62 protein-coding genes (1 of these 62 cut by a window edge) are annotated in these 57671 nt (G+C 40.9%); 21 read left to right on the top strand and 41 right to left on the bottom strand.

Translation table 11 applies throughout. From position 1 onward, the window contains the following. The 7 genes from H5180_RS07865 to H5180_RS07835 all read right to left on the bottom strand — a co-directional run. A protein-coding gene (locus tag H5180_RS07865) for a response regulator (RefSeq protein ID WP_145237813.1) crosses the window boundary here: on the bottom strand, positions 1 to 160 show its 5' portion. Its footprint begins 203 nt before the window's first position; 160 of the gene's 363 nt are visible here — the first part of the coding sequence; its start codon is at positions 158 to 160; its stop codon lies beyond the left edge, outside the window. Between the two features lie 9 nt (positions 161 to 169). Then, positions 170 to 442 carry a lipid asymmetry maintenance protein MlaB gene (locus H5180_RS07860; protein ID WP_145238313.1) on the bottom strand — a complete coding sequence of 91 codons (273 nt, stop codon included), beginning with the start codon at positions 440 to 442 and terminating at the stop codon, positions 170 to 172. A 170-nt stretch (positions 443 to 612) separates the two neighbouring features. Further along, complete coding sequence (locus H5180_RS07855; RefSeq protein WP_145237811.1) at positions 613 to 1236, bottom strand: SCO family protein; 624 nt, start codon at positions 1234 to 1236, stop codon at positions 613 to 615. Next, on the bottom strand, positions 1233 to 2141 hold the full coding sequence (gene cyoE / locus H5180_RS07850) for a heme o synthase (RefSeq protein ID WP_182758024.1): 909 nt from the start codon (positions 2139 to 2141) through the stop codon (positions 1233 to 1235). The genes H5180_RS07855 and cyoE overlap by 4 nt, the downstream gene beginning before the upstream one ends. Before the next feature lie 8 nt (positions 2142 to 2149). Beyond that, on the bottom strand, positions 2150 to 3139 hold the full coding sequence (locus H5180_RS07845) for a heme A synthase (protein ID WP_145237805.1): 990 nt from the start codon (positions 3137 to 3139) through the stop codon (positions 2150 to 2152). 17 nt (positions 3140 to 3156) lie between these two features. Further along, positions 3157 to 3651 carry a transmembrane cytochrome oxidase associated protein gene (locus H5180_RS07840; protein ID WP_145237802.1) on the bottom strand — a complete coding sequence of 165 codons (495 nt, stop codon included), beginning with the start codon at positions 3649 to 3651 and terminating at the stop codon, positions 3157 to 3159. Then, positions 3648 to 4388: an SURF1 family protein gene (locus H5180_RS07835; protein WP_182758023.1), complete on the bottom strand. Its 741-nt coding sequence runs from the start codon at positions 4386 to 4388 to the stop codon at positions 3648 to 3650. The genes H5180_RS07840 and H5180_RS07835 overlap by 4 nt, the downstream gene beginning before the upstream one ends. 12 nt (positions 4389 to 4400) lie before the next feature. Between H5180_RS07835 and H5180_RS23765 the strand changes: the two genes are divergently transcribed. Next, a complete protein-coding gene (locus H5180_RS23765) occupies positions 4401 to 4715 on the top strand; it encodes a DUF2909 family protein (RefSeq protein WP_145237795.1) in 315 nt (104 codons plus the stop codon). On the opposite strand, the gene H5180_RS07825 is transcribed toward H5180_RS23765, so the two are convergent. From H5180_RS07825 to H5180_RS07800, 6 genes are all read right to left on the bottom strand, one after another. Further along, entirely contained in the window at positions 4615 to 5490 is an 876-nt protein-coding gene (locus H5180_RS07825; protein WP_145237792.1) for a cytochrome c oxidase subunit 3, read from the bottom strand. The genes H5180_RS23765 and H5180_RS07825 overlap by 101 nt on opposite strands. 35 nt (positions 5491 to 5525) lie before the next feature. Then, positions 5526 to 6053 (bottom strand): cytochrome c oxidase assembly protein, encoded by a 528-nt coding sequence (locus tag H5180_RS07820; protein ID WP_149980422.1) that lies wholly within the window; start codon positions 6051 to 6053, stop codon positions 5526 to 5528. Continuing rightward, positions 6053 to 7651, bottom strand: a complete 1599-nt coding sequence (gene ctaD / locus H5180_RS07815; protein WP_145237784.1) for a cytochrome c oxidase subunit I — start codon at positions 7649 to 7651, stop codon at positions 6053 to 6055. The genes H5180_RS07820 and ctaD overlap by 1 nt, the downstream gene beginning before the upstream one ends. After that, complete coding sequence (coxB, locus tag H5180_RS07810; RefSeq protein WP_145237781.1) at positions 7651 to 8793, bottom strand: cytochrome c oxidase subunit II; 1143 nt, start codon at positions 8791 to 8793, stop codon at positions 7651 to 7653. Before coxB ends, ctaD begins: the two co-directional genes overlap by 1 nt. A gap of 421 nt (positions 8794 to 9214) precedes the next feature. After that, complete coding sequence (lexA, locus tag H5180_RS07805) at positions 9215 to 9832, bottom strand: transcriptional repressor LexA (protein ID WP_145237778.1); 618 nt, start codon at positions 9830 to 9832, stop codon at positions 9215 to 9217. Positions 9833 to 9906: 74 nt separating this feature from the next. Beyond that, positions 9907 to 10701, bottom strand: a complete 795-nt coding sequence (locus tag H5180_RS07800) for a hypothetical protein (RefSeq protein ID WP_149980421.1) — start codon at positions 10699 to 10701, stop codon at positions 9907 to 9909. Between the two features lie 121 nt (positions 10702 to 10822). On the opposite strand from H5180_RS07800, the gene H5180_RS07795 reads away from it, so the two are divergent. Further along, positions 10823 to 11266: a PaaI family thioesterase gene (locus H5180_RS07795; RefSeq protein WP_145242458.1), complete on the top strand. Its 444-nt coding sequence runs from the start codon at positions 10823 to 10825 to the stop codon at positions 11264 to 11266. Here the strand turns inward: H5180_RS07795 and H5180_RS07790 are convergent. After that, positions 11263 to 11643 (bottom strand): hypothetical protein, encoded by a 381-nt coding sequence (locus tag H5180_RS07790; protein WP_145242456.1) that lies wholly within the window; start codon positions 11641 to 11643, stop codon positions 11263 to 11265. The genes H5180_RS07795 and H5180_RS07790 overlap by 4 nt on opposite strands. A gap of 167 nt (positions 11644 to 11810) precedes the next feature. Between H5180_RS07790 and H5180_RS07785 the strand changes: the two genes are divergently transcribed. Both H5180_RS07785 and H5180_RS07780 read left to right on the top strand, forming a co-directional pair. Continuing rightward, positions 11811 to 12527, top strand: a complete 717-nt coding sequence (locus H5180_RS07785; protein WP_145242454.1) for a hypothetical protein — start codon at positions 11811 to 11813, stop codon at positions 12525 to 12527. 112 nt (positions 12528 to 12639) lie between these two features. Then, complete coding sequence (locus tag H5180_RS07780) at positions 12640 to 13293, top strand: endonuclease (RefSeq protein WP_182758022.1); 654 nt, start codon at positions 12640 to 12642, stop codon at positions 13291 to 13293. A 67-nt stretch (positions 13294 to 13360) separates the two neighbouring features. On the opposite strand, the gene hmpA is transcribed toward H5180_RS07780, so the two are convergent. Together hmpA and H5180_RS07770 are read right to left on the bottom strand one after the other, a co-directional pair. Next, positions 13361 to 14542, bottom strand: coding sequence for an NO-inducible flavohemoprotein (gene hmpA / locus H5180_RS07775; RefSeq protein ID WP_182758021.1), 1182 nt, complete (start codon positions 14540 to 14542; stop codon positions 13361 to 13363). Positions 14543 to 14552: 10 nt separating this feature from the next. Further along, complete coding sequence (locus tag H5180_RS07770; RefSeq protein ID WP_149980417.1) at positions 14553 to 15785, bottom strand: NnrS family protein; 1233 nt, start codon at positions 15783 to 15785, stop codon at positions 14553 to 14555. A 166-nt stretch (positions 15786 to 15951) separates the two neighbouring features. Between H5180_RS07770 and norR the strand changes: the two genes are divergently transcribed. Both norR and rsgA read left to right on the top strand, forming a co-directional pair. After that, positions 15952 to 17520, top strand: coding sequence for a nitric oxide reductase transcriptional regulator NorR (norR, locus tag H5180_RS07765; protein ID WP_182758020.1), 1569 nt, complete (start codon positions 15952 to 15954; stop codon positions 17518 to 17520). Positions 17521 to 17754: 234 nt separating this feature from the next. Further along, positions 17755 to 18804 carry a ribosome small subunit-dependent GTPase A gene (rsgA, locus tag H5180_RS07760; protein ID WP_149980415.1) on the top strand — a complete coding sequence of 350 codons (1050 nt, stop codon included), beginning with the start codon at positions 17755 to 17757 and terminating at the stop codon, positions 18802 to 18804. Between the two features lie 83 nt (positions 18805 to 18887). On the opposite strand, the gene H5180_RS07755 is transcribed toward rsgA, so the two are convergent. Next, entirely contained in the window at positions 18888 to 19784 is an 897-nt protein-coding gene (locus H5180_RS07755; protein WP_145242443.1) for a LysR family transcriptional regulator, read from the bottom strand. Between the two features lie 126 nt (positions 19785 to 19910). Here H5180_RS07755 and H5180_RS07750 point away from each other — a divergent pair, with 126 nt between their 5' ends. Further along, complete coding sequence (locus H5180_RS07750; RefSeq protein ID WP_145242441.1) at positions 19911 to 20480, top strand: NADPH-dependent FMN reductase; 570 nt, start codon at positions 19911 to 19913, stop codon at positions 20478 to 20480. Between the two features lie 5 nt (positions 20481 to 20485). Here H5180_RS07750 and H5180_RS07745 read toward each other — a convergent pair whose 3' ends face one another. Further along, a complete protein-coding gene (locus H5180_RS07745; protein ID WP_145242439.1) occupies positions 20486 to 20932 on the bottom strand; it encodes a TerB family tellurite resistance protein in 447 nt (148 codons plus the stop codon). A 96-nt stretch (positions 20933 to 21028) separates the two neighbouring features. Here H5180_RS07745 and H5180_RS07740 point away from each other — a divergent pair, with 96 nt between their 5' ends. Further along, entirely contained in the window at positions 21029 to 21400 is a 372-nt protein-coding gene (locus H5180_RS07740; RefSeq protein ID WP_145242437.1) for a hypothetical protein, read from the top strand. Between the two features lie 3 nt (positions 21401 to 21403). Here H5180_RS07740 and H5180_RS07735 read toward each other — a convergent pair whose 3' ends face one another. The 16 genes from H5180_RS07735 to fabR form a co-directional block, all read right to left on the bottom strand. Next, positions 21404 to 21997 carry a hypothetical protein gene (locus H5180_RS07735; protein ID WP_182758019.1) on the bottom strand — a complete coding sequence of 198 codons (594 nt, stop codon included), beginning with the start codon at positions 21995 to 21997 and terminating at the stop codon, positions 21404 to 21406. Between the two features lie 125 nt (positions 21998 to 22122). Next, entirely contained in the window at positions 22123 to 23088 is a 966-nt protein-coding gene (locus tag H5180_RS07730) for an SRPBCC family protein (protein ID WP_182758018.1), read from the bottom strand. A 118-nt stretch (positions 23089 to 23206) separates the two neighbouring features. After that, positions 23207 to 23806: a 3-isopropylmalate dehydratase small subunit gene (gene leuD, locus H5180_RS07725; protein ID WP_182758017.1), complete on the bottom strand. Its 600-nt coding sequence runs from the start codon at positions 23804 to 23806 to the stop codon at positions 23207 to 23209. Then, entirely contained in the window at positions 23806 to 25206 is a 1401-nt protein-coding gene (gene leuC / locus H5180_RS07720; protein WP_182758016.1) for a 3-isopropylmalate dehydratase large subunit, read from the bottom strand. The genes leuD and leuC overlap by 1 nt, the downstream gene beginning before the upstream one ends. 75 nt (positions 25207 to 25281) lie before the next feature. Continuing rightward, positions 25282 to 26358 (bottom strand): 3-isopropylmalate dehydrogenase, encoded by a 1077-nt coding sequence (leuB, locus tag H5180_RS07715; protein WP_182735445.1) that lies wholly within the window; start codon positions 26356 to 26358, stop codon positions 25282 to 25284. Further along, a complete protein-coding gene (gene leuA, locus H5180_RS07710) occupies positions 26355 to 27908 on the bottom strand; it encodes a 2-isopropylmalate synthase (RefSeq protein ID WP_145242424.1) in 1554 nt (517 codons plus the stop codon). The genes leuB and leuA overlap by 4 nt, the downstream gene beginning before the upstream one ends. A gap of 435 nt (positions 27909 to 28343) precedes the next feature. Continuing rightward, complete coding sequence (locus H5180_RS07705; protein ID WP_404936336.1) at positions 28344 to 29426, bottom strand: hypothetical protein; 1083 nt, start codon at positions 29424 to 29426, stop codon at positions 28344 to 28346. Between the two features lie 140 nt (positions 29427 to 29566). Further along, the gene (locus H5180_RS07700) at positions 29567 to 29953 is read right to left on the bottom strand and encodes a hypothetical protein (protein ID WP_182758014.1); all 387 of its coding nucleotides are present in this window, start codon (positions 29951 to 29953) and stop codon (positions 29567 to 29569) included. A 1-nt stretch (position 29954) separates the two neighbouring features. Beyond that, positions 29955 to 31022: a hypothetical protein gene (locus tag H5180_RS07695; protein WP_404936335.1), complete on the bottom strand. Its 1068-nt coding sequence runs from the start codon at positions 31020 to 31022 to the stop codon at positions 29955 to 29957. 97 nt (positions 31023 to 31119) lie between these two features. Further along, on the bottom strand, positions 31120 to 31482 hold the full coding sequence (locus H5180_RS07690) for a hypothetical protein (protein WP_182758012.1): 363 nt from the start codon (positions 31480 to 31482) through the stop codon (positions 31120 to 31122). Between the two features lies 1 nt (position 31483). Next, entirely contained in the window at positions 31484 to 32101 is a 618-nt protein-coding gene (locus tag H5180_RS23760) for a peptidoglycan-binding protein (RefSeq protein WP_182758011.1), read from the bottom strand. Beyond that, the gene (locus H5180_RS07680) at positions 32098 to 33048 is read right to left on the bottom strand and encodes a hypothetical protein (protein ID WP_182758010.1); all 951 of its coding nucleotides are present in this window, start codon (positions 33046 to 33048) and stop codon (positions 32098 to 32100) included. Before H5180_RS07680 ends, H5180_RS23760 begins: the two co-directional genes overlap by 4 nt. 14 nt (positions 33049 to 33062) lie before the next feature. Continuing rightward, on the bottom strand, positions 33063 to 36131 hold the full coding sequence (locus H5180_RS07675; RefSeq protein ID WP_182758009.1) for a toxin VasX: 3069 nt from the start codon (positions 36129 to 36131) through the stop codon (positions 33063 to 33065). Position 36132: 1 nt separating this feature from the next. Next, positions 36133 to 36801: a peptidoglycan-binding protein gene (locus H5180_RS07670; RefSeq protein ID WP_182758008.1), complete on the bottom strand. Its 669-nt coding sequence runs from the start codon at positions 36799 to 36801 to the stop codon at positions 36133 to 36135. Between the two features lie 49 nt (positions 36802 to 36850). Then, on the bottom strand, positions 36851 to 38029 hold the full coding sequence (locus tag H5180_RS07665) for a hypothetical protein (protein WP_259399553.1): 1179 nt from the start codon (positions 38027 to 38029) through the stop codon (positions 36851 to 36853). A gap of 106 nt (positions 38030 to 38135) precedes the next feature. After that, positions 38136 to 38759, bottom strand: coding sequence for an HTH-type transcriptional repressor FabR (gene fabR / locus H5180_RS07660; RefSeq protein ID WP_145242416.1), 624 nt, complete (start codon positions 38757 to 38759; stop codon positions 38136 to 38138). Positions 38760 to 38885: 126 nt separating this feature from the next. Between fabR and H5180_RS07655 the strand changes: the two genes are divergently transcribed. Together H5180_RS07655 and sthA are read left to right on the top strand one after the other, a co-directional pair. Beyond that, the gene (locus H5180_RS07655) at positions 38886 to 40019 is read left to right on the top strand and encodes a fatty acid desaturase (RefSeq protein ID WP_145242414.1); all 1134 of its coding nucleotides are present in this window, start codon (positions 38886 to 38888) and stop codon (positions 40017 to 40019) included. A gap of 13 nt (positions 40020 to 40032) precedes the next feature. After that, positions 40033 to 41460: a Si-specific NAD(P)(+) transhydrogenase gene (sthA, locus tag H5180_RS07650; RefSeq protein ID WP_145242412.1), complete on the top strand. Its 1428-nt coding sequence runs from the start codon at positions 40033 to 40035 to the stop codon at positions 41458 to 41460. A gap of 85 nt (positions 41461 to 41545) precedes the next feature. On the opposite strand, the gene hemE is transcribed toward sthA, so the two are convergent. Continuing rightward, a complete protein-coding gene (gene hemE / locus H5180_RS07645; protein ID WP_149980407.1) occupies positions 41546 to 42610 on the bottom strand; it encodes a uroporphyrinogen decarboxylase in 1065 nt (354 codons plus the stop codon). 502 nt (positions 42611 to 43112) lie between these two features. Here hemE and rsd point away from each other — a divergent pair. Then, positions 43113 to 43580, top strand: coding sequence for a sigma D regulator (rsd, locus tag H5180_RS07640; RefSeq protein WP_145242408.1), 468 nt, complete (start codon positions 43113 to 43115; stop codon positions 43578 to 43580). Between the two features lie 176 nt (positions 43581 to 43756). Beyond that, the gene (locus tag H5180_RS07635) at positions 43757 to 44806 is read left to right on the top strand and encodes an LD-carboxypeptidase (protein WP_182758006.1); all 1050 of its coding nucleotides are present in this window, start codon (positions 43757 to 43759) and stop codon (positions 44804 to 44806) included. 57 nt (positions 44807 to 44863) lie between these two features. Here the strand turns inward: H5180_RS07635 and fkpA are convergent, their stop codons facing one another. Next, positions 44864 to 45616 carry an FKBP-type peptidyl-prolyl cis-trans isomerase gene (gene fkpA, locus H5180_RS07630; RefSeq protein ID WP_145242404.1) on the bottom strand — a complete coding sequence of 251 codons (753 nt, stop codon included), beginning with the start codon at positions 45614 to 45616 and terminating at the stop codon, positions 44864 to 44866. A gap of 202 nt (positions 45617 to 45818) precedes the next feature. On the opposite strand from fkpA, the gene H5180_RS07625 reads away from it, so the two are divergent. Then, positions 45819 to 46817: a WD40 repeat domain-containing protein gene (locus tag H5180_RS07625; RefSeq protein ID WP_145242402.1), complete on the top strand. Its 999-nt coding sequence runs from the start codon at positions 45819 to 45821 to the stop codon at positions 46815 to 46817. Next, positions 46804 to 47019, top strand: coding sequence for a SlyX family protein (locus H5180_RS07620; protein WP_145242400.1), 216 nt, complete (start codon positions 46804 to 46806; stop codon positions 47017 to 47019). Before H5180_RS07625 ends, H5180_RS07620 begins: the two co-directional genes overlap by 14 nt. 13 nt (positions 47020 to 47032) lie before the next feature. Here the strand turns inward: H5180_RS07620 and H5180_RS07615 are convergent, their stop codons facing one another. Continuing rightward, positions 47033 to 47236, bottom strand: a complete 204-nt coding sequence (locus tag H5180_RS07615) for a YheV family putative zinc ribbon protein (protein WP_029216159.1) — start codon at positions 47234 to 47236, stop codon at positions 47033 to 47035. Positions 47237 to 47379: 143 nt separating this feature from the next. Here H5180_RS07615 and H5180_RS07610 point away from each other — a divergent pair, with 143 nt between their 5' ends. Next, positions 47380 to 49302 (top strand): ATP-binding cassette domain-containing protein, encoded by a 1923-nt coding sequence (locus tag H5180_RS07610; RefSeq protein ID WP_145242398.1) that lies wholly within the window; start codon positions 47380 to 47382, stop codon positions 49300 to 49302. After that, entirely contained in the window at positions 49289 to 49702 is a 414-nt protein-coding gene (locus H5180_RS07605) for a TIGR02444 family protein (RefSeq protein WP_182758005.1), read from the top strand. Before H5180_RS07610 ends, H5180_RS07605 begins: the two co-directional genes overlap by 14 nt. 345 nt (positions 49703 to 50047) lie before the next feature. On the opposite strand, the gene H5180_RS07600 is transcribed toward H5180_RS07605, so the two are convergent. The 3 genes from H5180_RS07600 to H5180_RS07590 form a co-directional block, all read right to left on the bottom strand. Next, positions 50048 to 50395, bottom strand: a complete 348-nt coding sequence (locus H5180_RS07600) for a hypothetical protein (RefSeq protein WP_149980405.1) — start codon at positions 50393 to 50395, stop codon at positions 50048 to 50050. Between the two features lie 461 nt (positions 50396 to 50856). Further along, positions 50857 to 51078, bottom strand: a complete 222-nt coding sequence (locus tag H5180_RS07595) for a helix-turn-helix transcriptional regulator (RefSeq protein WP_064667688.1) — start codon at positions 51076 to 51078, stop codon at positions 50857 to 50859. Further along, positions 51071 to 51571: a hypothetical protein gene (locus H5180_RS07590; RefSeq protein WP_064667687.1), complete on the bottom strand. Its 501-nt coding sequence runs from the start codon at positions 51569 to 51571 to the stop codon at positions 51071 to 51073. Before H5180_RS07590 ends, H5180_RS07595 begins: the two co-directional genes overlap by 8 nt. A 514-nt stretch (positions 51572 to 52085) precedes the next feature. Between H5180_RS07590 and H5180_RS07585 the strand changes: the two genes are divergently transcribed. Genes H5180_RS07585 through H5180_RS07575 form a run of 3 tightly spaced genes read left to right on the top strand, consistent with a single transcriptional unit; the run spans position 52086 to position 54561 of the window. Further along, positions 52086 to 53066: a hydrolase gene (locus H5180_RS07585; RefSeq protein WP_145242394.1), complete on the top strand. Its 981-nt coding sequence runs from the start codon at positions 52086 to 52088 to the stop codon at positions 53064 to 53066. After that, a complete protein-coding gene (locus tag H5180_RS07580) occupies positions 53063 to 53308 on the top strand; it encodes a YheU family protein (protein WP_145242392.1) in 246 nt (81 codons plus the stop codon). The genes H5180_RS07585 and H5180_RS07580 overlap by 4 nt, the downstream gene beginning before the upstream one ends. A 59-nt stretch (positions 53309 to 53367) precedes the next feature. Further along, positions 53368 to 54561 carry a dipeptidase gene (locus H5180_RS07575; RefSeq protein WP_145242390.1) on the top strand — a complete coding sequence of 398 codons (1194 nt, stop codon included), beginning with the start codon at positions 53368 to 53370 and terminating at the stop codon, positions 54559 to 54561. A gap of 32 nt (positions 54562 to 54593) precedes the next feature. Here H5180_RS07575 and H5180_RS07570 read toward each other — a convergent pair whose 3' ends face one another. Further along, complete coding sequence (locus H5180_RS07570; RefSeq protein WP_182758004.1) at positions 54594 to 55271, bottom strand: hypothetical protein; 678 nt, start codon at positions 55269 to 55271, stop codon at positions 54594 to 54596. Between the two features lie 220 nt (positions 55272 to 55491). Here H5180_RS07570 and H5180_RS07565 point away from each other — a divergent pair, with 220 nt between their 5' ends. Beyond that, positions 55492 to 56397 (top strand): hypothetical protein, encoded by a 906-nt coding sequence (locus H5180_RS07565; RefSeq protein WP_182758003.1) that lies wholly within the window; start codon positions 55492 to 55494, stop codon positions 56395 to 56397. A 123-nt stretch (positions 56398 to 56520) separates the two neighbouring features. Continuing rightward, positions 56521 to 57462 (top strand): alpha/beta fold hydrolase, encoded by a 942-nt coding sequence (locus H5180_RS07560; RefSeq protein ID WP_182735840.1) that lies wholly within the window; start codon positions 56521 to 56523, stop codon positions 57460 to 57462. The last annotated feature ends 209 nt before the right edge of the window (positions 57463 to 57671 follow it).

The raw sequence follows: 57671 nt of genomic DNA, 5'->3' as shown, positions 1-57671 counted from the left end.
TGACATCGGAAATCACAGCATCAAAACCTTGTTGTTTTGCGATGCTAAGTGCTTCGCTTCCGTCCTTTGCCTCAGTGACATCAAAACCCGCCTTTTTCAGTGTAAAACTCACCATTTGACGCATCGATGCCGAATCATCCACGGCTAAAATTCTTTTCATATGAACTCCTTAATCTGCATTTTCTAGTATTAGATATTCACTCAGGCCTAAGCGATTAATGGCATTTTTTAAAGGCTCACTTTGCCCAACCCAAATAATTTTGTGATGTACGCACAGCAAGTGCTTTTGCAGAGCACACAATAGTTGAATCGAGGCAGTATCTACGCGTACAACTTCACTAATGTCTAAACAAACATCATCATTGCGGTGTAATTCTTGTAATAAATCTTGGTGTAAGTTTTCAACTTGGGTGATTGCTAGTTCAGCGGGAAGCTTCATCATATTGTTCGCACTTTCCATGTTTAACCAATTCATAACAAAAGCTTAGACTGAGTTAGTAAAAATGCCATAAATGCGTTGAAAAAAGAGTGAAATTATTTACAGGGGGGATAAAAGAAAAACAAAAAAGGAGCTAAACGCTCCTCGAAAATAATTAAAATATACTTATTCTATTAATAATGATCCGCAATCTGTTTAAACTCAGTTATTAATAATTTAGCATTAATTAATGGCACACTGCCCTGTTTAAATTCAGGTTTAAATATGGCCCTTACCGCCCCTTGAGGATCAACCATCGCAATTGAAGCACTATGGTCAACGGCATATTCTTGCTCATCACTATTACTAATTGCGTAAATCAAACCTAACTCTCTAACTAGTGGAAATAGATCTTTATGTTCCCCTGAGACCGCTAAAAAATCAGGATTAAAATAATCAATGTAGGCTTTGCGTTTAGCGACTGTATCGCGTTTTGGATCGACCGCTAAAAACCAAATTTGCAATGGGTATTCATCTTTCAACGCTTTATAAACGCCATTGAGTTTAGCTAATGTCAGAGGGCAAATATCTGGGCAACTGGTATAACCTAAAAACACTAAATTCCATTGACCTTGCAATGTTTGCTTAGTTACTGGCTGAGCATTTTGATCTTGTAAAGTAAAATCACTCAAAGGTTTGGCTTGTTCATATACCAAAGCTTCAACGTCAGGCATAGCGCTGTCACTACAAGCTGTTAACAGCAATAAACTTAACGCCAACCACACTCTCGCCCCACGCTTAACTGCTAAGCTATTCATATAACGAACCATTTATCTATAAATAAGGCGACAAAGAGTATCATTAAATGAATAATTGAAAAACGGAATAAATCCATTGCTGTATCGTCATTCCCCGCTATTTTTAGTTTTACCGCTTTATAGATAAAAATCCCATTAAGTAATGTCGCAGCAATTAAATAAATGAGCCCCGACATACCAATTAAATAAGGCAATACACATACCAAAGCCAATAAAATAGAGTATGCAACTACACAGGTTTTACAAAAATCAATGCCATGAGTGACTGGCAACATGGGGATCTTAGCGCGTTCGTAATCACTTTTGCGAGCAATTGCCAACGCCCAAAAATGCGGCGGAGTCCAAGTAAATATGATCATCACCAATAACCAAGGAGCAGCTGCCATTTGCCCGGTTTCTGATACCCACCCTAACAACGGCGGCATGGCCCCTGCGAGTCCTCCTATAACAATATTTTGTGGCGTTGCACGCTTTAAAAAGGAGGTATAAATAAACGCATAACCAACTAACGCAAATAAGGTTAATACAGCGGTTAAAGTATTAGCCCAGATCATCAACATAATGAAACCACTCACCCCAATAACAGCGGCAAAACTTAAAGCATGCAGTTTAGATAACCGCCCCTTAGCAACTGGCCGATGGCGTGTACGTGCCATTTTACTATCTATTTCGCTATCAACTACATGATTGATCACCGCAGCTGCAGCGGATAACAAGCCAATCCCCAGTAAACTAATAAACTGTACGCCAATACCACGACCAACATCGGGTGCCAGCGCTAAACCAACCCATGCTGTTAATACCAACATCGCGACTACTTTAAATTTACTGATCGCTAAATAATCATTTATTAAGCCGCTAATTTGGCTAGGTGCTAACTTTGTTATTGCTATTAATGATGTCATAACTGCCCCTATGTACGTGCTTTTAAGTAAAAACATAAACGAACGACTGTTAACAATAGTATGGCAGCCATTAAATTATGTGCCAGCGCAACGCCGAGCGGGAAATGCCAGTGCACAACCGCCAAGCCCAAACAAATTTGACACAGCAACGCGACCAATACGGAGACTGTACAATGCTTTATTTTTCTCGACACAGCACGGCTATAAATGCGCCACATGATCAGCGCTAATACTACACAGGTAACTAACGCCCACATTCGATGTAATAAATGGATCGACATCCTAGCCTGCTGTGAAAGTACACCATATTCATAAGTACTTTGCTCTAATGGCAACTGAAATACGCTACTCAATGAAAACGGCTGTCCGTAACTACACAATGGCAAGCCATTGCAGTGCGGCGCCGCATAATTAGCAGCAAGCCAACCGCCTAGCGCTATTTGCAATACCAATACCACTAATGCGACTAGACTAAGTTTAAAGTAACGCCGAGCTGGGGCGTCGCCGCCAAAAATTGGTTTTGCCGTTAGCCGTAAATACAATAATGTAACCAATGATAAAATACTAAATCCACCTAATAAGTGCCCCAATACAATCAGCGGCTGTAAATTCATGGTGACGGTCCACATCCCTAAAGCCGCTTGGAACACCACCAGTATTAGTAATAGTAAGGGTAATTTAATTGGCGTGGTTGGATATTGACGTTTTAATAAAGCCAATATAAATAACGCTAAAATAAGTAAACCTAACGTGCCGGCAAAATAGCGATGGATCATTTCTTTCCACGCTTTAGCGGTTTCGAACATCATATCAGGGTAGGTTTGCTCTACATGGGCTAAATCAGCCTCATGCTTGGGTACCGTTAAAAAGCCATAGCAACCGGGCCAATCCGGACAACCCAATCCGGCATCACTCAAGCGCGTATAAGCCCCTAAGCCAACAACTAAGATCGATAACATAAAAGTGGCTAATACCAAATGTTTATAGTTTTTATACATAATTGGCACTCCTTAATTTAGCTAGAACGCGAATAGTTAAGTAATTTTTTTAAATCTTTTAACAGTCCTTTTTGAGTCAAACGGTTTTGCTGTGGCTCACTATGGTAGGGATACTGCAAGACCACTAAGCCCATATGATCAATTAGATATAAACTAGCTGGTTGCAGTACATCAACCTCAGGTAACTGACGCCATGGCAGCTCTTTTTGCTGTGTCTGGCCAAGGATGGCTACATCGACTTTACCTTGATTTTTACCAAGAGCGATGTAGAGGTTCTCTAGTGCTTGTAACTGCTGTGCACAAGCTTGTTGGCATTGTGCTGGGTGATTTAAAGCAATAGTCCATTGTTTATGCTCCGTTTTTTTCCAATCTTGTAGTTTTATTTCCTGTGTTAAAAATTCCCCTTTATTACTCGATGCACTAGGTATCCACTCAAGCTTTAACGCCAAATACGCCAGTATTAAAGGCACTAAACAACAGCCAATAAATATTAATAACGGATTGTTTTTCATTGTAATTCCTTCTTTTTAAAAGCAAATACAGCAATAACAAGGCAGGCAATCGCAATCAATAACCATTGCACTGCGTAGGCTTGATGTTTTTCGGGGCTCATCACCACAGCTTGGTAATGCGGCGCAGCAATCTCATCCGCGATACCTTGCCGATAACCAATAAAGTCAATCATGTCGCGACCTGTTTGCTGTGAAAACAATGCTAAATCGATAATTTGTATGCGCTTGGGCCATGCTGTATCCGTCTTGTGTTGTGCATCTTGCAAAGTAAAGCCACTGAGCTTTCCTTGCTTTAATTGCACGGTCATTGCCAAAGGAGTCGATGGTAGGTTTATACTAGGGAGTTGCTGGCGAGTAAGTGGTGCTTTAACCCAACCCAAATTCACCAACAGAGTTTGCTTACTTTGCTGTAAACGCAGCAAGGTAAGTACATCGTAGCCAACCTGACCTTGGTAAACTTGATTATCTAACAACCAATATTGCTGTGTATCTAGCACTCCAGAGATACTTATCTGCAAGCCCGTTTTATTCCAATCACTAGGCAGTTGCTGCATTTGCTGCCAGCTCATTACTCCCTGACTTTGCAGGGCTGCTATTTGTGTTAATTGCTCAGTTTTACTTTCAGCTCGCTGTAATTGCCAATACCCTAGGCGTAAACACACCAATACCACAATGGTTACCACGCAAATGGTAATAATTGAGCTAAGCTTTTGTTTACGCCATAAAATTAACTGCATAAAGGTGACCCAGTGATTATTAAAATTATTATCGTACTGTTGCTACTATTTATACTTTTTAACTTGTTCCGTGCCTTATTTATTATGGTATCGGGTAAAACAGATGGACGGCCTATGTCTCACTATTTAGGCCGTCGTGTGCTGTTTTCTGTTATCGTCTTAGTGGTTGTTATTGCAGCCCTTAAACTAGGTTTCATCCACAGTAACTCATCACCAATTGATAAAGTTACAGCACATATACAAACACAAATAAACACAACCACACCACATCAACAAAATGCCAATACCAAGCTGCGGCTTGAAACGCAAAATGTTTATCTGGGCTAAAGTGGCCCTTTAAAATGCGGATCAGCATGACTAATAATAAAATAGTTCCTAAGGTCACATGCATGCCATGAAAGCCGGTTAGTAAAAAGAAAGTATTGCCATATACGCCAGCATCTAAGGTCAGTCCTAAATCCTGATAAGCATGCATATACTCTACGACTTGCAGCCCTAAAAAACAGACCCCTAATACGATTGTCAGTGCCATAAATACTTTTAATGGCCCACGCTTATTGTTCTCCATGCCTACATGAGCAAAATGTAAGGTAACCGACGAGGTTAGTAATATTAATGTGTTGATCAGCGGCAATCCCTGCCAACCCATAGCCTGTGTCGTACCACCACCGGGTGTAGTAACTAATGGCCAGATTGCTTCAAAAGTAGGCCACAGTACCTCATTGGTCATGGCATTATTTCCGGCGCCGCCAAGCCAAGGCACAGAGATCATCCGGGCATAAAAAAGGGCACCGAAAAAAGCCATAAAAAACATTACTTCAGAGAAAATAAACCAGCTCATGCCTTGACGAAACGAGCGATCCATTTGCGCTGAATATAAGCCTTGATCAGACTCTTCAATGACATTTTTAAACCAGCGAAATAGCATAAACAGCAACACACCAATTCCTGCGTAAAGCACATAATGGCCAGCACCACCGCCGCTGCTTGCTTGCATTACGGTAAGACCTGCACCAACAGCAATAAAAAACATCGCAAATGCGCCAACTATTGGCCACGGACTTTGCGCGGGAACATAATATTTTTCGTAATTTTTATCCATTTTGTTTGCTCCTAATTAGCTATTAGCTTGGCAACCTAATTACTAGCCACTATCTGCCCGCTAATATCAAACACGGTATAAGACAAAGTTAACTCTTCAACATCTTCAGGTAATTGCGTATCAACATAAAAAAGCAGTTTAAATTCCACTTCTTCACCTGCTTTCAAAGGTTGTTGATCGAAACAAAAGCAAGCCATTTTATGCAAATACTTAGCTGCTTTGCCTGGAGACACCGACGGTACCGCTTGCATAACTTTATCTTCATTACTGGTATTTTTTGCTCTAAACAGCACTTCGCGCATAGCTCCGGGCTTTACTACCACACTATACTCATGTGATTGCACCTCAAATGGCGCTCCACTTTGCGCATGAGTTGTGAAGCTTACGTCGATTTCTCGTGCCTCATTAACACTCGTACTTTGCTTTGCTTGCTCTAACGAAGGCTTACCATTAAGGCCTGTTACATCACAAAAAACGTCGTACAACGGCACCAAAGCAAACGCAAAAGCGAACATGCCAAGACATATTAAAACTAAGCGCTTAAGCAGTGGTGCATGACTCATTACTTAATCTCCGGTGGCGTTTCAAAAGTATGATAAGGCGCAGGCGATGCCACCTCCCATTCCAAACCCTCAGCACCATCCCACACTTTGGCGGGCACTTTATCGCCGCCTCGTGCACACTTAAATACTACAACCACAAATAACAATTGTGATAAACCAAAAGCAAAGCCACCAATACTAATAATCGCGTTAAAGTCTGCAAATTGCAGTGCGTAGTCAGGAATCCGGCGCGGCATACCGGCCAAACCAACAAAGTGCATAGGGAAAAACAATACATTCACGCTCACTAAAGACAACCAAAAATGCCATTTAGCCAAGGTGATATTGAACATATTTCCCGTCCATTTTGGCAGCCAATAATACGCCCCGGCCATAATTGAAAATATCGCCCCAGTCACTAACACATAATGAAAATGCGCCACCACAAAATAAGTATCATGGTATTGAAAATCAGCAGGAGTAATCGCCAGCATCAACCCAGAGAAACCACCTAAAGTGAATAACACAATAAACGCAATACTAAATAACATAGGCACTTCAAAACTAATCGAACCACGCCACATGGTGGCTACCCAGTTAAATACTTTGACCCCAGTTGGCACCGATATCAGCATAGTTGCATACATAAAAAATAATTCGCCAGCGACAGGCATACCTGTGGTAAACATATGATGCGCCCAAACTATAAAGCTAAGTAAAGCAATCGAAGATGTGGCATATACCATAGAGGCATAACCAAATAATTTTTTACGTGAAAAGGTCGGCACTATAGTCGAGATAATGCCAAAGGCTGGCAGAATCATAATGTACACTTCAGGGTGACCAAAAAACCAAAATATGTGCTGGAACATCACCGGATCACCGCCCCCAGCAGCATCAAAAAAGCTGGTTGCAAAATACTTATCAGTCAATACCATAGTCACAGCACCGGCCAATACCGGCATCACAGCAATCAATAAAAAAGCGGTGATAAGCCATGTCCACACAAACAGCGGCAGCTTCATCCAAGTCATACCTGGCGCACGTAAATTAACGATAGTTACAATCACATTGATTGCGCCCATAATTGAGCTAATACCCATGATGTGAATAGCAAAAACAAATAATGCGGTATTATCGTTACTGTAAGTTGTTGACAGTGGTGCATAAAAAGTCCAGCCAAATGCCGGGCCACCACCTGGCATAAACAGGGATGCCAGTAAAATAATAAAAGCAAAAGGTAAAATCCAAAAGCTCCAATTATTCATCCGTGGTAATGCCATATCTGGTGCGCCAATCATGAGTGGTACCATCCAGTTAGCCAATCCTGTAAAGGCCGGCATAACGGCACCAAATACCATGATCAAGCCATGTACTGTGGTCATTTGATTGAAAAAGTGAGGCTCTACTAACTGTAAGCCAGGTTGAAATAACTCTGCGCGGATCACCATCGCCATGGCGCCACCAATTAAAAACATCGTCAACGAAAAAATTAAATATAAGCTACCGATATCTTTATGGTTAGTAGTATAAAGCCAGCGTTTAAAACCTTTCGCAGGATGATGATGTCCATCATGGTGTGCAGCTTGATCATGTTGTTGCTCTGTTACGCTACTCATTATTTAGCCTCCGAAGTTGCATCAATCGCGGCTTGTATCTGACTCGGTTGAATTACATCCCCAGTGTCATTGCCCCATGCATTACGCTTATAGGTGATCACAGCTGCTAGCTGCTTGATTGATAACTGCTTGTCAAATGCTTGCATAGCGGTACCTGGGCGACCATGAAGCACTACATCAATATGATCTTTAATATCTCCTAATACTACCGGACTGCCTTTGAGCGCCGGGAAAACCCCCGGTAAGCCCATACCTGTTGGTTGGTGACACGCAGCGCAACTGGCCATATAGACTTGCTCGCCGAGTGTCATTAATTCTTCTTTTGGTAATGTTTGATCTAATAATGCAGCATCAGCAATTGCAGCGTTTGCTTTTGCCTGCTTAGCTTCGCTCAGCCAGTTTGCAAATGCTTGCTCAGATTTAGCTTCAACCACCACAGGCATAAAGCCATGATCCTTTCCGCATAGTTCTGCACATTGCCCTCGATAAATGCCCTCTTCATTAATTCTGGTCCAAGTTTCATTGATAAACCCAGGGTTAGCATCTTTTTTCACTGCAAAATCAGGCACCCACCAAGAATGAATAACGTCGTCTGAGGTCATTAAAAATCGTACTTTTTGATTAATTGGCAACACCAAAGGTTTATCAACTTCAAGCAGGTAATTAGGGTTTTTATTTGCAAGATTAGTTATTTCATCTTGAGGTGTAGCAAGCATTGAATAAAACTCAACATCTTCACCCATGTACTCATAATGCCATTTCCATTGAGAACCAGTAATTTTAATCGTGAGATCAGCTTTACTAGCATCTTCCATTGCAATCAAAGTTTTTGTCGCAGGAATTGCCATACCAATTAAAATCACAAACGGGATTGCCGTCCAAAGGATTTCAACTTTAGTACTTTCATGAAATTGGGCTGGTTTTGCCCCTTTAGATTTACGGTGGTGGATCAGTGCCCAAAACATGACGGCGAACACGATGACCCCAATCACACAACATATAATAAATATTGTCATGTGCAGCTGATAAACATCATTACTTATATCTGTTACGCCCTTACGCATATTAAACTGGCTATTAGCCAATACTTGCTGCGGTAGAACAAACAATATAAGCCACAAGGTAGAGCTCAATTTACCCATGTGACGGCTCCTTTAAATGCTATTGCAAAACGCAAAGCGAAAAGGCGGCACAGCTTTATTCGCGCCAATTCGTTATTTTTTATTGTTACTGAATATTAACGCAACCCTAAATTATGCTATTGAGCAAAATTGTTAGACTTTTAAAGTAGCTGTTAACACAGTGTATTAACCAATTAGTTAAAAAATGAACAATTAGCAAGTTTTAAGAGCAATTAAATTCTTTTTTGGTGCATAAATAACAGCTAAAAATCAGCGCGTTATTTTGTAATTAGGGATAATATTAGAGGGCTAAAAGTAGCTGACAAGTAGATTTGATAGGGCTTAGGACGCTATAGCTAAGTATAAAATCTAGCCATTAAAGCGGTAAAAAATTAAATGCACCAAACTTCACCAATTTGGTGCAAAATACAGATCAAAAAATTTACATCCAATCAGCGTTGCGGATCACCCCAACAGCTAACCCTTCAATATTGAAAGATTCATGTTCAAGATCCACTTCAATCGGTGAAAATTCATCGTTTTCAGCATGTAAAAAAACTTTTTTACCTGCTTTTTCAAGGCGTTTTACTGTTACATCGTCATCAACACGGGCAACCACCACTTGGCCATTTTCAGCAACTTGAGTGCTGTGTACTGCCAATAAATCGCCATCCATAATACCAATGTCTTTCATACTCATGCCTTGCACACGCAGTAAAAAATCAGCAGCCGGTTTAAACAAGAGTGGATCTATTTTGCAATGACTTTCAACATGCTGCTCTGCCAAAATAGGCTCACCAGCGGCAACTCTGCCTATTAGAGGTAAACCAAGTTGTTCCGGCTCATCCTCTTCAACTAACTGAATACCTCGACTAGCACCGGGCTTCATTTTAATAACGCCCTTTTTCGCTAATGCCTTTAAATGTTCTTCCGCTGCATTAGCACTTTTAAAACCTAACGTTTGCGCAATCTCAGCACGGGTTGGCGGCATACCGGTATCTTTAATAAAAACTTTAATAAGTTCGAGAATTTGAGCTTGGCGATTCGTTAATGGGCGCATACAACTGGTTTTCCATACAGTACATTTAACTGTGAGTATATACAGTTATCTGAAAATCGCAAATATAAATTGGCTTAAAATCGCGCCGTTAATAACAAGCTCATACTATTTAAACCACTTCCAGAATCAAGCGCAGATCCAAGACCAAACTTTAATGCTACATGTTGATTAAACCAATATTGCGTTTGCAGTTCATAGTTGTCTTTTAGATTTTTCTGATTCCGAATATTGGCAACGACTCCCACTGACCATGCTTGATTTACATAATAAACCGCCTGCCCCTGCACATAACGATAACGCCCTGCCAATTGCTTTAGCTCTAAATCCCAACCTTGATTGCTAACTATATTTGTCCAACGAACATAAGGTGCATAAGTCCATTCAACCGCGACTCTTTCATTATCTTTGCCAAACCACATATCATGGCGCTCTAAGCGACTGTAATATACATTGAACCCTAGTTGTAACTGTTCATTCATTTGCTTACCAACAGCGGCACTCACTAAATAATCAGTATTTTGCCAATAGCTATTATCCTCACAGAGGCGCTGCGCGCTGGCACTAATAACTAATCCTGCGGGACCATAGATGGCAGCATCGGCATTTAAATAGCTAAAATCATCATTAGCAAACCCACCAATAGCATAATTATTGACTTGATTTAAATACGCTTTTAGCTCGTATGGACCAGTCAAAGATTCAAGATCTTGCGCAAAATATCGGTATCGTGCGCCTAAAAAAGATTCATCTAAACCAGCTAAATCGGTAAAACCAATATCGAGTTGATGTTGGGTACTAGCAACAGCCTGCGGCTGAGCAACAAGGCTCATCAATAATATTGCACCACATCCAAATACCTTTACTTTCATCCTTAAGATCCATTAACAGTTAGATAATATAGGTACATTTTATCTATTTTTATGATCTTAACTGTAGGAAAATGTTTAAAAGTGTAGACTGATTTAGTAAATAACTTAGTGAGGTAGACAGATGAGTATTTGGTATCAACCGATCACCCTAGCACAATGTAAGCAACTTGATGACGGCATAAGTGGTCAAGGCACATTGATGAAAACCATGGGCATTGAAATAAGTGAAATAGGCGATGATTATTTAGTAGCAACGATGCCCGCGATCCCAGCTCATCATAACCCTATGGGTATGGTGCATGGCGGCGCAAATGTTGTACTTGCAGAAACGGTGGCGAGTTATGCTGCAAACTTTGCTGTTGATTTTACAAAGTTTTATTGTGTTGGCCAGGAGATCAATGCCAATCATCTAAAAGCATCACGTAATGGTTTATTAACCGCGATAGCAACACCACTACACTTAGGCAAGCGTACATCCGTATGGGAAATAAAAATCACCAATAGTCGTGGAGAACTGTGCTGCGTATCAAGAATGACCGCAGCAATTGTAGAGCGAAAAGGCTAACTTGAAAGTGGATAAATTGTAATTTCAATACCTGCGCCAATAGCAGAAATACGCAATAAAGTATCGGCACTGAGCGCTTGATTAAAGCATTTTGGCGAAGTGCCTGATTCAAAGCCAATATCAAAGGTGCGCTTTGAGCATGATAACCACTGCTTTAATGCATTGCGTGAGCAAGATTCAATTAACTCACATAAGTGGTTAATCGCTTTATCTGGTGAGATAACGTCTTCATTAGACTCAATACGTGCTAGTTGACGGTACTCATCTTTATCGTAATGCAAAACCACAGCACTTTTTTTTAAGTCTGCAACTAACAAACTAATATCTTGCTTTGATTCAAGCTCTAGATCTACATTTAAAAATTGAATTTCCGACATTGTTTCATTTTTACCCTGCGTTAATAACAACGCAAACTTTAACCTAATTTTGCGTATATACCAAATCTAGAGTAGCTAGTTTTATTTTGTTGATGCGACAATTTGCCACATTGGCAAACTCAATATAATTTATAGAATACCGCACTAATAACAAACAGGTAGTCACTATGGATAAACGCATTTTTAAACATGCGCGTAAGTTTCACAAATGGTTAGGTTACTTATTAGCGCTACAAATTTTTGCATGGTTACTCGGTGGTTTAATTATGAGTGCTATACCGCTTGAAAAAGTTCACGGTAAACATTTAGCTGCGCGGCAATTAAATAACCCATTCAAACAAGCTGATTATCTAGCCTCAGTTGATAATATCGTTGCACAAATTACTCAGCCAAGACAAATTAGTTATAGTCACTTTTTAACAATCCCTACCATTATTGTGAGCAACAGTAACGGTGAGTACAGCTTTAACGGAGTTACTGGCAGTCCTTTGGTAGCACCGAGTAAAGCGCAAATTATTGCCAATGCCCAAGCTCATCTATTAATTAATGCGCAAGTAACAGACGCGATCAAACTAGCTAAAGGTACTCGCGAAGTTGGCTTTAAAGAAAATATTTGGCAAGTAAATTTTGACGATACGTTTAACACCACACTATATTTATCCGCTGATAGTGGCCAAGTTATTACTGTTCGCAGCACAATTTGGCGAATTTTCGATTTTTTCTGGATGTTACACATAATGGACTATGATCAACGTGAAGATTTTAATAACCCATTATTAATTAGTTTTGCAGCCAGTAGCATATTGTTTTGTTTAACTGGCTTTATTTTATTACTACAGAATATCCGTTTTAGAAAACGTACTTCCCGTCGCCCAAGTAGCTAACCTTACCTTGTAGATGAGTTGAAATTCCCACTACATCACACAGTTAAGCGATTTACTTTTTGAATAATCGCTCTAAACTAGCGCTTCCTGTAGTTCACTAAAGTGATTGGATATGCCGCATTTAATTATTGCGCTGGTATTGTGTTGTGTGAGTTTTAACCTTTATGCAGAACAATTCACCAGTTTTTACAGCGCAAAAAAACACCTCATCGAAACCCTTCCTGATAACGCCACCAGCCTCTATTGTGGCTGTAATATTAAACGCCAAGGTAAAAAACTGGTGCCCGACCCAAATGCATGTGGTTATGTGCCTCGCAATGCGGTTACTCGTTCAGGCAAACCAAATGCGCGCGCAACTCGGATTGAGTGGGAACATATTGTGTCTGCATGGGAATTTGGTCACCAGCTACAATGCTGGCAAGAGGGCGGCCGAAAAAATTGCATTAAAGTCAGTGCGCAATTTCGGAAAATGGAAGCTGATATAAATAATCTCGCTCCGGCAATTGGTGAAATAAACGCAGACCGCTCTAATTACAGCTTTGGCATGATTGCAGGTAATGCAAGCCAATATGGTCGCTGCCAAGTAAAGGTAGATTTTAAACAGCGTGTGGTAGAGCCGCCCTTTTATGCACGAAAACGCATTGCCGATGCTTATTTTTATATGCAAAAAACCTATGGTTTAAAAATTTCCGACAAGCAACAAAAATTATTTACCGCATGGCAAAACCAAGCTTTAGCAGCGAAAAATAGCAATGCTGTACTTTAAGTAGCCAAAACCATAAAAAAGGCGCATTTCGCGCCTTTTCACTTAAAACCTACATTTAGTTTCGTCATTAAATATCTTGATGTGGGCCAAACACCTCGTAGTGAATACGCTCAGCAGCGACTCCTAATACGAGTAATTGCTGTTTAATTGCAGCCATAAACCCCGTAGGGCCACAGATGTAGAAGTCACCTTCTTCAAGCGGAAGCTGCTCAGCAACAGCACTGACATTCATCAATCCAGTAAACTCAGCTCCCTCGCCACCTTGATTAAACCAAGTGTAGTAATTTAATCGAGTATGCGCCGCGGCTTGCTCCGCCAAAAACTGACTAAATGAATGCTGCAGGATATTTTCACAGGCGTGTAAATAGGTGACCGCTTGATTCGATGTATCACATAATAATGTTTGTAACATTGCCAGCATCGGTGTTTGACCAACGCCCGCAGAAATTAATACCACAGGTTTTTTATTTGCGCGTAAAAAGAAGTCGCCAGCCGGTGGATAAAGCTCCACAACGCTGCCCACATCAAGTGAGTGCAAATAATTAGATACAATCCCCGCTGCTGGCAATAACTCTTTTTTCACGCTAATGCGGTAGTTCTCACCATTGCTTTGTTGGGAAATTGAATACTGACGAATTTCACTGTATTGCGCATCATCGGGTTTCACTTTAATGCCTAGATACTGCCCTGGTTTATGAGTCATTACCGCTTTACCATCGACTGGCACTAAAGTAAAACTGGTTACTAACTCTGATTCAGGCTGTTTTTTAGCAATAACAAATGCTCTAGTACCCGCCCAGCCACCGTGGTTATTTTTACTGTGCTCGTATAGCGCCGCTTCTTCGGTAATACAAATATCAGCAAGTAGAGCGTACGCCTCGCGCCATGCATATTCAACTTCAGCAGTAAACTGTTCAGGAAGCAGCTCTTTTAAAGTACCTATTAAATGACCTCCCACAATCGGATAATGCTCAGGTAAAATATGCATGCTGGCATGTTTGTGATTAATACGCGCCAGCGCTTCTTTTAATACGGCTAAATTATCAATATTTTGCGCATAAGCGGCCAGTGCATTAAATAATGCAAATTGCTGACGGCCACTACGTTGATTGGCCATATTAAAAATATCCTGCAGCTCAGGGTTATGACTAAACAGCCGGTTATAAAAATGCTCCGTGACAACGGTGCCCGCCTGCGCCAATAAAGGCGCTGTGCTTTTTACTATTTCAATGGTTTTATCAGATAACATACAACTTCCTTTAACCACGACGCCCATCAACACGACGCCGCGTTAAAATAGGAATACAGTGGAATAAGAACAATAAAAATGCCACGATCCACAGTACAGCACTCAGCTGCCATGCGATGTGTGGCCCAATAACAACAGGTAATAACGAACGAATAATTGCTGCAATAAACACTAAAGCAAACGCCACAGCCATAAAGTGAGGAATAGTTAAAGGGCGGCCAGTATGACCATGAGATACCCGCGTCATCATCGCTAAGATCATCATGCCAATCGTACCTATAGTGATCATATGCAGCGCGTCTTTAAACAAAATAACCGAGCTGTAAAAACTCAGCGCAAGCAATACTAAACCAAGCCCAAGAGCTAGATAAGAGAAGTGCAACGACCATAACAGTGGTACTTTGAGCATTTGATTATTCCACCACAACAATGAGCGACTTAAATGCACTACAGCAACAACAGCCAATGCCCAACCAGGATTAACGCTTGCTATAAATAATTGGCTGATAAAATAAAGCGCGACAGCAAACAATGAGCTGTAAAGCAGCACTTTATCTAAACGTGGAGTACGCACTTGCTCCGCTAAACCAAGACCACGAGCAGTAAAAAAAGGTAATACCCGCCCAGCCACCACACCGACAAGTAAGGTCATTACTAGTACTGCGGTATCGGCGACTGCCAATGCAAGTAGCATGTTTTGTTGTATTGCTAAGCATAAATAAATAATATTGAGCACACACAATGCGCTTAGCATCGGTAAAAATTGGTAGTTATTTTTATTGCCAGCTTTAAGGAGCATATTAGCCAGCGCCATAACTGCACCTAACCACCAAAGCAATTGGAACAATAACACCGCATATAAACTAAAGTTTTCAATACCTGCACTGGTAATAAAAAACGCAACACGAGCTGCTAGCCACACTAGGGTTAGCAACATCAATTTACGACCATTAATACTCGCAACCCCGGTCCAAGTTTGTGCTGCGGTTAATAAAAACCCCACAGCTACAGCGCCTGCAAAGCCAAACATCATTTCATGGGCATGCCAAAGTGTTGCTGGCATAGTCAATTGCCATCTGGCATGGCCTGTTAAAATGAGTAACCAATAACTAATCGACAAAACGGCCAACAAGCCAGCTCCTAAAAAGTAGGGCCGAAATGCTAACATCCATAACGGCCATTGACTGACTTGATAAAAACGCACTTTTTTGGGCATTGGTTCGGTTAAATTGATTGCTCGCATCAGCGTATTAGACTTATCTATCTAGGTATTTATAACACGCTACTGCACAAGCCGAGCCAAGATTTAAACTGCTTATTATTCAACATATTAACTATTTTACTATTGACAAAAAAGTCTTTATGACTCACCTTTAAATAAGATAAAAACACATTTGAGTCATTTTGACATGGCAGATAAACAAAGCTTACTTAATGTCGCCCTTGTGCTTGCTAAAGTGAGCGACCAAAAGCAGCCTTTTCAGCAGTTAATTCAGTGTATCAAGCAAGTAATACCCAGTGACGCTATTGCACTGCTTACCTTACAAGGCGATGTGTTAAAACCACAAGCTATTCATGGACTGACGCCTGACACCCTAGGACGACGCTTTGTAATAAACGAGCATCCACGTTTACATGCCATTTGCAACGCTAAGCAACCATTACAGTTTGCCCATGATTGCCCAATTCCTGATCCGTACGACGGTTTACTATCGAGCAAAACTGGCGATATCCCTGTTCATGCTTGCTTAGGCATCCCCCTACTTGATAGCGAAGATAACTTACTCGGTGTGATCACCCTCGACAGTCTCGATGCAAATGCATTCGACAGTTTTGACCTTGAGCTATTTACTCAACTAGGTACGCTTTGCACCGCGCATTTGCAAACTGTATTAAAACTGCAGCAATATCAAAACCTCGCGCAACATAGTAGCGCTTTAGTGCAAGAGCTAAACCGCGAAGCGCTTACCCGCGATGGTGCAGAGATCATCGGCCAAAGCACGGCCATGCAAGCCCTTCGAAGCGATATAAAACTAGTGGCGGCTTCTGAGTTTAGTGTCTTGATCCAAGGTGATACCGGGGTAGGTAAAGAGCTAGTAGCACGCAATATCCATCTTCATTCAAAGCGTAGCGAAATGCCGTTAATTCACTTAAATTGTGCATCATTACCAGAGAATCTCGCCGAAAGTGAATTTTTTGGCCACGCCAAAGGCGCATTTACTGGCGCCCATAATGCACGTCAAGGCAAGTTTCAGCTGGCTGATGGTGGCACCTTATTTTTAGATGAAATTGGTGAACTGCCACTTGCCATGCAAAGTAAACTATTGCGCGTCTTACAAAGTGGTGAAATCCAAACTGTTGGCGAAGATGAAGTAAAATACGTCGATGTAAGGGTTATTGCGGCTACAAACAGGCATTTAAAAAACGAAGTCGCTCAAGGGCGTTTTCGAGCCGATTTATATCATCGGTTAAGTGTTTACCCGCTCAACGTTGCGCCACTTAAACAACGCGAAAACGATGTAATTCTACTTGCAGGTTACTTTGTTGAAAGAACAGCCCGTAAGCTAGCTATCAAACAACTCAAACTCAGCGTCGAAACGCAACTACTACTCACTCAATATGACTGGCCGGGAAATGTGCGAGAACTTGAGCATGTGATCAGCCGTGCAGCATTAAAAGCCAAACAAAGCCAGTGGCAGCAAGCAATAATTACTATTGAACCTGCTCATTGTGAACTTAACCTAAGTACAAATAACCCAGCGCCTGTCGCATTAACAACTGCCGATAACAATAACATAAATAAACAAAATTTCTCGCTCAAACAAGCAACGGATACATTTACTCAGCATTTAATCAGCCAACAGCTAGAACAACATAATTACAACTGGGCCAGTGCAGCACGAACATTAAAAGTTGATCGCGCTAACTTAGTGCGATTAGCCAAACGTCTCGGTATTACAGTAAAAAAATCTATTTAATGTGTATTTTATACACCCAAACTTGGCTATAGTGCCAACTGGTGTAAAACCACAATAAACATCTAAACAGGAGATATTTGATGATTGTATTAAACCCCCTTGCTGGGCAAGTAAGTGCTTAATTTTATTTTTTAATATTAAGTTTTGCCCGGCCATTAGCCGGGGCGCTGTTGATAGCTAAAATTTAACAGCAAACCCCTTTGTTATTTTTACTCTTTGCAGTAATGGGGTTATATGAATACTAATTTAAGTTTAAGCCAACTGGGTTGGCGCGCATTTTTCCAACAACAACTTACGCTCAATGATTTAGAGCACACACTGATTGCACGGATCATTACCTACCATCGCGACCACTTTGTTGTACAGAGTGAGCAGGGTTGCCACAAGGTATTGGTAAATTCAGATCATCCCCCCTTAACTGTGGGTGACTGGATATTACTTACGCAACACAACGAACACTGGCTGTTTACCCGATTGCTTGAGCGCTTAACATTGCTCAGTCGCAAAAGTGCGGGAAGTAAATTAAGTGAACAGCTTATTGGCGCTAATATTGATACTTTGTTTATTGTCAGCTCGCATAATCAAGATTTCAATCTAAGCCGCTTTGAACGCTACTTAGCGTTAGCATATCAAAGTGAGTGTTTACCCGTTGTTGTACTGACCAAACGCGATCAATGTGCAGAACCAGAGCAACATATAGCACAACTAACAGCGCTTGATAATCACTTAACCGTGCTGTCTGTTAATGCATTAGAGCGTGGCAGTGTTGAGCAATTAATGCCATGGTGCGGCAAAGGTCAAACATTAGCTTTTGTTGGGTCTTCGGGTGTAGGTAAATCCAGCTTAGTTAATAGCTTATGTGAACAGCAGCTAAGTGACACTGGTGCAATTCGTGAGGACGATAGCAAAGGTCGCCACACCACGACTCATCGAGCATTGCATGTTCTTAACGTAGGAGCGCTGTTACTCGATACTCCCGGCATACGAGAGCTGCAACTAAGTGACTGTCAACAAGGTGTAGAGCTTACTTTTAACGATATAAGTGAACTGGCGCAGCAGTGTCGATTTGCCGATTGTAGTCATCAGCTAGAACCCGGTTGTCAGGTGCTAGCTGCGTTACAAAAAGGCTTATTAACGCAGCGGCGTATCACTAATTATCAAAAACTGTTAAAAGAGCAGCAACGCAATACTCAGAGCCTTGCGCAATTACGTAGCCAAGATAGAAGCTTAGGTCGGTTTTATCGTAACGTACAAGCAGACATGCGTAATTTAAAAGGACGTTAATTAATTTTTCTCAGTCGTTAAACAAAACGTGGCTAAATACTGTTTAGCCACGTTTTTGCTGATAGAAAGATTAACCAGCTAAATTACGCGAGCTTATGCTCCTTAAAATACGCTTTTAAAAGCTGACTGAACGCCTGTACCTTAGCTGTTCGGTGCACTAAGTGATGGGTTACTAGCCATAAATCCGTTGGCCAACTCAGTTCATCCGCTAGTATTGGTACTAAATCAGCATACTGCGCCGCCACGTCATGCTGCATCCCGCCAATTCCCAAGCCTTTAACAATCGCACGGGTTGCCTCTGAGGTTTCAGACACGCGTAATTTCACTTGTGAAGTTGGTATATTTTCATCAACCCAAACAAAATAAGGCACTTTGCCATTATAGCCGGCCACCCCCGAAACAAAATTATGCAACGGCAATTGCTTAATACTTTTTGGCACGCCATGCTTATCAATATAACGCTTTGATGCATAAAATCCTGACGACAAATGCGCCAAATGCTGGGCGATATAATCACCTTCATCAGGACGAGGACCTGCGCGTACCGCTATATGTGCTTGGCCGTGATCAAGACGTAACCGGTTTTGATCAAGTATTACTTCCAGCTGCACTTGCGGATGTAAACTTTGAAATTGTTCACACACATCACTCAGTACATCAATAAAACCACTGACCGTTGTAAGCAATAAACTACCACGCAAAGTACTATCTGCGGCAATAATATCATTGTGTAAGCGTTCAAGTTCACTATTAATAGACTGCGCTGCTGTAAAGAGTTTAGCGCCAATCTCAGTTACTTTATAACCCCGGGCATGACGATGAAATAAACGTGCATTTAAACTTTGCTCTAGGTTATTAATGCGCCTAAGTACCGTACTGTGATGGACGTTGAGCTTTTCAGCCGCCGCTGTTAACGTTCCTAACCGCGCAACTTCATAGGCTACTTTTACATCTTGCCAGTCATCAAATTGAATCGCCATACCTGCCCTTAACCTTAAGTGTGCGTATATGCACATAAGTTTTGCGTTTATTTGGCTTTTCTGCAAGTAAATATTTGCTAAAGTAGTTAACAGGCAAACCCAACTACGTTATTGAAGGCGACCACCATGACAGCACCAAAAATTATTGCCTTAGCAGGCAGCTTACGTAAAGACAGCTTTAACCAAAAATTGATCAATGAAGCAGCCCGCTTTGCATTAGAAAGCGGTGCAGAAGTTGAAGTAATTAAACTGGCAGATCTAAACTTACCCATGTTTGACGAAGACGTTGAAGCGCAAGGCACACCAGTAGGCGCTCAGTTATTAAAAGACAAACTACGCGCTGCAGATGGCATCTTACTTGCGAGCCCTGAATATAACGGTTCAATTACCGCGGTACTAAAAAATGCCATTGATTGGGCATCACGTACTGAGCAAGGCGCAGTTCCAGCATTTCGTAACAAGGTAACGGCTTTATACGCCTCATCACCGGGAGGCTTAGGTGGCTTGCGTGGTCTAAATCACGTTCGCGATATTTTATCGGGTATCGGCAGCTTGGTATTGGCAGATCAACTTGCCGTACCTGCAATTCACACTTTGCTTGATGAAAATGGCCGCATTAGTGACCCTGTGACAGCAGAACGAATTGCAGGCCTTGCTCAGCAGCTCGTCAGCGTTGCCAGCAAATTAAATAAATAAACCGCTTAAGAAAGCTTTGTCGCTGCTAACTTGGCAGCGATAAAATCCTCATGCGCGACATACAACAAGTTAGAAACACGGCGAATTACATACTCTTCTTGCGGATCTAACTCACCATCGGCATACGCTAAGCGCCATAGCAGCTCTATAATTTCAATCCGTTGCTCTGCGCTGCATTGATCATTAATTTGTTTAGAAAACTGAAAGTAATCAATCGCGTCATCCAAACTTTTTCCTGCGCTTTGCATTAGCTCACTAACGTCTTCATCACTCAAATTAAAATACTTTTTTAAAGTCAGAGATAACGTTTTCAATTCATCGTCTTGCTGCTCGCGATCAGCACGCATGACTTCAATCAATAATGCCGCTACAGCCGTTTTCAAATCATGCTCTTGCAGCTGAGCTGGTTGCTCATCAAAAGCTGAAAATAGTTGTTTTATTTGTTTGAACATCACATTTTCCCTTTTTGGGTGTTAGACTTACAGCATAACTCGTTGCATCACTGTAATTAAATAGTGCGCTCAATACAATAATGGAGTTAAAGGTTTATGAAAGGAAAAACAGCAAATAGGCTAGTAATTATCAGTGCACTGGCACTATTAATAGGCAGTAATGCGGTATTAGCAGAAAAAGGTGAAACCGAAAAACTCTATGACTTCGATGAAAAAGTCCATTATTACCAAACAAAATTAGACGCAAATAACTATCATCTAGAAATTCAATCTGACGACTATCAGCACTTTAAAAATCAAAGTGTATTTTTATTGCGCCATGCTGACCGTTTATGCCGTGGTAATCCGTTTATGCTAAAAGTGACTGATGGTGTACAAGAGTATGATCGTTTCCCAACCAAACCCCGCGCCTATCAGCCACCTTTAACGGTATTACTACAATGTGAGACAAAGCCCAGCAAAGACTAATCTTTAGTCTTTATAACCCCAAGGCGCTGGCGGTGGTGTAATTGGTTTTGTTAAATCAAAATCAACGCGAAACTCGCGGCCTTGGCGAATTAAACGATAAGTAAACTTTTCAGGGTAAATATACATCTGCCATGTATTACCGATAGATTGTGGAATACCTTGGCTAACAAACAATTCTTTTGAATACTGATCCGCAGGGAACGACTGCACGTTAGCAAACCCAGCATCAACCGTATGACCACCGTACATAGTCGATACATCATCAGTCCCATCTTGATGGCGATGATCGTGTTTTAAACTCAAACCACTACCGGTTTTAGTAATGATCCACGTACGTGATGCATCATCACCTACATGAAACGGTACTTGTAACTCGCTATCAGTGCATTTACGAACATGCATGACTAATTTTTTACCCGCAAACGAGCTAGGACCAGTGGCATTATCAACCGTTACTTTACCCTCAAAAGCTTTACCACAATGGGCGGCAATATTATCAAAAAAGCCATCATGAGTTGGGATAGATACCAAAGGCGCAGGGCGAGCAAACGCCGCCGTAGACGCCAGCAATAAAGTTGCCGCAGTTAATAATTTCATAGCATGTTCCTAAAAATATAAAGTTGCAGCTTAGCGTGTTAATAAATACAAAGGAAGTAATCGCGTTGAATGGTGGTCCAGCGGTGAGTAAGCTAAAAAAGTTTGCAAGCCAACCATAAAATAGCTTAAACGGCTTTTTCAGCTCGGCTTTTCATCAACTTTAATAGTGAATTATGAAAGTCTTGAAAAATAACCTCACCCCATAATCGAGAGTAAATAGTAAAGTTGGTATTATCTTCAACAGTGGTTTTTAACGTTAAAACGGTTTGTCCATTAGCGGTTTCTGCTAAATAATAGCCTCCATAAAGAGGAGAAAAATATTCTCCACCTAGCTTTACATGTTTATCTAGTGCGTTGTCTGGAATCAAATCAGGGTCGATATCAAACTGGTAGAGCATTTGTTTATTTGGCTGCCAATCTGTTATAACTTCTTTAAATACAATGTTCTTTTGCCATTTACTGGTTCTCACTGCACCTACACCTTGTGCATTCATATCCGCCTGCAAAGGGCGAGGAATACCAATCAATTGCGAAAATGACATTGGGAACTCCCGCTCTGCAATGTAACTTACATTCGCCAATTGCCGCCAAACAACGTCTATTGGTGCATTGATAACAATTGAGTTTTTAACTTCATATGTTTGCGATAGCTTTAAAAAATTCACCTCTAGTGGTGATAAAATCAAAGGTATTAATACCACTGACATGACGACTTTTTTACTTTCTTTTTCTAATTTACGATGTACAAATCCAGCTAAGACTCCTCCTATACTTGCAAATAACATAAATGCTGGTAGCGCCATAGCCACACAGATACTCCCCTCTAAAAGAGTTACTATACTCACCAGTAAAAATACAAAAATAGGCTGCCAAGCCTTAACTGCCATTTGCTTATAAGACATTGATTTATTGAGTTTGCATTCAAAATAAATACGAATATAGCCAATCGCAATGGGGACTAAAAACATAAAAGAAATAGTGACTAAACTGCCGAAGTTAAACGCATCACTAAACTCTAGAAATACCCGTATAGATATGCCGTAAAGCACACCTAAAATAATGCCTATATATTTTGGAGAAAGCGTTCGCATAAATAGTTCTTTCAATGTTTAATTGCCAATAATGTTCCGAAGTTAACAACTATTTCTAACCGCAGCAATAAAAAACGCGGCCTTAGCCGCGTTTCATTGTTTAATGACTTTTAAACCTTTACTGCCAAGGTCGCTCGGCGTTAAGCTTTGCTTCAAAGGCATCGATTTGTGGGTTGAGGGTTTCGGTGACACCGATAAAATCTAAACCACTTAATAAACGCTCTTTTACGTCTTTGCGAATATCAAAGCTAATTGGGGCAAACTTATTGCTGGTCAGCGTTTGGTTTTCAAGATCGATGTCGATATGAATATCGTCGTGTTGCTCGCTCAGTACAAATAAGTCTTCCAATGTTTGTGCTGGTAGTGCAATAGCTAACATCTGGTTATTGCCACAGTTATTAAAGAAAATATCGGCAAAGCTTTCCGCTAAAATCACTTCAAAACCATATTGCTTTAATGCCCATGGAGCGTGCTCACGTGATGAGCCGCAGCCAAAGTTATCGCGAGTTAGTAATATTTGCGCGCCTTGGTAACATGGCCGATTTAAAATAAACTCAGGGTTTGGCTCGTCGTTATCTAAATAGCGCCAATCATAAAACAACGCCGCATCAAAACCATCGCGGCTGGTTGAAGTTAAAAACTGCTTTGGAATGATTTGGTCGGTATCGACGTTGTTTTTATCAAGTGGGGCCATTAAGCCACTAAAATAAATGCTCATTAGGCTTCTCCTCTAATATCAACAAAGCGACCATGAATAGCTGCCGCAGCGGCCATTGCAGGGCTTACTAAGTGTGTACGACCACCACGGCCTTGGCGACCTTCAAAGTTACGGTTTGAGGTGGATGCACAGCGCTTGCCTGCACCTAAGCGGTCATCGTTCATCGCTAAGCACATTGAGCAACCCGGTTCACGCCACTCAAAACCAGCAGCTTTGAAAATATCAGCTAGGCCTTCATCTTCAGCCTGTTTTTTCACCAAGCCAGAGCCAGGTACAATTAACGCCTCAACACCAGCAGCCACTTTTTTACCTTCAACAATCTGTGCGGCGGCGCGTAAATCTTCAATGCGGCTATTGGTACATGAACCAATAAATACCGTATCTACGCTCGCTGACGATAACTTATCACCGGCTGTTAAACCCATGTATTTAAGGGCACCGCGAATCGCATCAGCTTTAATTAAATCAGGCTCTTGATCTGGATCTGGAATGCATTCATCAACACCAATAACTTGCTCAGGGCTAGTGCCCCAAGTAATTTGCGGCTGAATGCTACTCGCTTCTAGTTCAACTTCTAAATCAAACTGCGCACCTTCGTCAGTTTTTAAGGTTTCCCAGTAGGCAACTGCAGCTTCAAAATCATCGCCTTGTGGAGCAAATGGGCGGCCTTTTAAGTAATCATAAGTGATTTGGTCTGAAGCGATTAAACCCGCTTTAGCGCCCATTTCAATACTCATGTTACACAATGTCATACGCGCTTCCATTGACAGTGCTGCAATGCCTTCACCACAAAACTCTGCCACATAACCTGTACCACCAGCGGTACCTAGCTTACCAATCACCGCCATGATCAAATCTTTGGCTGTAACCGTTGGACGTAGTACACCATTAATTTGAATTTTTAATGACTTGGCTTTTTTCTGTTGTAGTGTTTGCGTCGCGAGTACGTGCTCAACCTCAGACGTACCAATACCATGGGCCAGCGCACCAAATGCACCGTGAGTAGAGGTATGGCTATCACCACAAACAATGGTAGTGCCAGGTAAAGTAATACCTTGCTCAGGCCCCATTACATGCACTATGCCTTGGTTAATTGAGTTTAAATCGTAAAGTACAATACCAAACTCTTTGCAGTTGGCATCAAGCGCCATCAATTGGTTTTTTGATACTTCACTGGCGGCATCTAATGAGCGGCTTTTGGTCGATACATTATGATCCATCGTTGCGATGGTTTTTTCAGGACAACGCACTTTACGGTTTTTCTCTCGCAGGCCAGCAAAAGCTTGCGGCGATGTCACTTCATGTACTAGATGACGGTCAATATAAAGTAAATCGGTTTGCTCATTAATACTAGCAACTACATGTGCTTGCCAGATTTTATCGTATAACGTTTGGGCCACTTGCTGATCCCCTAATTTGTTTGACTCGCCGCGTGACGGTGCAGCGAGTGAATAATTGTTTAAATACGTGCTGTTTTATATACGAGCGACAATTGCTGCGGCAACGTCTTGCGTTGTATAACCTGCATTTGGGTATATATCCGGTGTACCTACGCCGGCTTCGACTGCTTCAGCAACTGCTTTTTCAATGCTGCGCGCCGCTTCATCTTGGCCTAGTGAATAACGTAGCATTAACGCGGCACTTAAAATTTGTGCGATTGGGTTTGCAACCCCTTTGCCAGCAATATCAGGTGCCGAACCACCAGCAGGTTCATACATACCAAAGCCTGACTGATTTAAACTTGCCGATGGCAATAAGCCCATAGATCCGGTGATCATCGCGCATTCATCTGACAATATGTCACCAAATAAGTTATCACACAGTAACACATCAAACTGGCTTGGTTGCTTAACTAACTGCATTGCCGCGTTATCAACGTAAATATAATCAAGGCTTACTTCTGGGAAGTCTTTGCTTACTTCGGTTACTACTTCGCGCCATAATACACTTGATGCTAATACGTTGGCTTTATCAACCGACGTTACATGGTTATTACGTAATTTTGCTGCTTCAAAGGCAAAACGTGCAATGCGTTCAATTTCTTTGCGTGAATAAGTTTGTGTATCAAATGCCACTTCTTCAGCCCCTTCGCCACTGCGGCCTTTTTCGCCAAAGTAAATACCGCCCGTTAGCTCGCGCACACATAAGATATCAAAGCCTTTTTCGCTTATATCGGCACGTAATGGCGATGCAGCGCTCAGTGCTGGTAATAGTTGCGCTGGGCGTAAGTTACAAAACAAACCAAAGTGTTTACGTAGTGGCAAAAGTGATGCGCGCTCTGGTTGCTCATTGGCAGGAAGATGCTCCCACTTTGGACCGCCCACTGAACCAAACAAAATTGCATCGGCACTTTCACACGCTGCAAGGGTTTGATCGGGTAACGCTTTACCAAATTGATCAATCGCAGCGCCGCCAATGGCATGATGATGACGAGTTAAAGTGAAACCAAATTTACTGCTCACAGCATCCAATACTTGCTCTGCTGCTGCCATTACTTCTGGGCCGATACCGTCGCCTGCTAATACGGCAACGCTATAATTTGATTGACTCATCCTGCTTTCCTTTGTTGTTTTAAATCAGACACTTTTTGTGCGCGATAAATTAAGTTATAAACGCGGATCATGGCGCGTACTGACGCCTCAACCACATCCGCTGCAATGCCCGCGCCGTGATAAGGGCGGCCATCGTATTTAGCTATTATATTTACTTCACCTAATGAACTGGCACCTTCACCGGTCGCCTCTAGATTAAATTCAATCATTTCAACAGCCATACCCGTTAAACGTTCAATCGCTAAGAATGACGCCTCTACAGGGCCATTACCAGTGGCGGCTTCTTGTTTAGACTCACCATTAATCGTCATCCCAATCGTTGAGCTTGCTACTGATTGCGAGTTAGACGTTGAGTTAACAAACTCTAATTGGTATTTGTCGTCTTTATCACTGATTTGATTAAAATAAATCATCGCTTCAAGGTCATAGTCGTACACTGTACCTTTTTGATCTGCAAGGGTTAAGAAGCTTTCATATAGGCTATCCATATCGTAATCAGATTTTTGATAGCCTAATTCTTCAAGGCGGTGCTCAATAACATGACGACCCGAACGTGAGGTCATATTTAATTGGTTATTTGGTACGCCGACGCTTTCTGGTGACATAATTTCATAGGTATTTTGCGCTTTTAATACACCGTCTTGATGAATACCTGAACTGTGGGCAAAAGCATTCTCGCCAACAATCGCTTTGTTAGGTTGTACTGGCATATTACAAATTTTCGCCACTTGGCGTGAGGCGCGATAAATCTCTTCACTGCGAATATCGGTATACACTTTTAAGTGGTCTTGGCGCATCTTCATGATCATCGCCACTTCTTCAAGTGAACAGTTACCCGCACGCTCACCAATACCATTAATAGTACATTCGATTTGCCGTGCACCGGCTTGCACCGCTGCAACAGAATTGGCAACAGCCAAACCTAAATCATTATGACAATGTACACTTAACCGCGCTTTATCAATATTTGGCACGTTATTCATTAAATGGCGGATCATCGCCGCGTATTCGTCTGGCGTAACAAAACCAACCGTATCTGGTAAGTTGATGGTTGATGCACCGGCATTAATCGCCTGCTCAACAATTTTGCATAAATCCCAATGCGGTGTACGGCCTGCGTCTTCGCATGAAAATTCCACATCATCAGTATAATTACGGGCAAGCTTGATTGATTTAACCGCCATGGCTGTCGCATCATCTAAGCTCATACGTAGCTTGTGTTCTAAATGCAAAGGGCTGGTAGCAATAAAAGTATGAATTCGACTTTGTTGTGCTGTGCGAAGTGCTTCGCCACAGGCTTCAATATCTTTAGCAACAGCGCGTGCTAAACCACAAATAATAGGGCCTTTCACTTCTGTCGCTATACGTTGCACTGAACGAAAATCGGCAGGGCTCGAAACCGGAAAACCTACTTCCATCACATCCACATTTAGGCGGCTAATAGTATGTGCCAGCTGGATTTTATCTTCTTCAGTCAGGCTCGCTTTAAGCGCTTGCTCACCATCACGTAAAGTGGTGTCGAAAATCCATACTTTATCTTGTTCTTGCATAATCTACCCTTAATTCTCTGCTGCCCTGGATGCGAGATAAAAAAAACCCCGCGATATGCGGGGTTTTTTGTGTTTACTTAATGCAAATACACTAATCCCCGCTCACGTGCGCTTGCAGTAAGAGGTTCAGTTTTAATGTAATTAAATGAGTGTTTTGCATCGTCTTTACTAAATGTGTGTGTTCAGTGAGCCCTATTTTTAACACTTCAAAACTGCGCATGCAAGCATAATCTCACCTTTAAATGGAATGAAAAACCACAATAAAAGAAAATAAATTCCGTATAAAACCAACTTTACGGTTATATAATTCAAACCAAACCTAAAGCAACCATAATATACTTTACTTTATGGCCGATCCTGCTTAGATAAGTTTTCTATTTTAATTCCCACTGTTGTCTCCACTCTATTCAGATCCTTTGCTCATTTTATGCATTATTATCGTCCTTGTGCTGCTACGTTTGTAATTGCTATTGGAACTAATGTATCAAGACCCCAAATACCCATTTCCTTTACTCGTGTGATTTTTTGCTCACCTGTTAAAATATTCGTTTTAGTAATAATGCTATATATGTCAGGTATTTCATCTCGACTAGCTGGCTCTTTAAAGTCGTTATAACCAAATTTAAGAGTAACATCTTCATCTAATGAAAATATAACTCCACCACCTGTTCCTTTCTCTGAATGCTCTATTTCAGGGTTGGCAAGATTTACCCAGTGAAAATGAAAGTCGTCTCTGCCATGAGTCATAAACGCTAAATATTTTCCATCCGGTGAAATACGGTGGTTTTTCATTTCCCATTCTCTCGGAAAACCAAAATTCACTTTACGCACTATTTCGCCATTAAATTTATGTATCCAAAAGCCATCGTGCTTTACTGCTAAAAACTCTTTATCGCCGGGCAGTAAAAAAGCAGCGCCACTGTGGTGAATTTGTGGTCGTGGGGTTAACTCGCCTGTTGGAACATTGTAATTAAAGTTTTTGCCATCTGAGTAAAAAATGACGTTTTCACTGTCTGAGGTCCAATTAAACCACGGGTAGCCACCCCCACCTGACATGGTGATTAGCTTTTGCTCTTTGGTATCGTAAAGCTGGCGCGTCGCTCGGTCATTTATATAACCCGAAATAGCGATATAACGGTTATCTGGTGAGCGAGCTGGTGCATGTATACTAATAGATTCTAAACGTGTAAATACTTCTTCAGGAATAATACGGCGTCTGTCTGAGCCATCTAAACGCGATGACCACAGCGTGCGTATCTCACTGTATTTGTATTTATTCCAAAACATTAACCGCGGTGTTGAGAATGTATCTGCATCGCCATACACCTCTTCTCGTATTTCCATCGGCCACTCAGGGTGGTTTTTATGCTCTTTAGCCCATGGGTATTTAGCCAGCTCAGCTTGAAGTTCCGCCTGAGTTTGCGATGAACTTTGCGATGAAGGCTCTGAGCAACCGCTTAGTACCAAGCTGGCACAAAGAGAGAGGGCGCAAAACATGCTGTATTTTTTAAAAAACATCAAAAACTATCCTTTTACTGAATGAGCCCATTTATTGGATTGCTGTAAACAAACTCATTATTTAAAACTTTTTATAATGAAGGCAAAATGAATGCACTTACCCTTCTGTTATCTCTGCCACTTCAATCGATAGTGTTAAATTACTGATAAATAAACGGCGTATTTGAGCTACTGTAATTTTTTAAATTATCAACAAACTCTGCAGTCCAGCCACTAGGGTTATTATTGGCAATGAGGCCAATGGATTCCATTGGCGGAATAATAATAGGACGTTGATTATTATCCGTGTAGGCATGAAACGGCTGACGTACGTCTAATGAGTCACTATTTATTGTCGATAAAATACCAGCACTATTTGTTTTTAATACAATAGGCTTTTTTGTATCATAAGTGGCTGATTTAGGCTGTTCAGCAACAATAATTCGATTTGCTACCGAGGTTAATTTATCAACCGGTTTATTGTTTTCAACATATCCAGTTAGTAAATAAACCAATGGGCTTGCAGATCCTTTGCTCATGTCATGCATTTTATTGTCCTTGTGCTGCTAAGTTAGTAATTGCTACAGGGACTAAAGTTCTCATGCCCCAGATTCCTTTTTCTTTAACTAACCCTTCAGTTTGCACACCTGTTAGTATGTTTTTTGTTCTGATGACACGCTCTGAAAGATAAAACCCATTTTCATCACGTTCTTGCGAGTGCTTTATTGTGTACTCTAATTGATAATCTTCATCTGGAGAAAAAATAACGCCACCACCCTCACCTATTTCTGAATGCTTTATTTCAGGGTTTTCGATATTCACCCAATGAAAGTGGGCTTTCGGTCTGATATGAGTCATAAACGCTAAATACTTACCATCCGGTGAAATTCGGTGGTCCACCATCTCCCATTTCCTCGGAAAACCAAAATTCACTTTACGCACTATTTCGCCATTAAACTTATGTATCCAAAAGCCATCGTGCTTTACCGCTAAAAACTCTTTATCGCCGGGCAGTAAAAAAGCAGCGCCACTGTGGTGAATTTGTGGTCGTGGGGTTAACTCGCCTGTTGGAACATTGTAATTAAAGTTTTTGCCATCTGAGTAAAAAATGACGTTTTCACTGTCTGAGGTCCAATTAAACCACGGGTAGCCACCCCCACCTGACATGGTGATTAGCTTTTGCTCTTTGGTATCGTAAAGCTGGCGCGTCGCTCGGTCATTTATATAACCCGAAATAGCGATATAACGGTTATCTGGTGAGCGAGCTGGTGCATGTATACTAATAGATTCTAAACGTGTAAATACTTCTTCAGGAATAATACGACGCCTGTCTGAGCCATCTAAACGCGATGACCACAGCGTGCGTATCTCACTGTATTTGTATTTATTCCAAAACATTAACCGCGGTGTTGAGAATGTATGAGCATCGCCATACACCTCTTCTCGTATTTCCATCGGCCATTCTGGGTGGTTTTTATGCTCTTTAGCCCATGGGTATTTAGCAACATCAACCTCTGCCTGCTCAGAGCCTTGTGAAGATGGCTCTGAGCAACCGCTTAGCACTAAGCTGGCACAAAGAGAGAGCACGCAAAACATGCTGTATTTTTTAAAAAACATCAAAAACTATCCTTTTACTGAATGAGTCCATTTATTGGATTGCTGTAAACAAACTCATTATTTAAAACCTTTTATAATGAAGGCAAAATGAATGCACTTACCCTTCTGTTATCTCTGCCATTATTACCGTGTTTGGTGTTTGCTTGTTAAGCTCGCTGAATGGCACGTTATCAAATATATAGTAAGTAGGCTGGCCGTCGTTTGGGTCTTGTAATAAATCAAAATTGCCGCTTTGGGGTATGTCGGTAAATTCTATACGAACCCAGTTCCCCTCAGGCATTACACGTGATATGGGTTTTATTTGCTGCCAGTTATGTTGATTATTTACCAGCATGAGCTGTTCTTTAGCGTAATTTTTTGCATTAGTATCAACTTGATAAAAAAATACAAAAGCGGGCTTAACAATCGTTAACAGATTTATATTGTTAACTACCATTGGCATACTATGCGGGGCACTCATACTAACTCCCAAATACTTGCTGTAATTTTGCTTTGGTTTTAGGGCCAGGAATACCATCTACATCTAGCTCATGTTGGTACTGAAATTCTTTTACCCCAATGCGTGTTTTTTCTCCCATGACGCCATCAACCTTGCCGCAATTAAACCCCAACATATTACAACGTCCCTGCACGCCAGAAAGCGTGTCGATTGGATCTAGATTGCCTATTTGTACCGCAAAGCTTTTAGTTGGTGTGGTTTCGCCTGCTTTTAAATATAAATCGACGTTGCCAGTAAGTGCGTCGTTATTATTAAGCTCTACTTCGATAAGCCCATCACTTTGCAATACGGTATCTATTGTTTGGCTACCAATATTGAGTACTACGCGTTTACCAGCTACGTCATCGCCGTCGTCGTACGATACTTGCAGGCGAAAATACTCTTTTTCGTTTTGTACAACAAAGCTATTAATGCCGTTGGTGCGCAGCGGTATAAACTTTTCTTTTTTAGGTGGTATGGTAATTTTATCGCCCGGGTAAATTAAGTTTGGATCAGGGCGCAGCGCTCTAAACTCAGCATTACTGGGGTGGTTATAAAGCGCTTTTGAAGTTCTAAAACCATCAGCCCTTACCTTATTCACACAGGGGGAATGGGTAAATTGTCTTTATCAAGCGGGATATCTGTATCGTTCTCTGATAAATGTGTTAACACTGCATTTAATTGCTGCTCAAAGTCTTTTGGTTTTTCATCATCAAAAAATGCAAAGGGCTTATCATCGCTTTGCCACTGTTCATGCTGTGGCATTACATGCTCGCGGCCATATTCCATAAATTGACAAATAAATGCCAGTACTGGCTCATACGCATCTTTACCGTTGTAATAAGGGTTATGGCGCGGTTGCACCATAAAATTAGCCCATTGCATGTTGTTGTGTTTATCAAAACCGCGGGTCTGAATACGCATCATTTGAAAGTCTTCATAAATCCGTAAATCTTTAAAGTGCTGGGCGCGTACCTTGCCTTTGTACCAGAGGTAGACAATTTGTTTATCACGATCAAACACCATCGGTGCTTGACGTTTAAAACGAATAATAAAAAACAACAAAAGTGGAATAGTAACAGCATAAAAAACTAAAAGTGAAATGTCTTTTTTAAGGCGATAAGTACCGCCAACCTTGGCAGTTGTATAATAACGATAATGCATATAATTACTTAATGATAGGTCTCCATTTTCATCTAACATCTCGTAATTTCGCTTATCTATAGGGTGAACTCGTGGAGATAAAAAGTAATTTTCGCCATATTCACGTTTATAAAATTTAATTTTGTGTTGTGTCGACTTCTCCTTTTTCTCCCAACCAATACAGAAGTCATCGATATTTAAATATACAGTAAATAAAATCATTAATAACAATGGGATCAGTCCCATATTACGGGCTTTCATTGAATTATTACTAAGCTTACAAGCATGTTCATCTACATACACTATCGGTGTTGGCGGCGGTGCCTCTTTAGTGAGTTGAAAGCTAAGTAGTGCTTTCAACTTATTTGCTAAAGGTATTGGGTAATGGTGTTTAATCAAAGCCATAAAAATCTCTTTTATTAATGTGTTTCAGGCATAAAATCATCATCAAGCATGCCTATTATTTCATTATTAAGAAGTGCGTTTTTAACCAAATAACGTTTTGGTACAACAACTCCTGGTGATGGCTCATAATACCAATATAAAAAAACATCCTTTTCATGTTCAAGAGTTAAAGTAAATTGTGCAAGTCCTGAGTTAAAGGTATGTTTTATGGCATTTAACTGTTGTTTTAAGCTTTGGGTTAATGGTAAGTCAACCTCACGTACGGTTACGTATGGGCTAAAGTCGCTAATGCTATTACTGAGAGTGTTTGGTTTGATGATGCCATCTGACAAGACTTTTTTATTAACTCTTACTTCAAAGTGAAGTTGTGAAATACCTAGTCTAAAATTAGGCAAAGCAAAATGATAGTCAGACTTACCGTCTTTATATTCAAATGTTAATGATGGACGATTAAATATATTCTCAAATTCTTGCAGCTCAACTTGATAAGCGCTCGAGACTCTTTGTTCTTTATATATAGTAGAAGCTTCTTTGAGTCTATCATTCATAGATGGTCTTTCATCTTCAGTTATCCAGAACGCATATTTACTCCCACTCCCCCAAAAGCAATTTGCTAGTAATAGTTCTAAATCATTTTTACCGAACAAAAATGTTATGGTAATACCTGCACCTATAGCGATTAAACCGCCTATGAGCAATAATATGCTGACAGGCGCGCCACCGATTGTAGCAGCTGAAGCAGCGCTAGCATAAAGCGCACTGGAGCCAAAAAACATCACCTGTGCTGCTAGTGCAGCCGAGCCTGCCATGGTAATTAAGTGCCCATAGGCTTCTTCGTCACTACCAACATCGAAAGCATTAATTGCACTTATTGCAGAACTAACAGCGCCCGCTACATTCGCTACAAAAATAAGCCGAGCAGCCACTTTACCCGTAACAAACTCACTTAGTGATTTACTTAAATGTGTTGCCTGCGATGATAACTTTTGCATTGCTTGAGGTTGTAACAACTTAGGCTGCACCTTAACACCTAGTTTTAGTGTGTCACTTCCTATGGTAGCGATATCAACCGTTAGCGCTGAGAGCACACTCGTCCATGTCATCACAGATTGAAATGTTGAGCGGTTTTTGAGTGGGTTTGTTATATCAAATCGATTTTGGTGGATTAGGTCATTAATTGCTGAAAGATTAAAAAAGGCACTTAAACCAGCAAAGCTGCCATCTACTAAAAGCGCAATTTTACTCGCTTCGCTGTAAGGGCTATGCACAAACTCATAATTATTGTAATGACGAGCATCAACCTGAATTTCTGATAAGGTAATCAGCGTGGGGAGTTTAGCGTCTTTTACGCCTTCAACCCAGTCAAATGCCGCTTGCCCTAGCTTGATTTTGCGCTCAGCACTACCTACATAACGCTCTGCTGTCTGCGGATTAGTTACATGTAAGGTGTGGTTTAAGTTTGAGTCATTGATGACTTGGTTAAGCAGTTTCTCTAGCTGTGACTCGGTGAGAGAAACTGTTTTATCGAGTATTTGTATGCCATATGCGTTTAAGATAGCGGGGACTACTTTGTTGGCGATATAGTTAATCCCTGCCCCAGCACTTACACCAAATAGTTTTTTTGCGTAGTCCAAACTCACCTTTGTAGGTGAATATAACTTAGAGATAACCGGGGCTATCGTCACCATCAGTCTATCTAGTGCTCTTAAGGTGTTTGCAGTAAAGTCAGTGCCTTTTTGCGGTTGCGTAACAATTGGCCTTAAAAAGTAATGCCAAAATATGGCGATTGGTGATGTATTACCATTGTTTTCGGCTTGTTCAGCTCCTTCAATAAACAACTGCTCAAAGGCTTTATTCCCGGGTGCTGATGCTAACATTCCGGCAAAAATATCAGTGTAGATATCGCACACCTTAACAAATTCACTTTCCTGAGCAGCATCTTTTTTGGGCTCTGCAAAAAAACTTTGTAGGTAGGTATTTAAACTCCCCACTTGATTTTGATGCGGCGCAGCTTCCATAAATGCGCTATACAAATCGACGAACTCTTGCTGGCGTGCTAAGTATGTACGCTGACGCTTATCCATTGCTTGCCAATAGCGGCCATGCTCTTGCCAGTTGATGTTTTCTGCTAAGGCTTCTTTAATGACTTCGTCTTTACTACTACGAAGCGCTTGTACAAACGCGCCTATTGTATAAGGATAAATGTTTTGAGCGGATTCGGCTTGCTGTAAAATACACAGCTGAGCATGGGCAAGTGCAATATCTTTTTGTCGCCCAACAGGGTCAAATAACGCAACAATTTTAGATTTTTTAGAAAACCTCAATGTGTGATTGATAAGTAAGGAAATGTAACTTGCATCAAGCTCGTAGGAGTCATCCGTAGTTAGTACATCTAAACTAATTTCATTTTGATCAGCCTCTGTACTTGCTTGAAACTTTAAAAAACGCTCTTTGCGCTCTCTGTAATCTTCAACAAGCTTCCATAAATTGGTTTCTGTTGCTGGAACAAAGTCCTGCCCGTCTTCTTTTTGAAGGTCAATTAACTGCATGCATTCGCGACGAAAGCTTTGCTGACTTTGCAGCTTATCGATTACTTCCTTCGCTAATTCATGCTCGGTATAAACAATAGAGACTTTTTTTGCTTCTCTACTGGCAAATACAAAACCATAGCTACCATCATCAGAAAGCTTACACTTTTTATGTGTATCCACTTCGATACCTTGAGAAGCATCGACACCATTTTTAAATTTGTATTTAACAAAGTGTTCAGTCGCTACGCCTTTATCACTTTTGCGTTTTTCATATTTAAAAATATGCAGTAAATCTGTTGCAGGATTATCTTCATCAAATAGATAAACCCAGCCTTCACGCAGTAAACGAACAATATAACCCTGCCCATCTTTAATCGTTCTTGCATGTAATAACGTATTCAAATCTGTAGGTAGCGCATTTTCATGTAATGTTTCTTCAAAAAAATTGGCATAGGCATATCGCACGGGATAAATAGGTGTCACTTCAGTATCAACTATCACTTTATTGATGCTATTAACCGCCATAGGTAAGGCATTCTTTGCTGTATTCATTCTATTCCTTAGATTTAGAACCATAAACTTGCTTTAACTTAGCTTTTGTTTTTTCCCCTGCTATGGCGTCAACCTCTAAGCCATGTACAAATTGAAACCCCTTAACACCGGCTTTAGTTTTTGCACCATTAATTCCATCTACCTTACCGCAATCAAAGCCCAGTAAATTACAGCGAGCTTGTACGCCTGAAAGGGTATCGATGGGGTCTAAATGACCAACTTGTGCGGTAAAACTTTCACTGGGTGAGCTTTGATCTTCCTTGAGATATAAATCAACCTGAGCGGTGAGCGTGTCGTTCTCATTTAGCTCAACTTCAACTAGGCCGTCGCTCGGTAAAACGGTATCGATAGTTTGGCTGCCTATGTTGAGTACAATACGTTTGCCAGTGATGTCATCACCATCTTCATGAATTATTTGCAAGCGAAAATATTCTTTTTCGTTTTGTACAACAAACGTATTTAGGCTATTGGCGCGCAGCGGCATAAACTTTTCTTTTTTAGGTGGTATGGTAATAACGTCACCGGGGTAAATTAAGTTTGGATCAGGGCGCAGCGCTCTAAACTCAGCATTACTGGGGTGGTTATACAAGGCGGTTGAGGTTTTATAACCATATTGGCGTGCTATGCGTAGCAGTGTTTCGCCTTGTGCGACGGTGTGTTGTTGTGTCATTGAAATATCCTTATCCCTAAATATAAATATCGCCAGAGCAAGTCTACGTTTAGGTGATGTTGCCTACTGACCAATCGTGATCGGCGAGTTCAAAAAAGCTGACTTTGGCGTTTTCAAAATCAGGGCCTGATACGTTGGCGTAGCCGTTTTGATCGAGCTGTCCGGTGATAACATGGCCGTTACGTAAGCGAATTTTGTACCCCATATTCGCTTGCGGCTCGCCGGCTTCATCACGCAATTCAATTTCGTAGCCTAACGCGGGCTGTTCAACGGTAAAGGTAGTGGTATCTACTGCGCCGCTGGCAGTGACAATAACGTTATAAAGTCCGGGCTTTACAGCAAAAAAATGCTGCCAAAACGATACTTCGTCAGGGCGTTTTTTATCGAGTTGTAAGGTTACTTGCCCGCTGGTTGGCCCTTGCCACTTAATAACCACGCTGCGGCTGTTGCTGCTTGAGCCTTCAATATTGAGCTTCCAGCCATCGGGCACGCGTAAGCTAGTGCCGGGTTTGGCTGGTTTGCGATTACTAAAGCCTAGGTTGTAGTCGTAAATCAAATTGGCATTTTTATAGCCGGTATATTGCTCGGCGAGCTGCTCTACGGTTTCGCTTGCTTGTAAAAGATGGTTTGAAAAATGTTGCCTAACTTGATGCGACGCTTTTAGCAATACAGTACTTTGCAAAATAGGCTTATATATACATACTGCGGGTAAGTGAACTTCAACAACTGTTGGCTTTAAAGCACGGCTATTTTTCTGCATTGATTGCGCAATATACTTTGCTTGGCCTTCTCCATACTGGCTATTGAGTAGCGCTGGATTTGCTAAGAAGTTTGCTTGGTTGGAGTCACTTAAAAAATGCTCCGAAGCCGAATAATCAGGTGCGGCATTAGCTCCACCGGATGACGAAAACTTAGTGGTACTCACAGGACCTTTTGGATAAACAGCTAAGCCTTGCGCGGTATTTTTATAGGTGTTGTAGCTGACTTTTCGCCATGTTTTTTCATTTGCCCAAAATTGGCTGCGGGGATCATCACGTAGCCGTGCGGCTTGGCGTTTATCAATTACACCATACTGATTATCTTGAATAAGCCGTTGTAGTTTTTTCGGTAATAAAAAGAATTCAGCTCGCCTGACGTACGCAAACGTTACAACAGGTTCGGTTGCTTCATCTTTTATTTCATCAAAAATATGGGCATGTTTAAAGTTCACCGCGTCCTTGGTGAGCATATGCATCCTCGCTTTCTCTAATGCAGAGATTTAATTTTCTGAGTATAAACTTTAGCTTGCAATAATAAAGAAATAGGAACAAAAAATCTACAAGCATTTATGCTGATTATTCACTCGTGTTTTTATTCTCTCGCACATAATTACTAGCGCCACGCGTTATATAACGTAATTGCCAAATTAAACGATCGACTAACTCTTCTCGTTGTTGCCCTTCTATGTCTAATGCTTCAGCACCGGCATTAAATACTAGCGTGACCATAGCCTCTGCTTGAATATACGCATGAGTTGCATCGCACGGGGTTTCGCTTTCAAGATAATGAGCAAGCTCTAAAATAAAGTGTTTAATTTCACGGGCTACAGCGGCACGAAATGCTTTAGAGGTGCCGGAGCGTTCACGCAGTAATAATCTGAATTGATTACTGGAGTTATCAATAAACTCCATAAAAGTAACAATCGAGGTGGTGATAATGCTACCGCCACTGGCTATACGGCGGCGCGCTTGGCGCATTAGCTGGCGCAGCGTTAAACCGGCTTCATCGACCATGGTTAAACCCAGTTCATTCATGTCTTTAAAGTGGCGGTAAAATGAGGTTGGTGCTATACCTGCTTCACGGGCAACTTCACGTAAACTTAAATTAGAAAAGCTATGATCGGCGCTTAATTGGTTAAATGCCGCTTCAATTAAAGCTTGTCGTGTTTTTTGTTTCTGTTGCGCGCGAACACCCGACATGAACTACTCCTGATTTAATTTAAATCAATTTATGGTGATTTTTATCTTAATTCTCCAGTCTAATACTTGACGGCAAGAGAATGAAATATTATTTTAGCTTACAAGTGTACGCTCAGATTTGAAAAGATGAAAAAACCACCGATTATTTGGACCAATGTCCTATTTTTTAGTATTACTTTTTTGGCTGCTGCCACATTAGTGCCTTGGTATGGGTTTACCCATGGCTTTACCAGTAGTCATTGGATCGCATTTGTTGCTTGTATGTTTTATGCTGGTATGTCAATTACCGCAGGCTACCATCGCTTATGGGCCCATAAAACTTACGACGCTCATCCTGTTGTAGAAGCCTTTTTTGCTTTAGGTGGTGCTTTTGCACTACAAAATAGTGCGCTGCACTGGAGCAGCGATCACCGCGTTCATCATGGCCAAGTTGATGACCCTGTAAAAGACCCTTATGCAGCAACTAATGGCTTTTGGTATAGCCACATAGGTTGGATGTTACGCGATTACCAAGGCGACAGTTATGGTGATTATAGTAATTGTCGTGATTTACAACGCAATAAAATAGTGATGTGGCAACACCGTCATTATATGAAATTAGTATTAGCAACTAATATTGGTATCCCTGCCCTGCTGGGTTTAATAATTGGTGATGTAATTGGCATGCTGTTGTTAGCTGGATTGTTGCGTTTGGTATTGAGCCAGCATTTCACCTTTTTTATTAATTCGGTGGCGCATATCTGGGGCTCTCGACCTTACACCGAAAAAAACACTGCTCGTGATAACGGGGTACTAGCCTTGTTTACTTATGGCGAGGGTTACCATAACTTTCATCATATTTTTGCCAGTGATTATCGCAATGGCATAAAATGGTTTCATTATGATCCCACAAAATGGATGATCCGCGCTTTTGCGGCTGTTGGACTTGCTAAAAAATTAAAACGTACGCCGGTTGAGCGCATCGAAAAAGCCAAAGCCGAAACGTTAATGAATAGAACGCAAAACCGTTTAGCGAAATTGCCTTTAGCGCAAGATAAGCTTACATTATTGCAGCAAGAGTACGATTTATTGCTGAAAAAGCTACAACACTTTTGCGCACTAAAAAAGCAAGTTTTAGAAGTTAAAAAGAATAACATGCTGCAACAATGCGAAAAATCAGCTTTAATGACACAATATCATGAGTTGGAAGCAGCCTGGGAAAATCAAAAGCAGGCGTGGCTTGCACTCAATGCGAGGTTATTAAAAGCCTCTTTTAGTTAATGTAGGAGTGGCTGTGGCCAAACAACAAGTAAAGCAAGAACAACCATCATTTCAATATGATGCAATTATTATAGGCACAGGTCCTGGCGGTGAAGGTACCGCCATGAACCTGTCTAAAAGCAACAAAAAAGTGGCCGTTATCGAACGCCAAGCTGCCGTTGGTGGTGGTTGCGTACATTGGGGTACTATCCCTTCAAAAGCACTACGTCACTCTGTTAGCCGCTATATAGAATACAAAGCAAACCCATTGTTTAATGTGGGTGAGCGCCCTAGTAGGTTAACGTTTCCTGATATTTTGCGCCACGCCAGCTCGGTTATTTCTAAGCAATCAAATTTACGCAGTAGCTTTTACGATCGTAATCGCATTCATATGTTTCAAGGTGATGCTAGCTTTGTTGATAAGCACACAATTGAAATTAAACGTCTTGATGGGTCAACCGAACGACTAACTGCTAAAACCATTGTTATTGCTACAGGTTCTCGCCCTTATCGCCCACCTGAAGTCGACTTTACCCATTCTCGTATTTACGACAGCGATACTATTTTAGGCCTAGAGCATGACCCTCATCGTGTGCTTATTTACGGCGCTGGTGTCATTGGTTGTGAGTATGCGTCTATTTTTAAAGGTTTAGGTGCAAAAGTCGATTTAGTTAATACTCGCGACCGCTTACTCGCCTTTATGGATGCTGAAATCTCAGATGCTTTAAGCTATCACTTTTGGAATAGCGGCATTGTGATCCGCCATAACGAAGAGTTTGACCGCATTGAAACCCGTGATGATTGCGTTGTTATGCATTTAAAATCAGGAAAACGCGTTAAAGCTGACTGTATTTTATTTGCCAATGGTCGCACCGGCAACACTGACGGACTTAACCTTGAAGCGGTTGGCTTAAAAGCTGATGGCCGCGGGCAGTTAAAAGTTAATGAAACTTACCAAACCGAGGTCGATAACATTTATGCCGTTGGTGATGTCATTGGCTACCCAAGTCTTGCTAGTGCAGCGTTTGATCAGGGTCGAATTGCAGCCGATGCAATTGCCTGTGGTAATTGCGATGAAAAACTAATTATTGATATTCCGGCAGGTATTTATACCATCCCTGAAATGAGCTCAGTAGGTAAAACAGAGCAGCAGTTAACCGCCGCGAAAATCCCTTATGAAGTCGGCAGAGCTCAATTTAAACATTTAGCGCGAGCACAGATTGCTGGTACCGAAGTGGGTAGTTTAAAAATATTATTCCACACTGAAACCAAAGAAGTACTGGGTGTGCATTGTTTTGGCGAGCGTGCCTCTGAAATCGTGCACATTGGCCAAGCCATTATGGAACAAAAAAATGGCGGCAATAATATTGATTACTTTGTAAATACCACCTTTAACTACCCAACTATGGCTGAAGCCTATCGTGTTGCGGCGTTAAATGGTTTGAATCGACTGTTTAAATAAACACGTTGAGACAGCTAATAAAAAGCCCGCTTACTGATAAGCGGGCTTTTTTGATTATAAATGACAGTGCTTGTTACAGCTGCAGTTACTTATGATATTGCGCACTAAACTCATGTACGGCATTAATAAATACACCCGCGTTTTCAGGATCAACATCAGGCGTAATACCATGGCCTAAGTTAAATACATGACCTTCACCTGTGCCAAAATCTTCAAGGATAGTCGCTACTTCTTGGCGAATACGATCTGGTGTGCCATGTAACATTGATGGATCCATATTACCTTGCAGAGCTACTTTGTCGCCGACACGGCGCTTAGCATCGCTAATATTAATTGTCCAATCGAGACCAATTGCATCACACCCCGTTGCTGCTATCGCTTCAATCCATTGACCACCATTTTTAGTAAATAACGTAACGGGCACTTTGCGGCCATCGTATTCACGAATTAAACCATCAACGATTTTGTGCATGTACTGCAATGAGAACTCTTTATAATCACGCGGGCTCAATACACCGCCCCATGAGTCAAACACCATTAGAGACTGCGCACCGGCTTTAATTTGTGCATTTAAGTAATCGATCACTGAATCAGCAAGCTTATCAAGTAACAAATGCAGTGTTTTTGGCTCAGCAAATGCCATTTTTTTGATTTTGCCAAAGGTCTTGCTGCTCCCGCCTTCAACCATATAAGTAGCAAGTGTCCAAGGTGAACCCGAGAAACCAATTAGCGGTACTTCGCCTTTTAGTTCACGACGGATCGTGCTTACGGCATTCATAACATAACCAAGCTCATCTGTTGGATCGAGCTTTGGAATTTTTTGTACATCAGCAAGTGATGAAATTGGACGCTCAAATTTAGGACCTTCACCGGTTTCAAAGTACAAACCTAAGCCCATCGCATCTGGAATCGTTAAAATATCACTAAATAAAATAGCGGCATCTAATGGGTAACGACGCAGCGGCTGTAATGTTACTTCACAAGCGAGCTCAGCATTTTTACACAGGCTCATAAAATCGCCCGCTTGTGCACGAGTTGCGCGGTATTCTGGTAAGTAACGCCCTGCTTGGCGCATCATCCATACCGGAGTCACATCAACTGGCTGTTTTTGTAGTGCACGTAAATAACGGTCGTTTTTTAATTCGCTCATAGCGTAAAGGATCCTAAAGCTGATAGATATTGCGCAGATTGTATCACCATATCGCACACCTCTCTATCGCTATGGCACTAATTAACCTTAGTATTGATACAGATTAATAATCTATTTTAAGATGCTTGCTTGGTACAAAATTAATACAACAAACAATAACATTTGAAATTTTTTATTAATATGTTTGCAACATAGTAAAAACCTTGGTATAACTTGTCCCGCGTTAACAATAAAAACAATAAAAATTACATAACAATAAAAATAAAAATCTTCTAATAACAATAAGAAAGCTTGTTTAAACAAGTCATGGAAAAAGAAATTAACCACCTTTATGGTGGTTTTTTCTTGCCTGAAACAATATAAACGATTTGTATTTTATTAAAAAAACTGTTTATATATCATATAGTTCTTGTTTTATTACAAAATTATAAAAAAAATGTGTTGATCTTTGCGGCATATTTCATTGTTATAGAAGAAACCAACCCAGCTAAGGAGAATGATAATGCTGACGCGTTTGGAAAAAGCTCAACAAAAATGGGGTGGTAGCCACACCGTGATCGACAAATGGCTCTCAGAACGCCAAGAACTATTAGTTTTATATTGTCGTATTGCTGGCTTTTCACCGTATGATAAAAAAGACCATGCCTTACCTGACCAATTACAGATCCAAAATTTTTGCCAACTATTGATGGATTATTTATCTGCTGGTCACTTTGAAGTGTATGACGACATTGCCAAGGCATGTGAGCAAAAAGGCCCTAATAGCCAGCAGCTTGCCAATGAACTTTATCCACGAATTTCGCAAACTACTGACATTGCACTTGATTTTAATGACAAATATGCAGAGGTGGATAAAGAAGATTTACTCAATGATTTTGATGACGACTTATCAAAACTTGGTGAAACACTTGAGCTGCGTTTTGAGTTAGAAGATGAGTTGATTGATAATTTATATTCTAATCACACCTAGATAATACACACAATTATTACGTTACAAGGAGCTAAGCTCCTTGTTTGCTGTTTACTTTAAGTCTTTTCTTACCCATCTATAAATTTAATATTCCCATAACACCCCATAAAATTGAAATTTATATTTCAATGATGTAATTATAGCCTTATTGTGCATTAAAACTACACAGGCTCGCCATGAATAAACGTACATTTTTGAAATCTGTATCACTCCTCAGTGCAGGGTTACTCGCAGGCAATAGCGCTCAAGCAGCTAACCTATCAAGTCAAACTGCACTAAGTTTAAAAAAGCCGAACGCCTTACCAAGCAGAGGCACAATTGGTGTAGCTAGCCCATCAGCAGCAACAGCAAATCAAAAAGACATTATTTTAGCTAAGCAAGTAATTGAAGCGCTTGGTTATAATGCTAAGTTAGCACCTAATATTATGGCTAGACGTGGCCACCTTGCGGGCACTGATACACAACGTGCAGACGATCTTAATGCGCTGTTTAACGACAGCAGTGTTGATGCTATTTTTTGCTTACGAGGTGGCTCTGGGGCGGCACGTATTTTACCCCTGCTGGATTATGCAATAATCCGTGCTAACGCCAAACCGCTGATGGGCTACTCAGATATCACCGCACTTCATAACGCGTTACTAGCTAAGGCGGGTATTGTTAGTTTTCATGGACCTAACGCCTCTAGTGATTGGAATCCATTTCATGTTAAACAATTTAAACAAATGTTTGAGCAACAAACCCGCATGCACTTTAGCAACTTGCCAAAAGCCGAGGATGAATTGGTTAATAGCCAATACCTCACCCAAACCATCACACCAGGTAAAGCGACTGGACAACTTATCGGCGGTAATTTAACTGTACTAACAGCGCTGGCTGGCTCAACTTATTTACCACAATTTGACGGGGCTATTTTATTTTTAGAAGACATTGATGAAGCACCTTATCGGATTGACCGCATGCTCAGCACTTTAAAACTAATGGGTGCACTGGACAAAATAGCGGGGTTTGTATTTGGTGACTGTAACGATTGCAGCCCGGGAAATGGCTATGGCTCATTGACGCTAGATGAAATTTTTGCAGATTATATAAAACCGCTGGCTATCCCTGCCTACCGAGGGGCGATGATTGGCCATATAAAACGACAGTTCATATTACCGGTCGGTACGCAAATCGAACTCAATGCTGATACAGGTACGTTGACTATGAAAGAAACCGCCTTTAGCTAAGATTTTAGCAACAAAAAAAGGGGCTAATTAGCCCCCCTTCTCGCACAGAATAAATAATTACTCTGCAGCTGCTGCTTGCTCTTCATTTTGAATTTCAAGTAATTCAACTTCAAAAACAAGTGTTGAGTTAGCTGGGATCTTACCTAAGTCACGATCGCCGTATGCTAGTTCTGCTGGAATAGTAAACTTATACTTAGAACCTACAGGCATAAGTTGTAAACCTTCAGTCCAACCAGCGATTACGCGGTTAAGTGGGAAAGTCGTTGGTTCGTTACGAGCATACGAACTATCAAATTCAGTACCGTCAAGTAGTGTGCCTTTGTAGTGTACTTTAACTACGTCAGTTGCTACTGGCATTTCACCATCACCTTGAGTGATCACTTCGTACTGTAGGCCTGATTCAGTTACTGTTACGCCTTCTTTCTTAGCGTTATCAGCTAGGTATTTTTCACCTTCAGCTTGGCTTTTTTCAGCTTCTACTTTGGCATGTTGCTCTTGCTTAGTACGTACTGACGTATCAAGTGCAGTTAATACTTCACGAATTTTCTCTTCGTCAATTTTTGCGTCGCCAGCAAGGGCATCTTCAAAGCCACGAATTAATAATGCTTGGTCAAGCTCAATGCCTAACTCTTTTTTATCAGCTAAATCTTTATTTAAAAAGTTACCAACAGATGCACCAATACCGTATGCTTGTTGTTGTACTTCAGTTTCAAGTTTAACAGGTGCTTGTTCTTGTTTTGCTTCTTGATTACAAGCTGTTAGCGCTAAAACTGACGCTGCAATCAATGACAATTTAATCGTCTTTTTCATTTTAAATCTCCGACACACTTTGCAGATGTCATTTATTGTATTATTACTAGTTAAAGGTTAACGGCCCATGGTAGGCTACTTATCTAATTTCTGATTGTAGGCTATACGCTCACTTTCACGTTAATTAGATAAACAACCTAGGCTTTCACGAGCCCTAGTCTAACCTCTCAATCACTAAGAGTTAAGGGGAAATAGCTGTAATATGTCGATATTTCGTACTTTTTTGTATCTTCTGTGCTGCACCTTGCTGATTGCCTGCTCAGAACAAAAAGACCAAGCCACTGCAAGCTATGAGCATGCAGCCAGAGGCGCGTTCGCCTCCGCAATATCTCATGATGGCAAATACAGCCTGATCTCATCTATACACCATGGGGTCGCCCTATGGGATAATCAACAGCAAGTACTAAAATACCAATGGTTTCAGCAACAAGACGCCGATAGCCTAGTACATACCGTGGCTATCGCTTATGACAACAGCCACGCTGTTACCGCTGAAAAAACCACTTTTGCAGTATGGGATATTGCCACTGGCAAAAATACCGGCTACTACAAAATAAAAACCGCCACTATTCGTGATATCGCCATTAGTAACCAAGGCCGCAGTGTTTTGTACGGTCGTAGCGATGGCGTTGTTGTTTACCTCGACTTAGAGACCGGTAGACGCATTGAGTTCCTTGGCCACCAAGAAAAAATTAACGCAGTTGCTTTATCGCCCAACGGAAATTTTGCTCTCAGTGGCTCCAACGATTATGCGGCGTACTTTTGGGATACTCGTTCCGGACAAGTGATCCATCGCTTTAACCATCCAAGTCGTGTCACCCAAGTGACCTTAGATCCGCAAGGTCGCTATGCATTTACCGCAGACAGTATGACACAAGCACATGTATGGCAGCTGACAACTGGTGATCTTGTTAGTAAACTGCAGTATATTGCCCGCCAGAGAATTTTCACTGCGGTACGCTTTAATGAAGCAGGCACCTTGCTGGCAACAGGCTCACCTAACCGCTTAGTGGACCTATGGCAATTATCCAGTGGTGAACAAATTCAAAGTTGGCATGTAACACCGCGAGAAGGCAGTAGACCAAAATCAGCAGTGGTACTTGATGTCGCTTTTACTGACAACGATACTGCGTTGTTAACCGAAAGCTCCAGTGGGATCGCTGAGCGCTTTACTAGACGAGAAAAAAATGAACACAATTGAACATCGCTTAACAGAACTTGAAGCCAAAGTGGCTTTTCAAGACGAAACGATTGAAATTTTAAATGATGAAATAAAAGTGCACCAGCAGCTGTTGGCAAAAATGAAGCGCCAAACAGAGCTACTGGCTGAAAAAATTAAAGAGTCGCAATCATCATCTATGATGATGTCAGACACGCCAGAGCCTCCGCCGCCACACTATTGATGGTTGCGGGCGCTTAATCGCCCGGTTTAAACACGCCAATGACTTGTTCAAATTGGCGTGTTGATGCCTGAACAGCCTGCTCTGGCTGTGCCATTTTATGGCCGCACTGCATGCATTCGACTTTCTCTACATCGTGCTCTTTGTAAAGCATCATCATATCCATGGTTTTACACTCTGGACAGGTTGCCCCAGCAATAAATCGTTTTTTCTGTTTCACTACGTTTTCCCACAGTTTGAAAAGAAACTTGCTACATTTTAACCCAATAACTACCCAGTTGATACGCTGACGATTGAAATATAGCCCAGCTTCCGTGCTATGATAGCGCCAAGTTCACAAAGGCACAGTAAAGCGCAGACTACATGATCCAGATCTCAGAAATTGAATTACTTCGCGGCGGTAAAGCACTCCTTAAAGATGCCTCAGCTACATTATTTCCAGAACACAAAGTTGGCCTAGTTGGCGCCAATGGCTGCGGTAAATCAACACTCTTTAGTTTATTGAAATCTGAACTACAGCTTGATGCAGGTAATTGCAGTATCCCTAAAGACTGGTCTATCGCCTCGGTAAAACAAGAAACGCCAGCGCTAGATATCAGCGCAATTGATTATGTATTACAAGGTCATCCTGAGTATTACGCCATGCGTATTGCGCTGCGCGAAGCCGAACAAAATGATGATGGCGATACCCAAGCCAAAGTGCACATACAACTTGAGCACATTAAAGGCTATAGCATAGAAGCCAAAGCCGGCGAGTTACTTCACGGGTTAGGGTTTGCAAATAACCAAATTGAAAACCCCGTTAGTGATTTTTCCGGTGGCTGGCGAATGCGCTTAAACCTTGCCCAAGCGCTGATCCGTGATGCCGACTTGCTGCTACTGGATGAGCCAACTAACCACTTGGATTTAGATGCGGTGTACTGGCTGGAGCGTTTTTTACGCGCTTACACCGGTACTTTAGTGTTGATATCGCATGACCGTGAATTCCTCGATGCTGTAGTTGACCAAATTTGGCATATCGACAAGCAAAAGATCAATGTTTACAAAGGCAACTACTCGCAATTTGAACGCCAAAAAGCAGAGCGTTTATTACAACAACAAGCGATGTTTGAAAAACAACAAGATCAAATTGCCCACCTTGAGCAATTTATTACCCGCTTTAAAGCCAAAGCCAGTAAAGCCAAACAAGCACAAAGCCGCGTTAAAGCGCTTGAACGTATGGAAAAGCTCGCACCAGCTCATGCTGATTCGCCCTTTGACTTTGAATTTGCAGAGCCTACCGCACTACCAAACCCATTGATGACACTCGATAAAGCTCAAGCCGGCTATGGCGATGTCACAATATTAAATAGTATTAAACTTAACTTAGTCCCTGGTAGTCGCATTGCCCTACTTGGCCGTAACGGCGCAGGTAAATCAACCTTAATAAAGTTATTGTCTGGCGACTTACAACCGCAAGCAGGCGAAGTATTCCAACATCAGGGCTTAAACATAGGTTACTTTGCTCAGCATCAATTGGAATCGCTAGATTTAAAAGCCAGCGCGATTACCCATTTGCAGCGTTTAAATCCTAAAGCCACCGAGCAATCACTGCGTGACTTTTTAGGTGGTTTTGCCTTTATTGGTGATAAAGCCCTTGAGCCCGTAGCACCGTTTTCAGGGGGTGAAAAAGCCCGATTAGTACTCGCAATGTTGGTCTATCAAAAACCAAACTTATTACTGCTCGATGAGCCAACCAACCACCTTGATTTAGAAATGCGTCATGCTTTAGTAATGGCGTTGCAAGGGTTTGAAGGCGCGATGGTTACCGTTTCCCATGACCGTCACATGCTAAAAAATACCGCCGACGAATATTACTTAGTGGATAACGGTGAAGTAACCCAGTTTGGCTACGACTTAGACGAATACTATCAATGGCTACTTAACGCTAATAAAGAAGCGGCAAAAACCACTCAAGATGACAATGAACCAAAAGCAAACTCAAGCGTTAACCGTAAAGAGCAAAAACGCCTAGAAGCAGAGTTTAGAAAAGCCACACAACCACTTAAAAAGCACATCGAAAAGCTTGAAAAGCAACTTGATAAACACTCTGCCGAATTAGCTGAAATCGAACAAGCACTTGGCGATAACGAGCTTTATAACGATGACAACAAAGCAAAACTCAAAGAATTACTAGCTAAACAAGCGACGTTAACACCGAAAGTAAATGACATCGAAGAGGAGCTATTAATGGCCCTTGAAGAGATGGAAGAAAAAGAGCAGGCCTTTGCCGATGAACTTGCTTAACAGCAACGATTTTTGGCAATTTGCATGTCAGCTTTATAGCAAAGATGGCATGCAAGCACGCCTGTTGGATTATCAAAACCAGCAAGGTAAAAACGTTAACCTGTGCCTGCTACTGTACTATTTAGATTCTCTCAATCTAGCAATTAGCCAAGCACAGCTAAGCAAACTTGAACAATGTATTAGTGCATTTGATCAACAGGTTTTAAAGCCCCTACGTACTTCCCGCGCCTATTTAAAAGCCAATCACACCGAAATTGCAGATTATGCTGCAATTCGTAAAGAACTGCTCAGTGCCGAGCTAAAGCTAGAAAAACAACAACAACAGATGTTAATAACCACAATTAATAGCTTTGCGCTAACACCTTGCAGCACGCCACATAACACATCGTTATATTTGTAAAAGTTCTCATGTAGGTCGTGCTTTAGCGCGACAATCCTACTAACAAAAATAATTCATGGCTAAAGCCATTTCCTACGGGTAACCAAATTTTTCATTCCCCCCTCATTTACTTCTCATTCTCTTCTCTTTGTGCAAAAAGATCTTTAAATGACTTACTGCAAAAATTGTCGCCATAAATGACGACCTACTGTAATTCGTTACTTTGTAACTACTTCTTTATTATTAACTCAGTAAAGAGATCAAACTTGAAAAAGCAACAACAGCAGGTGTTGGTGGAAAAATTAACACATTAACATTAGAGTCTGATTCCAAGACCATTAATGTAATACTATATATTGGTGAGCTTTAAGCGCTCGTTTTTCTTTGCAATTTCAACCCTGTCAGGGTTGCTAAAATAATAACTAACAATGAAACGGGCAACTCGATAATGGAAGTTTTTGAGAAAAAGTAAAACTCTTGCAAGATCAATGAGACAGTTATTGCACCAAGAAAAAAGCCTAAAAAACAAACATAAAATGCATATCGCCAAGCATAATTATCACTGCGATATGCCATTACACCATATAGTAAAAAAGATAAGACACTGGATGGGATGATTGCAATAAGAATATAATCGCCAAGCCTCGATGATGCATAGCGCTCAAAACCAGCAACAATATTGAGTAATGTCGATAAAGCAATTTGCAGCAGCATAATCACTAAAGTGTATTTAACTATCCGTGTAATTTTCAATGTCTACCACCATTATTACTAGGTATAAAAAAATAAAGTTGAAATTATAAGCCCAAACAGATGCTATTTCTAACAAGCTTGTCAGAGCCAACTTTACTGCAAATAAATTTTGCATTCCCCTCATTTACTTCTCATTATCTTCTCTTTGTGCAAAAAGATCTTAAGTAACTTATTCACAAAGAGATTTAGAGGCGCTTCGCTTAAGAGTAAAGCAAAGCCATGATTTAGCTTATCACTTTACTTCAAAAAAATTATCGCCATAAATGACGACCTACAGAAATTTATTACCTTGTAACTGCTTTTCTATCATTAACTCAGCGCCGTCGAACTTAGATAAAGATAAAGATAAAGTAGACACTGTACTTTATAGAAGAGTCAGTAAACCCCTATCATTAAACCCCACTTTAATATCGTATATCATGCTACGTATTGGTCGCCCGATATTGAAATACCTCCTCTAAAGGTAACTTAAAGACGGCTGCAATTTTAAAGGCGACTTCTAATGACGGTGAGTACTTATTTGCCTCAATCGCCATCACAGTCTGACGCGTTACCCCAATAGCATCGGCGAGTTGCTTTTGGGTCATTTCATTGTATAAAAACCGTAATGTCCGAATAGAGTTACTGATTGCATATTCACTCATAGATATCACCCGTTCTACCTTTATATAACTGCGCTATGTAGTTCGTTATTTCAGCAATTAAAAAAGCACCTACCATCACATGCATAGGTAAATAAGGAATGTTGTATTCAATAGCAGGCCCCCAACCATTTGCTTCAATTTGATATTGAAAAATAGCAATACAAATACCCACTTGTAAAATTACCGCTTTATACTTATAACCAATTAAATTTATTTGTTTTTCCCTAACATCAAGTGGCTGTTTTAACTCGTTATCACTAATGAATGCGAGCAATAAATAGCTCAATACCATAAGTACCACAGAGTAAGTTAATACCTGTAGCAGTAACCCTGACAGCCAAGAGACCGAAGCGAGCTGCTCTGTAGTTGCGTTAATTAAGCTGTCTACATAAAAAAACGAAATATATACGCTGACCAATAAATCGATACTAAGCGTAAGCTCTCTAAAGCTTATACTTTGTAAAAGCTCTTTCAACTGTTCTGAACGAGTCATATATAATTAACTCCAAGTAAAATATTTTTGACACCAACTAAGTTAAGGTTATTTTTTAAACATGTCAATTTTTTTTGACTTCAAGTTTATTTTACTTTACTTTGCCTACCCCCCCTTACCAGTCACTCCGCCACTTGACTTAACTTTGTTGATCCAAATCAACTTCTCAATCACGCTTTTTATAATCAACAAAATAGCTTGATCTGGATCATATCAGCCTCTGCCAACTCGCACTATGATGAACCCATAGACATTAGGAGGCATTTATGGACGTATTCTTCAGAGACTTTTTTAGTGACCCAGTACTATTTTTATCATTTGGTTTTCTGGGAGTAGTGATCAGTTTATGCCTTTTCTTTGTGTACTTTTTTATCAAAAAAGTACATGACGACAAAACACCCAATCAGAATTAAGCACGACGCACAAAGCCCCTATCAAGTTATTTGATTAGGGGCTTTTTATTATTAAAAGTTTGTTACACTAGCGATTCTATTAGCTAAACATGTTTTAACTTATGTCTACAGATTTCAAGCCAGCTTGGTGGATGACTAATCGCCATGTGCAAACCATTATGCCACGGTTTTTTCGGCCTTTTCATAATACTCGCTACCAATTAGAGCAGCTTGATACTCCCGACGGCGATTTTTTAGAGCTCGCTTGGTCACAACCCAAAAACGATAACGCGCCGCTGGCAATTGTATTGCATGGCCTGGAAGGTAATATCAATAGCTTTTATGCAAAAGGCATGATGAAAGCCCTCAAAAAGCAGGGGTTTAGTGTTGTTTTAATGCATTTTCGTAACTGTTCTACTGAAGTTAACCGCCTACCCCGTGCATATCATAGTGGCGAAACCGGCGATCTCGATTTTTTTATAAAACAACTTAAGCAGCAGTTTCCAGATCGCTTGATGGTTGCAGTTGGCTTTTCACTCGGCGGTAACGTACTGGCCAAATACTTAGGTGAACAAGGCGAACAATGTTTACTTGATGGCGCGGCGGTTGTTTCAGCTCCTTATGATTTGTCGCCATCATGCCAAGTTATTCGTAAAAGTTTGGCTAAGATTTATCAAAAGTATTTACTCGATCGCATGAAAAAATCGATGCAGCGTAAATTACCGCAAATCACAAAACAGATTGATTTAACACCAGATCAGCTAATGGAAATTGATGATTTATGGCAGTTTGACGATAAACTGACAGCTCCTTTACATGGTTTTATTGGTGCTGAAGATTACTATCAACAAGCCAGCGCTAAGCCTTATTTAAAACACATTACAACACCCACATTAATTGTTCATGCGAAAGACGACCCAATGCTGTCAATTAAAGCTGTACCCAGTAGGCAAGATGTTAGTGAGCATGTTACGCTGCAAGTCTCAGAAAAAGGCGGCCATGTTGGCTTTATAAGTGGAAAAAATCCATTTAAACCGATTTATTGGTTAGAGCATGTAGTGCCAGATTTCTTCACCCAAATCGTCAAAAAAGAGCAGCTATGATCATTCCCCATGAGCAACTAGATAAAGACACTCTATACAATTTAATTGAAAGTTATGTGCTACGTGAAGGCACCGATTACGGTGAGCAAGAATTCAGTATTGAAAGTAAAGTGGCGCAAGTAAAACAACAACTACAAAATGGCGATGCCATGGTGTTTTTTTCAGAACTGCACGAATCAGTTACTATTATTTCTAAAGGTGAATTTAAAGCACTGCAAAGTGAAACACAATTTAACGAGTAAACTTGTAACCCTAGTTGTAAAAATAGACAATGGCTTTTTTACTAAAAGAGCCATTAAAAATGATAAAACTAAGCTCAGTAGTTATTGCCGTTGCACTTGCTTTATCAAGCCAAGTGCAAGGTGCAGACATTAGCGCATCAGCTAAAGCAATTAAACTCACCAAAGACACTATTTTAATCGATACTCATATCGATGTGCCGTACCGTATTCATGCTAAATGGGCTGATGTTACTAAAGCCACTGATGACGGTGATTTTGACTACCCACGCGCAGTTAAAGGTGGCTTAAATGCGCCATTTATGTCGATTTATATTCCTGCGCATTTGGAGTTTGAAGGGAAAGGTAAAAGCTTTCAGCTAGCAAATCAACTCATTGATAGTATGGAAGCAATTGCCCAGCGCGCCCCTGACAAATTTGCTATTGCCGATTCAACGAATGATATTAAAAAGCAGTTCAAACAAGGCAAAATGTCGATAGCAATGGGGATGGAAAACGGCTCACCAATTGAAGGTGACATGGCAAACCTACAGCACTTTTTTGATCGTGGTGTACGCTATATCACCCTTGCTCATTCACAAAGCAACCATATTTCAGATTCATCTTATGATATTCGCCGTAAATGGAAAGGTCTAAGCCCATTTGGTAAAAAACTGGTTACTGAGATGAACAATATCGGCATGCTGATTGATGTTTCACATATTTCAGATGATGCGTTTTATCAAGTAATGGAGCTATCTAAAACACCGGTTATTGCCTCACACTCATCACTGCGCAAATATACGCCTGGTTTTGAGCGTAATATGGATGACGATATGCTACTAGCGCTGAAAAAGAACGGCGGGGTTATTCAAATAAACTTTGGTTCAAGCTTTGTAACCGCTAAAGCAGGTGATTGGGGCAAGCAGTTAAAGAGTAAAAAAGAGTCGGCAAAAAAAGAAGGCACTAAATTAAGTCAAGATTTTGATGCCGCGTATCGTGCTAAAAACCCGTATCCATTTGCGAGTCTTGAGCAAGTACTTGAGCATATTGATCACGTTGTTGAGCTAATTGGTATCGATTACGTTGGCATCGGCTCTGATTACGATGGTGTTGGCGATTCACTGCCAGTAGGCTTAAAAGATGTATCTAGCTACCCGAATCTAGTGCAAGGATTAATGGATCGTGGTTACAGTGACAAAGATATCAAAAAAATCCTCAGTGGCAATGTGCTGCGCGTATGGCAACAAGCCGAACAGTATGCAAAAAAACATTAATTGATAAATAATTAGGTCCTGAGGTTCAGGGCCTAATTACTCTTTGATGGCTGAAAAATCTCATTTATCAATTTCTCTTGAGACGTGGACCCTGCCATTTTAATCAACTCATACATCGCTCCTGTTGTCGCAAAGGTGCTTTGTGTACAGCTAAACGCGTCAAACAAGTTGTACTGGTAATGCGTTGACTCAGCTAGTAAATCACCTGAAGACACATCATATACAAAAAAATCAGCATAGGTATGAAGCGCATTTTCATCTTTATAATAACCGTCTTTAGATCTATATTTAAACGCGCCACTGAAAATCAAAACCGTGTCTACATTTTGTTGATTATTAAACTCAATGTTGCTCCATCGCGAGACGCCTACATCAGTATTAATGATCGACATAGATTGCTTATTTAACGGCACTAATGCGGTATCAAAACCAGCAAAGCGCGCAATTATCCGCTGCGTTAGCAGCTCATTTAAATCCGTAGGGAGCGCATACAACTGCCGTTCATTGCTGAATACCGTAACCCCTGTATGCGTACAAAGTAAGTTATCACCAATCAGCGTAATCACACCAACTTTACCAAGCGGTTTGCGATTTTCTGCGATGCTGAGGGTTGCTTTTTTGACACTGTCTTTTTTAACCTTTTCTTGCTTTGTTGCGCACCCCGATAGGAGCAAAAACAACGCAATAAAAAACCACTTAAATATATTCATATTTTCTTTTCCGTGCTGTATACAACGACCAAACAACATGATGTTTGCAAAGAGAAGAGTCTCCTTGCTTAATTAAAAATAAAATTAATCTTCGTTATCAATCATACTTAGCGAATAAATTATAATACGCTGAAGCACACTTAACTTTCTACATCTTTTAACAGACTTATAGCCCCAAAAGCGGTAAATTACGCCTTTTCAAATATGGAGCCTCCACCACATGCCTATTAGTAAAGGATCAGTCGCAATAGCCCTTGCCTCAGCCGCACTTGTGATCTCGTGTTACGGTACATTTTTCAAATCAGTGAGTTTACCTAACGACAAAAGTAGCACTGAACAGTCATCGATCATTGTTACTAATATGCCACTGAATAATGACAGCAACGAACTTTCAGTTACCCAATTGCATAACAAAATAATATCTTTACAGCGACAAGTTACCAGCCTAAAAATAAAAAATACTTCTATAGATCAAGAATATAATAACGATGACTTTAAGGAGTTAGTGCTTGCTGTACTGACGGAAAAAGAACAGCAAGAAATAGATGAAATGCGTGAAAGCAACCCACTTTACGGTTTTTATGCCGACTTACCACAAGACTATGAACTACGCATAAAGTCAGACTCTGACTATGCGAAAAAGATAACCACACAATTACGAGAGCAAATACTCGACCCAAATGCCACAGACATCGATAGACTCGCAGCCCTAACTCAACTACAAATGAATATGTATATTTTGAATAAATCAAAAATACCTGAGTATGACTTTGCGGTAGTCGATAATATTTTAGAGCTGGCCGCTAATAGTGATGATGAGAAATTCAAAATCCAAGCCATTGAAGTCATAACTCAAGCACCCGTACTCGATCAACGCCTGACTGAGCGCTTTACTTCACTACTGCAGCATGAGTCTAACGATTATATTCGCCGTTTAGCGGGGCAAGGATTGATATCGCAATACTATCAATCGCAAAGCTCAGAAGATGGCAATAGCCAACAAATTGCCCAGCATATTTTATCACTTTACCAGCACACTAGTGATGATAATGTCCGCTCTGTACTTGATGAAATGATTGGCAATGAAAGCATGCTAGCAGAACTGCGAAAACATGCTGAAGGTTAAACGTATTAAAAAACGGCTCTCATTCTGATATAAAAAATTCATATTTCTACTCATGAAGGATTACTGAGTTTTAACTATACTGTTTTGCATAAGTCGCTAAATAAGCTATCAACATAACGTAATATGCGCACGATTAAAATTAAAAGTGGCATTACAATTAGCTATCAAGATAAAGGAAAAAAATCAGCGCCTGTCATCATTATGATTATGGGCCTTGGAGCGCAGCTAACAGTATGGCCTGATGAACTCTATTTTGGCTTAGTAGCTAAAGGGTTTAGAGTCATCCGTTTTGATAACCGCGATACTGGTCTTTCAAGCCAACTTGAACAATTTGGTAGCCCTAACCTATTCAAAATATGGCTAAATAAACGGTTACCTATTAAATCCCGCATCCCATACACCTTAGATGATATGGCAAATGATGTATTAGAATTAATGGCCGAATTAAAAATCAAAAAAGCGCATTTAGTCGGTGCATCTATGGGCGGCATGATTGCACAAATTATCGCAGCTAAACATAAAAAAAAGGTCTTGAGCTTAACCTCAATTATGTCAAGTTCGAGTAAACCTAAGCTATCGGCGTCTAATTTAAAGCTATTTTTACAGCTTGCAAAACATCGTCGCGCCCAAGCCAGTCGTGATGGTGCTATACATTATAATATAAGGCTAAATCAATTAATTGGCAGCCCAGCCTATCCACAAGATGAACTAGCTTTGCGTAAACAAGCTACCCTAGGAGTGGATAGAGCACACAACCCGCAAGGCTTTAACCGACAACTTGCCGCTATTACTGCCAGTGATTGCCGGCAACATTTAATGCCGAAAATAAAAGCCCCAACCCTCGTCATACATGGCAGTTTAGACCCTGTCATGCCAATAGCCGCTGGAAAGCAAACCGCAGCCCAAATCAGGAAGGCTAAATTAAAGATAGTAAACGGTATGGGCCATGACTTCCCGCCAGCATTAATGGTAAAAATGACCAAGTGGATCAGCAAACACGTTAAGAAAGCAGAACAAAAGCGCGCGCAGAAAAAGTTAAAAAAAGCGGTAAGCGGTAAGCGGTAAGCGGTAAGCGGTAAGCGGTAAGCGGTAAGCGGTAAAAATCTAGGTCTCCTCAACTTAAATAGCAAGAAAATTTAATATATTTACTTTCTGTTATAAACGCGGTGGCAAGCCACTCGCCTACAAGTACATATTAACGCCGAGCAACTTAAAACTTTCCGCTTAGAGCTTACAGCTCAAATCGCAGACATTAAAAAAGGCCACCTAAGTGA

Origin of the sequence: Pseudoalteromonas sp. SR41-4 (assembly GCF_014163985.1) — a bacterium.
GTDB lineage: Bacteria > Pseudomonadota > Gammaproteobacteria > Enterobacterales > Alteromonadaceae > Pseudoalteromonas > Pseudoalteromonas rhizosphaerae.
The sequence above is the reverse complement of the archived record's forward strand: the minus strand, read 5'-3'. Positions and strand labels throughout refer to the sequence as shown.

Excerpts from the sequence above, each read along its gene's own strand:
- H5180_RS07860 (WP_145238313.1), bottom strand. The coding sequence starts at position 442 with ATGATGAAGCTTCCCGCTGAACTAGCAATCACCCAAGTTGAAAACTTA.
- H5180_RS07855 (WP_145237811.1), bottom strand. The coding sequence starts at position 1,236 with ATGAATAGCTTAGCAGTTAAGCGTGGGGCGAGAGTGTGGTTGGCGTTA.
- cyoE (WP_182758024.1), bottom strand. The coding sequence starts at position 2,141 with ATGACATCATTAATAGCAATAACAAAGTTAGCACCTAGCCAAATTAGC.
- H5180_RS07845 (WP_145237805.1), bottom strand. The coding sequence starts at position 3,139 with ATGTATAAAAACTATAAACATTTGGTATTAGCCACTTTTATGTTATCG.
- H5180_RS07840 (WP_145237802.1), bottom strand. The coding sequence starts at position 3,651 with ATGAAAAACAATCCGTTATTAATATTTATTGGCTGTTGTTTAGTGCCT.
- H5180_RS07835 (WP_182758023.1), bottom strand. The coding sequence starts at position 4,388 with ATGCAGTTAATTTTATGGCGTAAACAAAAGCTTAGCTCAATTATTACC.
- H5180_RS07825 (WP_145237792.1), bottom strand. The coding sequence starts at position 5,490 with ATGGATAAAAATTACGAAAAATATTATGTTCCCGCGCAAAGTCCGTGG.
- H5180_RS07820 (WP_149980422.1), bottom strand. The coding sequence starts at position 6,053 with ATGAGTCATGCACCACTGCTTAAGCGCTTAGTTTTAATATGTCTTGGC.
- ctaD (WP_145237784.1), bottom strand. The coding sequence starts at position 7,651 with ATGAGTAGCGTAACAGAGCAACAACATGATCAAGCTGCACACCATGAT.
- coxB (WP_145237781.1), bottom strand. The coding sequence starts at position 8,793 with ATGGGTAAATTGAGCTCTACCTTGTGGCTTATATTGTTTGTTCTACCG.
- lexA (WP_145237778.1), bottom strand. The coding sequence starts at position 9,832 with ATGCGCCCATTAACGAATCGCCAAGCTCAAATTCTCGAACTTATTAAA.
- H5180_RS07800 (WP_149980421.1), bottom strand. The coding sequence starts at position 10,701 with ATGAAAGTAAAGGTATTTGGATGTGGTGCAATATTATTGATGAGCCTT.
- H5180_RS07795 (WP_145242458.1), top strand. The coding sequence starts at position 10,823 with ATGAGTATTTGGTATCAACCGATCACCCTAGCACAATGTAAGCAACTT.
- H5180_RS07790 (WP_145242456.1), bottom strand. The coding sequence starts at position 11,643 with ATGTCGGAAATTCAATTTTTAAATGTAGATCTAGAGCTTGAATCAAAG.
- H5180_RS07785 (WP_145242454.1), top strand. The coding sequence starts at position 11,811 with ATGGATAAACGCATTTTTAAACATGCGCGTAAGTTTCACAAATGGTTA.
- H5180_RS07780 (WP_182758022.1), top strand. The coding sequence starts at position 12,640 with ATGCCGCATTTAATTATTGCGCTGGTATTGTGTTGTGTGAGTTTTAAC.
- hmpA (WP_182758021.1), bottom strand. The coding sequence starts at position 14,542 with ATGTTATCTGATAAAACCATTGAAATAGTAAAAAGCACAGCGCCTTTA.
- H5180_RS07770 (WP_149980417.1), bottom strand. The coding sequence starts at position 15,785 with ATGCGAGCAATCAATTTAACCGAACCAATGCCCAAAAAAGTGCGTTTT.
- norR (WP_182758020.1), top strand. The coding sequence starts at position 15,952 with ATGGCAGATAAACAAAGCTTACTTAATGTCGCCCTTGTGCTTGCTAAA.
- rsgA (WP_149980415.1), top strand. The coding sequence starts at position 17,755 with ATGAATACTAATTTAAGTTTAAGCCAACTGGGTTGGCGCGCATTTTTC.
- H5180_RS07755 (WP_145242443.1), bottom strand. The coding sequence starts at position 19,784 with ATGGCGATTCAATTTGATGACTGGCAAGATGTAAAAGTAGCCTATGAA.
- H5180_RS07750 (WP_145242441.1), top strand. The coding sequence starts at position 19,911 with ATGACAGCACCAAAAATTATTGCCTTAGCAGGCAGCTTACGTAAAGAC.
- H5180_RS07745 (WP_145242439.1), bottom strand. The coding sequence starts at position 20,932 with ATGTTCAAACAAATAAAACAACTATTTTCAGCTTTTGATGAGCAACCA.
- H5180_RS07740 (WP_145242437.1), top strand. The coding sequence starts at position 21,029 with ATGAAAGGAAAAACAGCAAATAGGCTAGTAATTATCAGTGCACTGGCA.
- H5180_RS07735 (WP_182758019.1), bottom strand. The coding sequence starts at position 21,997 with ATGAAATTATTAACTGCGGCAACTTTATTGCTGGCGTCTACGGCGGCG.
- H5180_RS07730 (WP_182758018.1), bottom strand. The coding sequence starts at position 23,088 with ATGCGAACGCTTTCTCCAAAATATATAGGCATTATTTTAGGTGTGCTT.
- leuD (WP_182758017.1), bottom strand. The coding sequence starts at position 23,806 with ATGAGCATTTATTTTAGTGGCTTAATGGCCCCACTTGATAAAAACAAC.
- leuB (WP_182735445.1), bottom strand. The coding sequence starts at position 26,358 with ATGAGTCAATCAAATTATAGCGTTGCCGTATTAGCAGGCGACGGTATC.
- leuA (WP_145242424.1), bottom strand. The coding sequence starts at position 27,908 with ATGCAAGAACAAGATAAAGTATGGATTTTCGACACCACTTTACGTGAT.
- H5180_RS07705 (WP_404936336.1), bottom strand. The coding sequence starts at position 29,426 with ATGTTTTTTAAAAAATACAGCATGTTTTGCGCCCTCTCTCTTTGTGCC.
- H5180_RS07700 (WP_182758014.1), bottom strand. The coding sequence starts at position 29,953 with ATGCATGACATGAGCAAAGGATCTGCAAGCCCATTGGTTTATTTACTA.
- H5180_RS07695 (WP_404936335.1), bottom strand. The coding sequence starts at position 31,022 with ATGTTTTTTAAAAAATACAGCATGTTTTGCGTGCTCTCTCTTTGTGCC.
- H5180_RS07690 (WP_182758012.1), bottom strand. The coding sequence starts at position 31,482 with ATGAGTGCCCCGCATAGTATGCCAATGGTAGTTAACAATATAAATCTG.
- H5180_RS07680 (WP_182758010.1), bottom strand. The coding sequence starts at position 33,048 with ATGGCTTTGATTAAACACCATTACCCAATACCTTTAGCAAATAAGTTG.
- H5180_RS07675 (WP_182758009.1), bottom strand. The coding sequence starts at position 36,131 with ATGAATACAGCAAAGAATGCCTTACCTATGGCGGTTAATAGCATCAAT.
- H5180_RS07670 (WP_182758008.1), bottom strand. The coding sequence starts at position 36,801 with ATGACACAACAACACACCGTCGCACAAGGCGAAACACTGCTACGCATA.
- H5180_RS07665 (WP_259399553.1), bottom strand. The coding sequence starts at position 38,029 with ATGCTCACCAAGGACGCGGTGAACTTTAAACATGCCCATATTTTTGAT.
- fabR (WP_145242416.1), bottom strand. The coding sequence starts at position 38,759 with ATGTCGGGTGTTCGCGCGCAACAGAAACAAAAAACACGACAAGCTTTA.
- H5180_RS07655 (WP_145242414.1), top strand. The coding sequence starts at position 38,886 with ATGAAAAAACCACCGATTATTTGGACCAATGTCCTATTTTTTAGTATT.
- hemE (WP_149980407.1), bottom strand. The coding sequence starts at position 42,610 with ATGAGCGAATTAAAAAACGACCGTTATTTACGTGCACTACAAAAACAG.
- rsd (WP_145242408.1), top strand. The coding sequence starts at position 43,113 with ATGCTGACGCGTTTGGAAAAAGCTCAACAAAAATGGGGTGGTAGCCAC.
- H5180_RS07635 (WP_182758006.1), top strand. The coding sequence starts at position 43,757 with ATGAATAAACGTACATTTTTGAAATCTGTATCACTCCTCAGTGCAGGG.
- fkpA (WP_145242404.1), bottom strand. The coding sequence starts at position 45,616 with ATGAAAAAGACGATTAAATTGTCATTGATTGCAGCGTCAGTTTTAGCG.
- H5180_RS07625 (WP_145242402.1), top strand. The coding sequence starts at position 45,819 with ATGTCGATATTTCGTACTTTTTTGTATCTTCTGTGCTGCACCTTGCTG.
- H5180_RS07620 (WP_145242400.1), top strand. The coding sequence starts at position 46,804 with ATGAACACAATTGAACATCGCTTAACAGAACTTGAAGCCAAAGTGGCT.
- H5180_RS07610 (WP_145242398.1), top strand. The coding sequence starts at position 47,380 with ATGATCCAGATCTCAGAAATTGAATTACTTCGCGGCGGTAAAGCACTC.
- H5180_RS07605 (WP_182758005.1), top strand. The coding sequence starts at position 49,289 with ATGAACTTGCTTAACAGCAACGATTTTTGGCAATTTGCATGTCAGCTT.
- H5180_RS07600 (WP_149980405.1), bottom strand. The coding sequence starts at position 50,395 with ATGCTGCTGCAAATTGCTTTATCGACATTACTCAATATTGTTGCTGGT.
- H5180_RS07595 (WP_064667688.1), bottom strand. The coding sequence starts at position 51,078 with ATGAGTGAATATGCAATCAGTAACTCTATTCGGACATTACGGTTTTTA.
- H5180_RS07590 (WP_064667687.1), bottom strand. The coding sequence starts at position 51,571 with ATGACTCGTTCAGAACAGTTGAAAGAGCTTTTACAAAGTATAAGCTTT.
- H5180_RS07585 (WP_145242394.1), top strand. The coding sequence starts at position 52,086 with ATGTCTACAGATTTCAAGCCAGCTTGGTGGATGACTAATCGCCATGTG.
- H5180_RS07580 (WP_145242392.1), top strand. The coding sequence starts at position 53,063 with ATGATCATTCCCCATGAGCAACTAGATAAAGACACTCTATACAATTTA.
- H5180_RS07575 (WP_145242390.1), top strand. The coding sequence starts at position 53,368 with ATGATAAAACTAAGCTCAGTAGTTATTGCCGTTGCACTTGCTTTATCA.
- H5180_RS07570 (WP_182758004.1), bottom strand. The coding sequence starts at position 55,271 with ATGAATATATTTAAGTGGTTTTTTATTGCGTTGTTTTTGCTCCTATCG.
- H5180_RS07565 (WP_182758003.1), top strand. The coding sequence starts at position 55,492 with ATGCCTATTAGTAAAGGATCAGTCGCAATAGCCCTTGCCTCAGCCGCA.
- H5180_RS07560 (WP_182735840.1), top strand. The coding sequence starts at position 56,521 with ATGCGCACGATTAAAATTAAAAGTGGCATTACAATTAGCTATCAAGAT.